The sequence below is a fragment of the Rossellomorea sp. ABR4_004 genome (assembly GCF_056159585.1).
This window is the reverse complement of sequence record NZ_JBSWVM010000001.1, coordinates 2,360,121-2,417,791: the sequence shown is the minus strand read 5'-3', so window position 1 is coordinate 2,417,791 and position 57,671 is coordinate 2,360,121. Positions and strand designations below refer to the sequence as shown.

At 43.0% G+C, this 57,671-nt stretch carries 49 protein-coding genes, 5 tRNA genes, 6 rRNA genes, 1 other RNA gene and 1 other annotated feature (2 of these 62 cut by a window edge); of the genes, 8 read left to right on the top strand and 53 right to left on the bottom strand.

Annotation, left to right across the window (positions count from 1 at the left end; all coding sequences use genetic code 11):
- From mfd to metG, 18 genes are all read right to left on the bottom strand, one after another.
- Window positions 1-3,114: the 5' portion of a transcription-repair coupling factor gene (mfd, locus tag ACXAF2_RS12205; RefSeq protein WP_475138967.1), read on the bottom strand. It extends 417 nt beyond the left edge of the window; only the first 3,114 of its 3,531 coding nucleotides appear in the window; it begins with the start codon at window positions 3,112-3,114; its stop codon lies off the left edge, out of view.
- An 81-nt stretch (window positions 3,115-3,195) separates the two neighbouring features.
- Entirely contained in the window at window positions 3,196-3,426 is a 231-nt protein-coding gene (locus ACXAF2_RS12200) for an anti-sigma-F factor Fin family protein (protein ID WP_148971311.1), read from the bottom strand.
- A 128-nt stretch (window positions 3,427-3,554) separates the two neighbouring features.
- Complete coding sequence (pth, locus tag ACXAF2_RS12195) at window positions 3,555-4,112, bottom strand: aminoacyl-tRNA hydrolase (protein WP_475138966.1); 558 nt, start codon at window positions 4,110-4,112, stop codon at window positions 3,555-3,557.
- 84 nt (window positions 4,113-4,196) lie between these two features.
- Window positions 4,197-4,850, bottom strand: coding sequence for a 50S ribosomal protein L25/general stress protein Ctc (locus tag ACXAF2_RS12190; protein ID WP_475138964.1), 654 nt, complete (start codon window positions 4,848-4,850; stop codon window positions 4,197-4,199).
- Window positions 4,851-5,610: 760 nt separating this feature from the next.
- The gene (locus ACXAF2_RS12185; RefSeq protein WP_475138962.1) at window positions 5,611-6,570 is read right to left on the bottom strand and encodes a ribose-phosphate diphosphokinase; all 960 of its coding nucleotides are present in this window, start codon (window positions 6,568-6,570) and stop codon (window positions 5,611-5,613) included.
- 13 nt (window positions 6,571-6,583) lie between these two features.
- A complete protein-coding gene (gene glmU / locus ACXAF2_RS12180; RefSeq protein ID WP_475138960.1) occupies window positions 6,584-7,957 on the bottom strand; it encodes a bifunctional UDP-N-acetylglucosamine diphosphorylase/glucosamine-1-phosphate N-acetyltransferase GlmU in 1,374 nt (457 codons plus the stop codon).
- Between the two features lie 857 nt (window positions 7,958-8,814).
- Window positions 8,815-9,108: a septation regulator SpoVG gene (spoVG, locus tag ACXAF2_RS12175; RefSeq protein WP_032085215.1), complete on the bottom strand. Its 294-nt coding sequence runs from the start codon at window positions 9,106-9,108 to the stop codon at window positions 8,815-8,817.
- A 171-nt stretch (window positions 9,109-9,279) separates the two neighbouring features.
- A complete protein-coding gene (locus tag ACXAF2_RS12170) occupies window positions 9,280-9,654 on the bottom strand; it encodes a RidA family protein (RefSeq protein WP_475138958.1) in 375 nt (124 codons plus the stop codon).
- Window positions 9,655-9,669: 15 nt separating this feature from the next.
- A complete protein-coding gene (purR, locus tag ACXAF2_RS12165) occupies window positions 9,670-10,506 on the bottom strand; it encodes a pur operon repressor (RefSeq protein WP_475138957.1) in 837 nt (278 codons plus the stop codon).
- 71 nt (window positions 10,507-10,577) lie between these two features.
- Complete coding sequence (ispE, locus tag ACXAF2_RS12160) at window positions 10,578-11,432, bottom strand: 4-(cytidine 5'-diphospho)-2-C-methyl-D-erythritol kinase (RefSeq protein WP_113971036.1); 855 nt, start codon at window positions 11,430-11,432, stop codon at window positions 10,578-10,580.
- 234 nt (window positions 11,433-11,666) lie between these two features.
- The gene (locus ACXAF2_RS12155; protein WP_148996577.1) at window positions 11,667-11,849 is read right to left on the bottom strand and encodes an alpha/beta-type small acid-soluble spore protein; all 183 of its coding nucleotides are present in this window, start codon (window positions 11,847-11,849) and stop codon (window positions 11,667-11,669) included.
- A 127-nt stretch (window positions 11,850-11,976) separates the two neighbouring features.
- Entirely contained in the window at window positions 11,977-12,246 is a 270-nt protein-coding gene (gene veg, locus ACXAF2_RS12150; protein ID WP_032085220.1) for a biofilm formation stimulator Veg, read from the bottom strand.
- Between the two features lie 556 nt (window positions 12,247-12,802).
- On the bottom strand, window positions 12,803-13,681 hold the full coding sequence (yabG, locus tag ACXAF2_RS12145; RefSeq protein WP_475138955.1) for a sporulation peptidase YabG: 879 nt from the start codon (window positions 13,679-13,681) through the stop codon (window positions 12,803-12,805).
- A 241-nt stretch (window positions 13,682-13,922) separates the two neighbouring features.
- Window positions 13,923-14,801, bottom strand: coding sequence for a 16S rRNA (adenine(1518)-N(6)/adenine(1519)-N(6))-dimethyltransferase RsmA (gene rsmA / locus ACXAF2_RS12140; RefSeq protein WP_475138953.1), 879 nt, complete (start codon window positions 14,799-14,801; stop codon window positions 13,923-13,925).
- Window positions 14,794-15,354, bottom strand: a complete 561-nt coding sequence (gene rnmV / locus ACXAF2_RS12135) for a ribonuclease M5 (protein WP_475138951.1) — start codon at window positions 15,352-15,354, stop codon at window positions 14,794-14,796. The genes rsmA and rnmV overlap by 8 nt, the downstream gene beginning before the upstream one ends.
- A gap of 119 nt (window positions 15,355-15,473) precedes the next feature.
- Entirely contained in the window at window positions 15,474-16,706 is a 1,233-nt protein-coding gene (locus ACXAF2_RS12130) for a ubiquitin-like domain-containing protein (protein ID WP_475138950.1), read from the bottom strand.
- A gap of 250 nt (window positions 16,707-16,956) precedes the next feature.
- On the bottom strand, window positions 16,957-17,724 hold the full coding sequence (locus tag ACXAF2_RS12125; protein ID WP_475138948.1) for a TatD family hydrolase: 768 nt from the start codon (window positions 17,722-17,724) through the stop codon (window positions 16,957-16,959).
- Window positions 17,725-18,050: 326 nt separating this feature from the next.
- Window positions 18,051-20,009, bottom strand: a complete 1,959-nt coding sequence (gene metG, locus ACXAF2_RS12120) for a methionine--tRNA ligase (RefSeq protein ID WP_475138947.1) — start codon at window positions 20,007-20,009, stop codon at window positions 18,051-18,053.
- A gap of 489 nt (window positions 20,010-20,498) precedes the next feature.
- On the opposite strand from metG, the gene ACXAF2_RS12115 reads away from it, so the two are divergent.
- Window positions 20,499-20,780 carry an AbrB/MazE/SpoVT family DNA-binding domain-containing protein gene (locus ACXAF2_RS12115; protein ID WP_044340639.1) on the top strand — a complete coding sequence of 94 codons (282 nt, stop codon included), beginning with the start codon at window positions 20,499-20,501 and terminating at the stop codon, window positions 20,778-20,780.
- A gap of 76 nt (window positions 20,781-20,856) precedes the next feature.
- Here ACXAF2_RS12115 and rsmI read toward each other — a convergent pair whose 3' ends face one another.
- The 15 genes from rsmI to ACXAF2_RS12040 form a co-directional block, all read right to left on the bottom strand.
- Window positions 20,857-21,729: a 16S rRNA (cytidine(1402)-2'-O)-methyltransferase gene (rsmI, locus tag ACXAF2_RS12110; protein ID WP_475138945.1), complete on the bottom strand. Its 873-nt coding sequence runs from the start codon at window positions 21,727-21,729 to the stop codon at window positions 20,857-20,859.
- A 24-nt stretch (window positions 21,730-21,753) separates the two neighbouring features.
- Entirely contained in the window at window positions 21,754-22,509 is a 756-nt protein-coding gene (locus tag ACXAF2_RS12105) for a tRNA1(Val) (adenine(37)-N6)-methyltransferase (protein ID WP_475138943.1), read from the bottom strand.
- A 144-nt stretch (window positions 22,510-22,653) separates the two neighbouring features.
- On the bottom strand, window positions 22,654-23,028 hold the full coding sequence (gene yabA / locus ACXAF2_RS12100; protein WP_475138942.1) for a DNA replication initiation control protein YabA: 375 nt from the start codon (window positions 23,026-23,028) through the stop codon (window positions 22,654-22,656).
- 14 nt (window positions 23,029-23,042) lie between these two features.
- Window positions 23,043-23,870, bottom strand: a complete 828-nt coding sequence (locus ACXAF2_RS12095; protein WP_475138940.1) for a PSP1 domain-containing protein — start codon at window positions 23,868-23,870, stop codon at window positions 23,043-23,045.
- A gap of 7 nt (window positions 23,871-23,877) precedes the next feature.
- Window positions 23,878-24,861, bottom strand: coding sequence for a DNA polymerase III subunit delta' (gene holB / locus ACXAF2_RS12090; protein ID WP_475138939.1), 984 nt, complete (start codon window positions 24,859-24,861; stop codon window positions 23,878-23,880).
- 17 nt (window positions 24,862-24,878) lie between these two features.
- A complete protein-coding gene (locus ACXAF2_RS12085) occupies window positions 24,879-25,319 on the bottom strand; it encodes a YaaR family protein (protein WP_475138938.1) in 441 nt (146 codons plus the stop codon).
- 15 nt (window positions 25,320-25,334) lie between these two features.
- Entirely contained in the window at window positions 25,335-25,664 is a 330-nt protein-coding gene (locus tag ACXAF2_RS12080; protein WP_475138936.1) for a cyclic-di-AMP receptor, read from the bottom strand.
- Window positions 25,665-25,806: 142 nt separating this feature from the next.
- The gene (tmk, locus tag ACXAF2_RS12075) at window positions 25,807-26,439 is read right to left on the bottom strand and encodes a dTMP kinase (protein WP_475138935.1); all 633 of its coding nucleotides are present in this window, start codon (window positions 26,437-26,439) and stop codon (window positions 25,807-25,809) included.
- A gap of 18 nt (window positions 26,440-26,457) precedes the next feature.
- The gene (locus ACXAF2_RS12070; protein WP_475138933.1) at window positions 26,458-27,873 is read right to left on the bottom strand and encodes an aminotransferase class I/II-fold pyridoxal phosphate-dependent enzyme; all 1,416 of its coding nucleotides are present in this window, start codon (window positions 27,871-27,873) and stop codon (window positions 26,458-26,460) included.
- 129 nt (window positions 27,874-28,002) lie between these two features.
- On the bottom strand, window positions 28,003-28,203 hold the full coding sequence (locus ACXAF2_RS12065; RefSeq protein WP_262372023.1) for a sigma factor G inhibitor Gin: 201 nt from the start codon (window positions 28,201-28,203) through the stop codon (window positions 28,003-28,005).
- 661 nt (window positions 28,204-28,864) lie between these two features.
- Window positions 28,865-28,981: ribosomal RNA gene (rrf, locus tag ACXAF2_RS12060) — 5S ribosomal RNA — on the bottom strand.
- Window positions 28,982-29,082: 101 nt separating this feature from the next.
- Window positions 29,083-32,019 (bottom strand): 23S ribosomal RNA (locus ACXAF2_RS12055).
- Window positions 32,020-32,178: 159 nt separating this feature from the next.
- Window positions 32,179-32,254: transfer RNA gene (locus ACXAF2_RS12050), tRNA-Ala, on the bottom strand.
- A gap of 14 nt (window positions 32,255-32,268) precedes the next feature.
- Window positions 32,269-32,345 (bottom strand) — tRNA-Ile (locus ACXAF2_RS12045).
- A 110-nt stretch (window positions 32,346-32,455) separates the two neighbouring features.
- Window positions 32,456-34,007: ribosomal RNA gene (locus ACXAF2_RS12040) — 16S ribosomal RNA — on the bottom strand.
- The 16S, 23S and 5S rRNA genes sit together here with 2 tRNA genes alongside, the layout of an rRNA operon.
- A 617-nt stretch (window positions 34,008-34,624) precedes the next feature.
- On the opposite strand from ACXAF2_RS12040, the gene ACXAF2_RS12035 reads away from it, so the two are divergent.
- Window positions 34,625-35,104: a PaaI family thioesterase gene (locus ACXAF2_RS12035; protein ID WP_475138932.1), complete on the top strand. Its 480-nt coding sequence runs from the start codon at window positions 34,625-34,627 to the stop codon at window positions 35,102-35,104.
- Between the two features lie 61 nt (window positions 35,105-35,165).
- Here ACXAF2_RS12035 and ACXAF2_RS12030 read toward each other — a convergent pair whose 3' ends face one another.
- The 8 genes from ACXAF2_RS12030 to tadA form a co-directional block, all read right to left on the bottom strand.
- Window positions 35,166-36,320: a glycerate kinase gene (locus ACXAF2_RS12030; protein WP_475138930.1), complete on the bottom strand. Its 1,155-nt coding sequence runs from the start codon at window positions 36,318-36,320 to the stop codon at window positions 35,166-35,168.
- Between the two features lie 104 nt (window positions 36,321-36,424).
- Window positions 36,425-36,688 carry a pro-sigmaK processing inhibitor BofA family protein gene (locus ACXAF2_RS12025; RefSeq protein ID WP_148971420.1) on the bottom strand — a complete coding sequence of 88 codons (264 nt, stop codon included), beginning with the start codon at window positions 36,686-36,688 and terminating at the stop codon, window positions 36,425-36,427.
- Window positions 36,689-36,750: 62 nt separating this feature from the next.
- Entirely contained in the window at window positions 36,751-36,969 is a 219-nt protein-coding gene (locus ACXAF2_RS12020) for a YaaL family protein (protein ID WP_044340677.1), read from the bottom strand.
- 17 nt (window positions 36,970-36,986) lie between these two features.
- Window positions 36,987-37,583 (bottom strand): recombination mediator RecR, encoded by a 597-nt coding sequence (gene recR, locus ACXAF2_RS12015; protein ID WP_044340678.1) that lies wholly within the window; start codon window positions 37,581-37,583, stop codon window positions 36,987-36,989.
- Window positions 37,584-37,594: 11 nt separating this feature from the next.
- Complete coding sequence (locus tag ACXAF2_RS12010; RefSeq protein ID WP_172655813.1) at window positions 37,595-37,918, bottom strand: YbaB/EbfC family nucleoid-associated protein; 324 nt, start codon at window positions 37,916-37,918, stop codon at window positions 37,595-37,597.
- A 29-nt stretch (window positions 37,919-37,947) separates the two neighbouring features.
- Entirely contained in the window at window positions 37,948-39,636 is a 1,689-nt protein-coding gene (gene dnaX / locus ACXAF2_RS12005; RefSeq protein WP_475138928.1) for a DNA polymerase III subunit gamma/tau, read from the bottom strand.
- Between the two features lie 162 nt (window positions 39,637-39,798).
- Window positions 39,799-40,062: signal recognition particle sRNA large type (gene ffs, locus ACXAF2_RS12000), an RNA gene on the bottom strand.
- Between the two features lie 98 nt (window positions 40,063-40,160).
- Window positions 40,161-40,655 carry a tRNA adenosine(34) deaminase TadA gene (gene tadA, locus ACXAF2_RS11995; protein ID WP_475138926.1) on the bottom strand — a complete coding sequence of 165 codons (495 nt, stop codon included), beginning with the start codon at window positions 40,653-40,655 and terminating at the stop codon, window positions 40,161-40,163.
- 83 nt (window positions 40,656-40,738) lie between these two features.
- Here tadA and ACXAF2_RS11990 point away from each other — a divergent pair, with 83 nt between their 5' ends.
- From ACXAF2_RS11990 to ACXAF2_RS11970, 5 genes are all read left to right on the top strand, one after another.
- Window positions 40,739-41,278 carry a cysteine hydrolase family protein gene (locus ACXAF2_RS11990; protein WP_475138925.1) on the top strand — a complete coding sequence of 180 codons (540 nt, stop codon included), beginning with the start codon at window positions 40,739-40,741 and terminating at the stop codon, window positions 41,276-41,278.
- Window positions 41,279-41,356: 78 nt separating this feature from the next.
- Window positions 41,357-42,643, top strand: coding sequence for a glycosyl hydrolase family 18 protein (locus tag ACXAF2_RS11985; RefSeq protein WP_475138923.1), 1,287 nt, complete (start codon window positions 41,357-41,359; stop codon window positions 42,641-42,643).
- Window positions 42,644-42,881: 238 nt separating this feature from the next.
- Window positions 42,882-43,538, top strand: coding sequence for a deoxynucleoside kinase (locus tag ACXAF2_RS11980; protein ID WP_427601444.1), 657 nt, complete (start codon window positions 42,882-42,884; stop codon window positions 43,536-43,538).
- On the top strand, window positions 43,522-44,190 hold the full coding sequence (locus ACXAF2_RS11975) for a deoxynucleoside kinase (RefSeq protein WP_113971522.1): 669 nt from the start codon (window positions 43,522-43,524) through the stop codon (window positions 44,188-44,190). Before ACXAF2_RS11980 ends, ACXAF2_RS11975 begins: the two co-directional genes overlap by 17 nt.
- Before the next feature lie 274 nt (window positions 44,191-44,464).
- On the top strand, window positions 44,465-44,827 hold the full coding sequence (locus ACXAF2_RS11970; protein WP_475138921.1) for a hydrolase: 363 nt from the start codon (window positions 44,465-44,467) through the stop codon (window positions 44,825-44,827).
- A 106-nt stretch (window positions 44,828-44,933) separates the two neighbouring features.
- Here the strand turns inward: ACXAF2_RS11970 and ACXAF2_RS11965 are convergent.
- The 6 genes from ACXAF2_RS11965 to guaB all read right to left on the bottom strand — a co-directional run bounded on the left by ACXAF2_RS11965 (window position 44,934) and on the right by guaB (window position 51,659).
- Window positions 44,934-45,026, bottom strand: a tRNA-Ser gene (locus tag ACXAF2_RS11965).
- Window positions 45,027-45,151: 125 nt separating this feature from the next.
- Window positions 45,152-46,426, bottom strand: a complete 1,275-nt coding sequence (gene serS / locus ACXAF2_RS11960; RefSeq protein ID WP_475138920.1) for a serine--tRNA ligase — start codon at window positions 46,424-46,426, stop codon at window positions 45,152-45,154.
- A 48-nt stretch (window positions 46,427-46,474) separates the two neighbouring features.
- Window positions 46,475-46,683: a binding site (T-box leader), on the bottom strand.
- A gap of 53 nt (window positions 46,684-46,736) precedes the next feature.
- Window positions 46,737-47,327 carry a pyridoxal 5'-phosphate synthase glutaminase subunit PdxT gene (gene pdxT / locus ACXAF2_RS11955; protein ID WP_427601440.1) on the bottom strand — a complete coding sequence of 197 codons (591 nt, stop codon included), beginning with the start codon at window positions 47,325-47,327 and terminating at the stop codon, window positions 46,737-46,739.
- A gap of 11 nt (window positions 47,328-47,338) precedes the next feature.
- A complete protein-coding gene (gene pdxS / locus ACXAF2_RS11950) occupies window positions 47,339-48,220 on the bottom strand; it encodes a pyridoxal 5'-phosphate synthase lyase subunit PdxS (protein ID WP_148996631.1) in 882 nt (293 codons plus the stop codon).
- A 423-nt stretch (window positions 48,221-48,643) separates the two neighbouring features.
- On the bottom strand, window positions 48,644-49,963 hold the full coding sequence (locus tag ACXAF2_RS11945) for a serine hydrolase (RefSeq protein ID WP_475139184.1): 1,320 nt from the start codon (window positions 49,961-49,963) through the stop codon (window positions 48,644-48,646).
- Between the two features lie 232 nt (window positions 49,964-50,195).
- Entirely contained in the window at window positions 50,196-51,659 is a 1,464-nt protein-coding gene (gene guaB, locus ACXAF2_RS11940; protein ID WP_475138918.1) for an IMP dehydrogenase, read from the bottom strand.
- A gap of 112 nt (window positions 51,660-51,771) precedes the next feature.
- Here guaB and ACXAF2_RS11935 point away from each other — a divergent pair, with 112 nt between their 5' ends.
- Entirely contained in the window at window positions 51,772-52,707 is a 936-nt protein-coding gene (locus tag ACXAF2_RS11935) for a YaaC family protein (protein WP_475138916.1), read from the top strand.
- Window positions 52,708-52,745: 38 nt separating this feature from the next.
- Here ACXAF2_RS11935 and ACXAF2_RS11930 read toward each other — a convergent pair whose 3' ends face one another.
- From ACXAF2_RS11930 to ACXAF2_RS11905, 6 genes are all read right to left on the bottom strand, one after another.
- Window positions 52,746-53,231 (bottom strand): glutathione peroxidase, encoded by a 486-nt coding sequence (locus ACXAF2_RS11930; RefSeq protein ID WP_475138914.1) that lies wholly within the window; start codon window positions 53,229-53,231, stop codon window positions 52,746-52,748.
- Window positions 53,232-53,913: 682 nt separating this feature from the next.
- Window positions 53,914-54,030, bottom strand: a 5S ribosomal RNA gene (gene rrf, locus ACXAF2_RS11925).
- A gap of 100 nt (window positions 54,031-54,130) precedes the next feature.
- Window positions 54,131-57,066, bottom strand: a 23S ribosomal RNA gene (locus ACXAF2_RS11920).
- 159 nt (window positions 57,067-57,225) lie between these two features.
- A tRNA-Ala gene (locus tag ACXAF2_RS11915) sits at window positions 57,226-57,301 on the bottom strand.
- A gap of 14 nt (window positions 57,302-57,315) precedes the next feature.
- A tRNA-Ile gene (locus ACXAF2_RS11910) sits at window positions 57,316-57,392 on the bottom strand.
- A gap of 110 nt (window positions 57,393-57,502) precedes the next feature.
- Window positions 57,503-57,671 (bottom strand): 16S ribosomal RNA (locus ACXAF2_RS11905); it runs 1,383 nt beyond the window's last position.

Here is a 57,671-nt window from a genome sequence, read left to right as displayed (position 1 = left end):
ATCTTTAATATAGTCATCCGGTATATAGGCATCGATTTCCATATCCACTTCAAAGCTCGACTCCGGCTGTTTCGGAAGATCCCCTTTTCGCTCTTCGATGGCTTCTTTCAGCATTTGAGAGTACAAGTCAAATCCGACAGAATCAATAAAGCCGTGCTGCTGTGCTCCCAGAAGATTTCCTGCTCCACGGATCGTCAGGTCACGCATGGCAATCTTGAATCCTGAACCGAGCTCAGTAAATTCTTTTATCGCTTGCAAACGTTTTTCGGCGACTTCCGTGAGCACCTTATCTTTACGGTAGGTGAAATAGGCATAGGCCACCCTGTTCGAACGTCCAACCCTTCCTCTTAATTGATAGAGTTGAGATAAGCCCATCCGATCGGCATCAAAGACAATCAACGTGTTCACATTCGGTATATCCACACCTGTTTCAATGATGGTCGTAGTGACCAGTACATCATACTCACCTGCAAGGAAACTTAAGATCACTGCTTCGAGCTCGTTTTCACTCATTTGCCCGTGTGCGTAGGCTATTCTCGCATCCGGCACAAGCATGGAAATTTCGTCCGCTTTTCTTTCAATATCCTCCACTCGGTTGTATAGGAAATACACCTGACCGTTCCTGGCCATTTCTCTTTCAATGGCTTCTTTGATCAAAGCTCCGTTGTACTCCATTACATATGTTTGAACCGGGAATCGATTCTCCGGTGGTGTTTCAATGACAGAAAGATCCCGTACTCCAAGCATCGACATATGGAGAGTCCTTGGAATCGGAGTAGCCGTTAAGGTCAACACATCAATATTCGTTTTTAATTGTTTAATTTTTTCTTTGTGTGTGACTCCAAATCTCTGTTCTTCATCGATGATCAATAAACCGATGTCCCTGTATTGAATGTCTTTGGAAAGAAGGCGGTGAGTGCCCACTACGATATCCACGGTTCCGTTTTTAAGACCCTTCGTCGTTTCCTGCTGCTGCTTTCGTGTTCTAAAACGACTCAATAATCCGATTTCAACGGGGAAGTCCTGAAAACGTTCCTTGATCGTCTCATAATGCTGTTGAGCAAGGATGGTGGTCGGAACGAGGATAGCGACCTGCTTTCCATCGGCAATTGCTTTGAAGGCTGCCCGAATGGCCACTTCTGTTTTTCCGTAACCTACGTCTCCACATAATAAACGGTCCATCGGCCGTTCTCTTTCCATATCCTGCTTAATTTCACTTACAGATCGCAGCTGGTCATCGGTTTCTTCGTATGGAAACACCATTTCAAACTCTCTTTGCATGTCACCATCGGGGGAAAATGCATAGCCTTTTGCCGCTTCCCTTTCAGCATAGAGCTTAATGAGATCATCTGCTATATCCTGAACAGAGGATTGAACCTTTGATTTGACCTTCTTCCATTCGCTTCCGCCCAGCTTATAAAGCTTTGGATCCTTATTCTCTGAAGCGACGTATTTTTGGACAAGTTCAATTTGATCAACGGGAACATAGAGCTTGTCATTCCCCTGATATTTCACATGGAGATAGTCTTTGTGAACACCATTGATCTCCAATGTTTCAATCCCGAGGAATTTACCGATCCCGTGATTCACATGAACCACATGGTCCCCCACCTTCAGCTCAGAATAGCTTTTGATTCTCTCAGCGTTTGAAAGCTTTTGCCTTCTGGGCTTCTTTTGGGTTTTCTTATTGAACAATTCCTCTTCTGTAATAACGGCCAGTTTCTGAAGAGGAAGTTCAAATCCGTTCGTCAGGCTGCCGTTGATCATTTGGATCGTGCCAGGCAGCAGCTTATTTCCATCTTCTACAAAGGCGATTTCAATTTTATAATCGTCCAGTACCCTTTGAAGTTTCTTGACCCGTTCTTCATCCGGTCCCAGTAAGACAACCGTATACTTCCCTTTTTTCCAGCGGTCTAATTCTGCCTTTAATACATTCATCTGCCCATGGAAATTCTGCATGGGCTTTGTAGAAACATTAAAGATATTCTGCGGGCTTGTATTTGGAATGTGACGCAGGAAAAGAGAAAAGTACACCTTTGGTAGCTTCGTGTGATTAATCAACTCGGAGAACGCATGGGATACAGGTACGTCATGGATGATCTGTCCTTCTTGCAACAGCGAGGTATACCACTCTGCTTCCTCTTTCTCAAGGGACTCACTCATTTCCTGTACACGACTGAATTCGTCAAAGAAAATGACCCCGTCTTCAGGTAAATAATCTAGCAAACTACTAGGATGATCATACGCCAGGGACAAGTACTTGAAAATTTGCTCAGGAACTTGTCCGTTCTCAAGCTGATCAACCTCATGCCCTATGTACTCAGTCATCTTTTCCTTTACAGCTGCCGCTTTCACCTTCTTTAAGCTGGCGGAAAGTCCAGCTTCAATTTCGCGGATGAGCCTTTCGATGTTCTCATAGCTTAATAAAACCTCTGTGGCAGGTCCTATTTCCATAGCGTTACGTTTATCAATCGAACGCTGGTCCTCAACTGAAAAGATGCGAATCGAATCAATTTCGGTATCAAATAATTCGATACGGACAGGATTCTGGGACGTTAATGGGAATATATCAACGATTCCCCCGCGAAGGCTGAATTCACCAGGTGTGTTAACCATTCCCGTCCGCTGATACCCCATCTGAACCAATTGATTCAATACTTCATCCAGATCAATATCTTCACCGGTTTTAAAACGGATTTGATTCATTTCCCACATGGATTTCGGAGGAAGGATCTTTCTTAATCCGGCAACAGGTACAATATATACACCCGAATGATTCTGAGAAAGCTTATTCAACACTTCGATACGTTGAGCTCTCAGTTCCGGACTCGCCACACTTAATTCCGCTGCGATTAACTCATTAGCAGAATATAAATATACTTCATCCTCGGATAAAAACTGAATGAGATCATCATAGACTTTCTGGGCTTGAAACAAATTATGCGTAACCACTATGGTGGATTTATTCGTCTGTAAATATACATCCGCTATATAAGCTGTTCGGGATGAGCCGGACAATCCTGCGACAAGCTGTTCCGATAATTGCTCCTCCACTCCAGCGATGATGGACTGAATTTCTTCACTTTGGTGAACCTGTTTTAAAATACCTTTCAAGTGTACGCTCCTCCCCTTTGGATCTTCTATATAATCACAACTGTAAACAGAAAAATGCTTTGGTTCTTCACCAAAGCGTTCTTACTGAATGATATGATCTAACTGATGATAGTCAGGATTTCTCTCCAGACTCTCCTGACAATCTTCACAGATGGTCTTCACTTGGATATCTCCGTTGTCCTGATACTGAACCATATGTAACCGTTCTTCATCTGACAGCGTATGAATCCCGAGCTGCTCTGAATGGACAGATACGTTTGAAAGTGTTCCAACATTTGTACCACAATGCCGACACTGATAATGGATCGCCATACCTTTTCCCTCCATACACATTTATACATGTAGTATGAACCTGTTAGAGGGGAGTTATTCAACTCTTCACAGGAATGATGGTGGGTCACCAAGATTTTTCAGTCCTCGAAATGTAGTATATGAATTCGTTAGTTGAATTTATTCATCACTTCTAGGAAAGGTTTATCAAACCATGTTTCACATGCTTCCACACTAGCAGAGATGACTTTATCCAATTCTCCTTGATCGTCCTTACTAAACTTTCCAAGAACGTAATCCGGGACACTCATACCGTTTACAGGGCGATCAATTCCTATTCTAAGGCGATTGAAGTTCTGAGAGCCCAAATGAGCGATGGTGGATTTTATTCCATTATGTCCACCGGCACTTCCCTTTTGCCTCAACCTTATCTTTCCTACAGGTAAATCCAAATCATCATAAATAACAAGCAAATCTTCATCTTCAATATTAAAATAATCCATTAGCGGAACAATGCTTTCCCCAGACAAATTCATATAGGTAAGCGGCTTTAATAAGACGATTTTTTCCCCTTTATAATGGTAGGTCCCATATACCCCTTTGAACTTTGACTGATTCAATGAAATCCCCAGTCGATCTGCTAAAGCATCTATAATAACAAACCCGATATTATGACGTGTCTTCTCATATTGTGATCCCGGGTTTCCTAGTCCAACGATTAATTTCATGTCTAACACCTCTTCTGACCTTATACCTCTAGAATAACGTAAAAAGCGCAACCTGCAAAAGGTTACGCCAAAAAATATTGATTTTTATTCTTCCTTAGATTCACTTTCTTCACTGGCTTCTGATTCTCTTCCTTCTTCATTCTCAGGGATACCAGCTTCCTGTTCTTCACCGCTGTCAATTTCTTCTTCCTGTCGTGGAGCAAGGATGGAGGCAATTGTACGGTCGTCCTCTTCATTAAGAGTGACACTGTATTTGTCGCGGATATCACCTACCGTTACCGTTTCTCCAACCTGAAGTTCTGCAATATCAACTTCGATTGATTCCGGTATATCTTTAGGTTTAGCTGTTACAGAAACCTCATGCAACGGCTGCTGTAGTACTCCGCCGTCCTTCACTCCTGCCGCTTCTCCCACAAGCTCAATACGAACATCCGCATCGATCTCCTGTGACATATTAACGGCAAGGAAATCTACGTGGGTAACGGCATCCTTCAAGTGATCCTGCTGATAGTCACTTAAAATGACATTTTGTTTATTGCCATCTACATTTAAGGAAATAATTCCGTTTCTTCCTACTTCACGAATCGTTTTAATAAACGTAATGGCATCTACCATAATTGGTGTATTATCTGCTTTGTAGCCGTACACGACCCCAGGGATATTCCCCTCGTGTCTCAGCTTTGTTAATGAAGAGCGTTTAAAATCTTTTCTGGTATTTGCTTTTAATTCAGTTGCCATGTCTAATCCAACACCTTCCCTAATCTTTTATGTTAGTTAAAGTTCTATATATAGTAATTACCCTATTATGATTTGAAATAAACATAGAAAAATCAATTTATGACGGGAAGGGTGCTTATGGAAGGTTGTCAGATAGCTGTTTTAGAAGAAGGCCCTTTTTATACAGATTGTTGCTTTTTAACATAAGGTCTGCTTGAGCTCTGTCAATTAGTATGTGGAGGATGGTGAGGGGAACTGCTCCGCTTTCCGCGGACGTTCGGCCGAGCCTCCTCAGCTTCGCTTCCGGGGTCTCGGCACGCCCGTACTTCCGCAGGAGTCTACGCAGTTCCCCTCACCATCTTTAAGAGATTTTTCGTGACAGAGCTTAAGGTGTGCGAGAAAAACAATGTAACTAGAAAACAGAATGCTTCTTTCTCAAAAGGAGATCTATCTTTACTCACTTGATATGAGGTTGCTTTCTAAAAGTCTTGTTTTTCTCTCATTCTAATGAGGATTTATGCTCAGAAAGTTGATTGGAGCGGAAGGATGTTCGACTCCTGCGGGAATAGCGGGAAAGTTGAGACCCCACAGGGCAAAGCCCGAGGAGGCTCAACTCACGCCCCGCGGAAAGCGAGCATCCTGTAGCGGAAATCAACTACTACATTCTTCCTTAAGATAACCACAAACTTTGCGAAAAGAGTCTAAACGAAGAATAACAGAAAAGCCTGCCCTAAATAAGGACAGGCTCTTCTTGATATGCACAAACTACATATATTAATTCTTAATCAAAAAGCGTGCTGACAGATTGTTGTTCGTAGACACGGATGATGGCTTCACTGATTAGTGGAGCAACTGACAGCGACTTCACTTTACTGATCATTTTCTCCTCGCCTAATGGAATAGAGTTCGTTACGACCAGCTCTTTAATATTTGAATTTTGGATTCGCTCAATCGCAGGTCCAGAAAGAACAGGATGCGTACAGCACGCGAATACTTCTTTCGCACCGTTTTCCACTAGCGCATTGGCTGCAAGCGTGATCGTACCGGCAGTATCAATGATATCATCGATCAAGATGGCAATTTTACCATCAATATTACCAACGATGTTCATGACCTCTGCAACGTTCGGTTTCGGACGGCGTTTATCAATGATGGCAATCGGCGCTTTCAGGCGTTCTGCAAGCTTACGTGCTCTTGTCACTCCTCCGTGGTCCGGAGATACTATGACAAGGTCTTCGTTATTGAATCCTCTTTCTTCAAAGTAATCCGCTAAGATAGGGACACCCATCAGATGATCGATCAGGATATCAAAGAAGCCTTGAATTTGAGGAGCATGCAGGTCCAGTGTAATGACGCGGGTAGCACCGGCTGTTTCCAACAGGTTTGCCACTAATTTAGCCGTGATAGGCTCACGTGCTCTCGCTTTACGGTCCTGACGGGCATAACCATAATAAGGCATAACTATGTTAATCGTTTTAGCAGAAGCACGTTTCAGCGCATCCACCATAATAAGAAGCTCCATCAGGTTTTCGTTTACAGGCTGACAAGTAGACTGAATGACGAATACATCACAACCACGGATACTTTCTTCAATGTTAATCTGAATTTCACCGTCACTAAAACGCTTAACAGAAGACTTCCCTAATTCAACTCCTACTTCATCCGCAATTTCCTTTGCAAGATGGTAGTTTGAATTAAGGGAGAAAATTTTCAATTTGGAATTAATATAAGAGTTTGGCATTGTGGACCTCCAATTATTTCTTATGATTTAGATTTTGAACGTAGTTTTCTTTATTAACCTGGCGAGCTCTTGCAATCGAAAGAGACTCTCCCGGAACATCCTCAGTAATCGTAGAACCAGCAGCAATGTATGCACCTTTTCCTACTTTAACAGGGGCGACCAGATTTGAATTACAGCCTACAAATACACCATCTTCAATCTTTGTCAGGTGCTTATTCTTCCCATCATAGTTCACCGTGATCGATCCACATCCAATGTTGACGTCACTTCCAACCTCTGCATCTCCAATGTAACTTAGGTGGGATGCTTTACTTGCTTTTCCGAACGAAGCCTTCTTAATTTCAACGAAGTTACCAATCTTCACTTCATCTTCAATGGTAGAAGCCGGACGAATGTGAGCAAATGGCCCAATATGAACATCCGAACCAATCGAGCTGTCATGAGAAACAGATTGCTTCACAACTGATCGGTCACCGATCTGACAATCCTTCACCTCAGAATTTGGTCCGATCATAGCATCTTCACCAATTGAAGTGTCGCCTTTAAGAACCGTCCCTGGAAGGATGACTGTATCTCTGCCAATCGTTACATCGGCATCAATATACGTATTGTTTGGATCCTTTATCGTTACACCATTGCGCATATGGTATTCATTGATGCGCTTTTTCATCGTGATCTCTGCTTGAGAAAGTGCGACACGGTCGTTCACACCTAATGTCTCATCAAAGTCACTTGTTTGATACGCACTTACGATTTCACCTTCAGATTGAAGAATCTCAATCACATCCGGTAAATAATACTCACCTTGTACGTTATCATTTGAAACCTTTTTCAGGGCATCGAATAACGCTTTATTATCGAAACAATATGTTCCTGTGTTGATTTCTTTCACGCTACGCTCTTCATCAGTTGCATCCTTATGTTCTACGATGCGTTCCACCAAGCCTTCCTGGTTACGGATGATGCGTCCGTATCCATCAGGAGATTCAGTGTGTCCAGTCAAGATAGTCGCTTTCGCACCCTGTCCTTCATGATGCTTCACTAACGCTTCCATCGTTTCTCCTTTAATGAGCGGTGTATCACCACATACCACTAAAGTAGTACCTTCTAAATCACCTAACACATCTTCAGACTGCATAACAGCATGAGCGGTACCTAATTGCTCAGCCTGAAGGGCAAAATCACTCTTGCCTTCTAAATGCGACTTCACAAGCTCAGCACCGTGACCGATGATTGTGACAGTCTTTTCTATATGAAGAGTTGAAATTTGGTCGACCACATGTTCCACCATCGGCTTGCCACACACAGGATGAAGAACTTTGTAAAGCTTAGACTTCATTCTCGTACCTTGCCCGGCAGCTAATATAACGGCATATCGATTTGTCATTTTTGGTCCTCCAATAACCTTTTTATCCATAACGAATATATCCTAAAAACTCTATCATTTCAAGGATTCATATAAAAGTACATATATTTGTCATTGAAAAGCGGAGGCGGCTTGATCAGGCCCGACAAGCATAAGGCGAACCTGCTGGAAAGGCGCCTTTTGCCTTTTTGGTTGATTTGACTTATGACCTCGAGGGACTAGCCGCCGGAGCTGGACATCATAGAAAAGCGGAAGGGGCTCGCCCTGGGGCGACAAGCATAAGACGAGTAACCCTAAAAGGCGCTCTTTGCCTTTTAGGGTTACTTGGCTTATGACCTCGAGCCCCAAGCCCCTGGAGCTGGACATCATAGAAAAGCGGAGGCGGCTTGATCAGAGGCGACAAGCATAAGGCGAACCTGCTGGAAAGGCGCCTTTTGCCTTTTTTGCAGGTTTGACTTATGACCTCGAGCCTCTAGCCGCCGGAGCTGGACATAGAGAAAAGCGGAAGGGGCTCGCCCTGGGGCGACAAGCATAAGACGAGTAACCCTAAAAGGCGCTCTTTGCCTTTTTGGGTTACTTGGCTTATGACCTCGAGCCCCAAGCCCCTGGAGCTGGACATCATAGAAAAGCGGAGGCGGCTTGATCAGGCCCGACAAGCATAAGAGAAATTCACACAATAGACCCTATTAGCCTTAGTCAAACATCTCTCCCAAAAATTTTCTTTTCCTTGGGATGTAAAAAAATATTAAAAATAGGTTTCATCTCTCTAAAAATAGGGGTATACAGAAAACGTAAGAACTGCCGCTTATAAATGACCGGCTCTGAAGACAAAAAAAAGAGCCCTACAAAAAAGTAGGCTCTTGATGCTATAGATTTAATTAGGAAGCCCCAGCTTCTTCTAACTCAACTTCTTCTAGCTCACCTAGACGGTGATACTCAGCTAATACGGCATCTTGGATCTTGCCGCGAGTACCCGAATTGATTGGGTGAGCAATATCACGAAATTCCCCATCTGGAGTTCGCTTGCTTGGCATCGCTACAAATAAGCCATTGTTCCCATCGATAACGCGAATGTCATGAACAACAAATTCATTATCCAGCGTAATAGATGCGATAGCTCTCATGCGACCATCGGTGTTTACTCGGCGTAATCTTACGTCTGTTACTTCCATTCTGTTCACCACCTTTTTCCCTAGATGAAATCTACTCTATGTATTCAACGAATTATTTAGATATTCCTTCTTAAATTGTAAAATTTTTTGAAAAGTTTTATTTTTTATATCCTTTCATCTATTTCATTTGAACTACACTTCCTTTTTGACACAAAAAAACACCCGTGAATATTACTTCACGAGTGCGATTACTTCGATCTCAACCAATGCATCCTTAGGTAAACGGGCTACCTCTACACAAGAACGAGCCGGCTTGTGGTTGCTAAAATATTCTCCATATACTTCATTAATTGAACCAAAGTCATTCATATCCTTAATGAATACAGTTGCTTTCACCACTGTTTCCAATGACGCTCCAGCTTCTGATAGTACGGCTTGAAGATTACGAAACACCTGATGCGTTTGTTCCGCTACATCCCCTTCCACCATAGTACCTTCTGCCGTCAGAGGTATTTGACCTGAACTGTAAAATAAATTATTTACGACAATCCCCTGAGAGTATGGACCAATTGCTGCTGGTGCTTGCTTAGTAGAAACTACACGCATATTAAATGCCTCCCCTTATGGTAGAAATGTTAAATTTGATTGAAAATAATTTCCTTCTGTCAATGAAATCTGTTTATCTTGTTCATTCACATCAGACAATTTTAACAAAGAAACATAATCATCCACTAGTCGACCATCGATACTATTGGATTCAACTAAAACACCTATTCCGGATAAAGTAGCCGAGAACTCCTCCAGCAAGTTCTTCATACCGTTGATGGTTCCTCCCGCCTTCATGAAGTCATCGACAACCAATACTTTAGACCCTTCCTTCAAACTTCTCTTTGAAAGAACCATGGATTGGATTCTCTTCGATGAGCCGGAGACATAATTAATGCTCACAGTCGAACCCTCTGTTACTCGGCTATCCCGCCTTACAATGACCACTGGAACATTTAAGTATGAGGCAATCGCATTTGCAATCGGTATTCCTTTTGTCGCTACTGTCATGATGACATCAATATCTTTCTCAGCGAAAGCAGATGCCAGTAACTTCCCGACACTTTTCATAAGCTGAGGGTTACCCAGCAGGTCAGTCATGTAAAGGTATCCACCTGGTAATAAACGATCTGAGCTTTCCAGATGAACACAAAGCTCATCTATCATTTCTTTCGCTTCCTGACTGTTTACCTTTGGAACATATTTCACTCCACCGGCTGCTCCGGGAACTGTTTGAACAGTACCCACGCCCCGTCCCTCAAATGTTTCCTTTACTATCGTCAAGTCTTCACTGATGGAAGACTTTGCAGAACCATACCGTTCAGAGAAAAATGTTAAAGGAACAAGTTGGTGGGGGCGTTCTAATAAATAATGCGTCATATCAATTAATCGTTCACTACGCTTAAACTTCACCAAAGAAACCTCCTAAATCCGAATATTATAATGTAAATATATCATTAATATACGGATTTCGGCAAGAGCTCTTAATCTCCCAGCATGCGCACAGCGAACACTTGATCACAAAAACCTCGTAAACCATTATAGATTCGATGAAGTCTTGATTCATATTGCACTAATCCATATACCGTTGGTCCACTTCCGCTCATTAGAACCGCATCGGCACCAAAACGCTCCATTTGGTCCTTGATTTGAGCCACTTCAGGGTGCATATCCAATGTGACCGATTCAAGTACATTCCCAAGATTGGAGCATATATCATGATAATTTCCATGTTCTAAAGCTGAAACCATGGCGTTTGTATTCGGATGTGTAATGTTTTTCAAATCCAAATTTTTATAAACATCAGCTGTTGAAACCCCTATTGTTGGTTTTGCTAATATGACCCAGCAATTTGGTGGGGCTGGTAGATGTTTGATCTTCTCGCCTCTTCCTGATGCTAGAGCTGTACCTCCGTAAACACAGAAAGATACGTCTGAACCAATTTCGGAACCGAGCTCTGCCAGCTCATCCATACTGAGACCTAAATCCCATAATCGATTTAACCCTTTTAAGGTTGCTGCCGCGTCACTGCTCCCTCCTGCCAATCCTGCTGCTACAGGTATCACTTTATCAATGGAGATGGCTACCCCTTTTTTGATATTCAACCTCGTCTTTAAAAGCTGCGCAGCCTGATAGGCAAGATTTCTTCCATCGTCCGGTACAAATCGATTATGCGAGAGAATCTTAATCGTATCATCAGAAAGATTCGTAAGCTCAATTCTATCTGCCAAATCAATTGTAGTCATAACCATCTCAACTTCATGGTAACCATCTGAACGTTTATGTAAAACATCAAGTGATAGGTTAATTTTTGCCGGCGCCTTCACTAATAACCTCATATCATCACCTTCTTACCAATACTCTTTGTTATATTGTATCATACACTTATTATTGAGAGTGTTAACTTCTAAACATACTCATACAAGTATGTTATTTTATCACGTAAAGTACTGATAGGAAAGATTGTCTTGTCTTTATTAAAAACAGGGACCACCTGAAAAGCACTACACTTTTAAGGCGGCCCCCTGTATATGGTACTGATAAAAGATGTAATACTGTATGCGTGAAAAGAGTTAGTGAGGACGATTTTCAGATAATTGCTGACTTGCGAGCTCAACTGCTCGCTTCACCATATTTCCTGCATCCCGTGACGTGATTCCACCCCAACCATCCTTCTGAACAACATCATAGAATCCCAATTCCTGAGCGATTTCTTCTTTTAATTGATCAGACATGATTCCTCTTCTTCTGCTCATAAGTCTACCTCCTTTAGATGTACCACACGTTTAGTATGTGTACAAAAGGACAAAACATAACAATGGAGAATCCTCTATTTATGTACTTCCTGAAAATAGGACAAATAAAAAAGCAGCAAACGATTGTCTACTGCTGGCTAAAGATGATATTTCCTGTTGCTTCATCATAAAATGTTAATTGAACTGTCTCAGTGAGAACATCTGCATAGCTGTAAGAAACTCGTTCGAACGCATTCTCTTCTTGATCCAGTTGAACCACGAATACAGAAGGATACGTTTCGGCTAGAACACCTGAACGCTCAATTGTTTTTCGACGTCCACCGTTTGCTTTAAGCATTAAACGTTTCCCAAGATTAGAATCAAGGGATCTTTTAATGTCGGCTAATGTTTTTGGCATTTCGCTTCCACCTCACTATAATCAAATATAACACATTATGTAATTTTAGTCAAATAAATTTATTATTTTAACAAGAATAAGGAACACCTGTCAATATATTTTATTCAACAAAAAGTACGTTTTTTCTACACACCTAACATTCCCCAACCATTGAGAAATTATGTAAACATTAAAAACAGAGGCGGCTTGATCAGGCCCGACAAGCATAAGACAAGTTCATCGGAAAGGCGCTCTTTGCCTTTTTGGCATGCTTGACTTATGACCTCGAGCCTCCAAGCCCCGGAGCTGGATATTAGAAAAGAGGAAGGGGCTCGCCCTGGGGCGACAAGCATAAGACGAGTAACCCGGAAAGGCGTTCTTTGCCTTTTTGGGTTACTCGGCTTATGACCTCGAGCCCCAAGCCCCTGGAGCTGGACACATAGAAAAGCGGAGGCGGCTTTACCCAGAGACGTAATAAGAAAAAACCACCTTACTAATCTATACATCTAAATGTCAAATAGACCTTACAATTCACGCAGAAAATTGTAAGGTCTATTTGATTTTTGTCGAACATTTCCTAATCTTCTTCTGTAATTTTATATGGCATCCCTGTACGAAGGACACCCTTCGTCTCGATTCCGCCAAGCCCTTTGTCCCCTGTTAACGTATTGCGGATGACGTCCCACACATTTACCGAATCCTTAAACCCCGTAAAACATATCTTAGCCACGATATACACGGGGTCCAATGCGTGTATATTGACTCTGGACGGGGAGCTGGCAAAATTGGCTCCAGCGTGGATCAATGATTCAAAGTGGGATTGACAAGCACCAGCAAAGATCACTAACTGATCCAGATGTGGAGATTTACTGCGTGCTTCACGCACAGCCTGAACAAAATATTTAGAATGTCGATAGGCGTTAATATCAGCTTTGGTTCCTTTCGCCTTGGAATAGGCATCGTGACCGGTCAAAACAATAATATTCGGTCTATATTTATCGATAAGCGCCCCAATCTGCTCAGGCATCTCTGTCTCACTACAGTGAACGCCTTTTACCGGGACACCAATTTTTTCATAAAGATCTAGACACTTTCTTAAATAGCTGGGATCTCCATCAAGATGAAGCACTTTCCCTGGAACCTGGAAATAGTTATAATCGTCTCGATAAGCATTCGTTACCTTATATTCCTGCTTATACTTCAGAAGCTCTATATCCTGACGAAATAGGTCAAGAGATTGTTCCTCCTTTGAACGAAACTCCTGCGCAATACGTTCCTGCTCTCTAGGGTCCATCTTCTTCAAATCATGAAAAGGAGCATCCGCTATTAATCGAAAATCTTCACCATACAGTACAGCCGTTTTTTGGCCATCTATCATGCGGATATCTATCACCCTGAATAAAATATCACATTGATAGGAAAGGCGGCCTACGACATCATTGATTTCGATATTCACATCAGTCACTCCCGTGGGCTAAACATTCGTTAAATCAAAAAAGGAAATAATTAAGCCGAGGAGGATCAACGTTTGTCATATCCTTCTCAATACGTTCCTTATCCTTAATTAAGGAAATATTCCCTGTGATAACCTATGCAACCCTCTACTATTCGGTGTCAATAAATGGGTGTCATTTGCTCAATACAACGGAGCAAAAAAATGGCTAAACGCGCCTTCACGTTTAGCCATCTATCAAGCTTTAATTAAAGTTCGGGTATAACGCATCACTCAACCGGCCGAATTCCTGTATCGACAGTGTCTCTCCACGGCGTGTGGGTTCAATACCTGATGCAGATAAGGCCTCAAGGATTACATCTTTCTTTTCCTTTCCTTCGGGAAGCTGACTGCTTAAATTGTTCAGGATGGTCTTTCTTCTTTGAGCAAAAGACGAGCGTGTAACGGTAAAGAAGAAATCTTCACTGATCACCTCGACAGGAGGTTTCTCACGCTTCGTTAAACGGATGACGGCTGAGTCCACATTCGGCTGCGGCATAAACACCGTTTTCGGGACAGTCATGACCATCTCGGCCTCTGTATAGTACTGTATGGCAATCGAAAGAGATCCGTACGCTTTTGTTCCTGGCTGAGCCGAAATACGATCCCCTACTTCTTTTTGAAGCATGACACAGATCCCTCTGATCGGAAGACGTTCCATCAACAGCTTAAGAATGATAGGTGTTGTGACGTAATATGGGAGATTGGCTACTACCATAATATCGTCGAACCCTTCAAACTCTTTATTGATTATGGCCTCTACATCCGCCTCTAATATATCTTCATTGATTATTTTAACGTTTTTGTATGGGGATAGTGTATCGTCCAGAATTGGAATCAGTCGCTGATCGATTTCAAATGCGACGACCTTTCCCGAGGTACGTGCAAGATGTTCAGTCAATGCACCGATTCCAGGTCCAATCTCAATGGCTGCGGTTTTCTCCGATAAACCTGCGTATTCCGTAATATTCCTGAGGATATTGGGGTCAATCAAAAAGTTTTGACCCAGGCTCTTTTTAAACGAGAAACCATACTTACCTAATATCTCTTTCGTGCGTATCGGGGTGGCAATATCTTTATGCATTTTCTTCCTCCTGAATAATTTCCATTAAAGCTTTTTTAAACTCTTCTCTTTGAATATGGAACATCCTTAATCGTTTGTGCAGCTGTTTTCCATTAGTGTATCCGATTCTAAGCTTCTCACCAAGAGCAATTCTTCGATCTTTCGCTTGGGAACTGCCAATTAAACCAGCATCAATTAAATCTTCTTTCGAAATGACTTCTTCCTGCTCAACATCCAGCACATGAGCCTCTCTTAAAGACTCTCTTATGATATCTGGCGAAGCATGCTCTACACCTATTCCTCTTCCTGACTTTGGCAGTGCATCCTTCTTATGTACAAAGGCATGCTTACAACCCGGTACCGCTTCACTCACAATCTTCCGGATACGTTCACCCGGGTAATCAGGATCGGTAAAGATGATTACGCCTCTTTTTTCCTGGGCATGTTTTATTTTTTCTATAGTAGCCGGAGACACAGCAGAACCATTCGTTTCAATCGTATCTGCATTGACAGCACGTTGAATGGCTACCGTATCATCCTTTCCTTCCACTACGATGATTTCTTTAATTTTCATAATTCCTCCAAAAGAATTGAAACTTTTCTGCTTTCATTTTCGTCTAATCATTGAAGACCTAAAGCTATTATAACGGTTTTCACCGATAAATAAAAAAAAGCAGGAGAACACCCCTGCTCTTAGTTTAATATTTTTACTTTTATTGTTTTTCTTCCCCAACGATAGGCATCTGATTTAGACGGGAAGAATACATCGATTTTGTTCCCTTTGATTGCACCACCTGTATCTGCAGCTACGGCATAGCCATAGCCCTCTACATATACCTTTGTTCCTAAAGGAATGACAGAAGGGTCCACTGCAATCACTTTAACATTCGGATTTGATTTCAGATTGATACCTGTAGCTGTATAGCCTGAGCATCCGTTACATGATGCTGTGTAAGCTGTAGAGCTCACATAAAACTCTCTTCCTCCACTTGGAGCAGCTGAGGCTGTTGCAGATGCATTAGATGATGAACTACCACGTGAAACTTGAGCCACTAAAACCTTTGTTCCGACATTAATGATTTTATCCTGGCTTTCCTTCACTACTTTTTCACTGACTAATTTTCTGGAAACCTCTTTGCCGTTTTCTTTCACAACTTCAAATTTCTTTTCAACCAAGCCATTTTTACCTTCTTGAACGACCTTCTCTTTTCCTTTTGAAAGATCGGAATCCTTCTTGGAAATAACGGTGAAATCCTTTGTCTCTTCCACTACATCGGTGACTTTTTCAACTCGAACGACATTTACGACATCATTTGCTTTAACAACTTTGTCTAAACTTGGTTCAACACGGTCTGATTTCTTTAGTGTAATTCCTTGTTGCTTTAAAAAGTCAGCGACCGTAGTCGAAGTAGACCATACCTTTTGTTCTTTTCCGCCGTTCACAAGCTTAAGTGAAAATGCGGTATCAATCTTCACGTTCATGTCCCCTGTTACTTTTTCTGATAAGCCGGGTTTGACCTTATCATGTTCTCCTACTTTAATTTCATTTTCAGAGAGTAACTCTTTTACAGTATCAGCAGTCGTCCAGACCTTTTTCGTCTGATCCCCTACTACTACTTCTACCTGTTTTGCCGGTTCCCAAACAATGTTCATGTTATTTGAGACCTTCGTATTCCCCGAAGGGTACAAATAGTCTTGTGAGCGGGTTGAAATCTCTAATTCTTTTAATATATCTTGAATTGTATTCGCATGCGTCCTAATCTCTTTTTGCTCGCCGTCTAAGGTCAATGCCACAGTGTTTTTAGATCCTTCATAAAAAAGAATTCCAAATACAGCTGCAGATGTTACCAATGTTCCGATTGTAACAATCCATTTCCTTCGACTCAAAGACTTGGAAAACAGGCTTTTCATGGTTTTAAACTTCATGAAAAACGCCTCCTTTTCTCGGAGTGATTATATAGAGTAATCCAGTGACTGTCAACCCTTACTTCTTTTAACTTAATCTAGCAAAATATTGAAACCCAGGGAACATAAAACATATTATGCATAAAAGAAGTGAAAAAGAAAAGAGAGAGTTATCGACATGATTATCCTATGAAACAAGAATCCTATGTAGAACTTTTTGTTTTTATTAACTATTTGGACAAGCTCTCTCAATTCTCGACAAAATCTGATGTCAGTTTATGTTGAATAACTTTTTTGCATTTTCGGTTGTTATGTTCTCTACTTCTTCTAATGATACTTCCTTAAGCTCCGCAATCTGTTCTGCTACCAGCTTCACGTATGCTGGTTCATTTCGCTTCCCTCTGTTCGGGTGAGGTGCTAAATAAGGACAGTCTGTTTCGATCAGAAGCTTTTCCAATGGAATTTCTTTTGCTACTTCTTTTGGCTTTTTCGCATTTTTAAAGGTCACGGGCCCCCCCAAAGAAATGTAGAAATTCATATCCACACATTCTTGAGCAATTTCAGGACTTCCGCTGAAGCAATGCATGATCCCTCCAACTTCCTCTGCTCCTTCTTCCCTGAGGATATCCACTATATCTTGTGTAGCATCACGGTTGTGTATGATTATTGGGAGTTTTACCTTTTTAGCTAAATGAATTTGTTTTCGAAACACATCTTTTTGAACATCTTTCGGTGATTTATCCCAGTGATAATCCAGTCCCATTTCACCTATGGCAACTACTTTAGGGTGGTTTGAGAGCTCTTCTATCCAAGCTAAATCTTCATCTTTCATATCAATTGCATCCACTGGGTGCCAACCGATGCTGGCATATAAAAATTCATATTGCTCAATGAGCTCCATCGCCCGGTTGATCGTTGGACGATCAAAGCCGACGACCACCATCTTTTCAACTCCAGCTTCTCTTGCTCTTGAAATTACCTCCTCCAGATCTTCGTCAAATTGTTCAGCATTCAAATGAACATGTGTATCAAATAGCATGTAAGACACTCCTTGTAATAAAGATAAGTTTAATATAAAAAAGCATGACAAGCATCACATTCTTGTAACATTCATATTACATATTATGGTTTCTGTGGATATTTTTTATTACTCCTGTTTCATTTGCAGTTATTCTTCATTCTATCTATTTTAATCACAGAACCAAAACAATCTGTTTCTTGCTCAATTACTGTTTTCTAAATATAGTAACAAGTTTAATAAACACCTAAAATGACGAAGCTCATCCTATATATTCATTATTCTAATATAATAAAGGGATGTTCCACGTGGAACATCCCTTTATCGACAAAAGCATAAAACCTTACTTATTTCACTTTTGTTCCATTTGGTAAAGACTGGTCGATGGAAGCAAGAGATAGCGTTCCATTATCTTCACCAGCAAGAATCATTCCTTGTGAAAGTTCTCCACGCAGTTTTACCGGCTTCAAGTTTGTCACACAGATCACTTTTTTCCCAACCAGTTCGTCCGGCTGATAGAATTTAGCAATTCCTGACACAACTTGTCGTTTTTCGAAGCCAAGATCCAATTGCAGCTTTAGAAGTTTATCCGCTTTTTTAACCGGCTCAGCTGCTATGACCTCCGCTACACGAAGCTCAACTTTCATGAAATCATCAATTCCGATTTCTTCTGATTCTTCTTTAGCGGGCGCTTTCTTTTCTTCTACAGCAGGAGCAGAGCCTTGCATTTTCTCTTTGATGAAGTTTACCTCTTCCTGAAGTTCAAGTCGTGGGAAAATCGGTTCTCCTTTTTTCACCACTTCCGTTCCTGCCGGAATAGCTCCGAAACTCTCCAAGCTTTCCCATGTGTGCATTTTTTCATCATGAAGGTTCAATTGTTCAAATATTTTCTTAGGAGTTCTTGTTAAGAACGGTTGTAAAAGAACAGCGACTCTTCGTAATGATTCAGCTAAATGACTCATCACACTGCCTAGCTCTTCTTTTTTGCTTTCGTCTTTAGCAAGGGCCCAAGGCTGAGTTTCATCAATATATTTATTCGTGCGGCTGATTAACTGCCATAGACTGGACAAGGCTACAGAAAACTCCATATTTTCCATTGCTTCTTCATATTTATTCACTGTTTCTTTGTTCATATCCAGGAGGGCTTGATCGAATTCTCCGTTGGAATCAACATAGGTTGGAATGACTCCGTCAAAATACTTATTGATCATGGCCACTGTACGATTTAACAGGTTTCCTAGGTCATTCGCTAAGTCGAAGTTGATTCGTTCAACAAATCCTTCCGGAGTAAACACTCCATCAGAACCGAATGGCACCTCTCTTAATAAATAGTAACGAAGAGAATCAAGGCCGTAACGATCAATAAGGGTAACAGGATCGACTACATTCCCTTTTGATTTTGACATCTTTCCGTCTTTCATCAGAAGCCATCCATGAGCGAAAACCTTCTTAGGAAGCGGAAGATCTAAAGCCATTAACATGATCGGCCAATAAATCGTATGGAATCGGACGATTTCCTTCCCGACCAGGTGAACATCCGCTGGCCAGTACTTTAAGTAATTTGTATCTTTCTCACTGCCATACCCCAGAGCTGTAATATAGTTGGAAAGGGCATCGATCCATACGTAAATGACATGCTTGGGGTCTCCGGGTACTTTCACTCCCCAGTCGAAGGTGGTTCTTGAAACAGCCAAGTCTTCTAAACCAGGCTTGATGAAGTTATTCACCATCTCATTCTTTCTGGACTCAGGCTGAATGAATTCAGGGTTTTCTTCATAGTAAGCAAGGAGGCGGTCAGCGTATTTGCTCATTTTAAAGAAATACGATTCTTCCTTCACTTTTTCAACGGGTCTGCCGCAATCAGGACAGTTTCCGTTTTCTAATTGACGCTCAGTAAAGAAGGATTCACATGGAGTACAATACCAACCTTCATACTGGTCCAAGTAAATATCACCTTGTTCGACAAGCTGATGGAAGATCTTTTCCACGATATCCTTATGTCGCTTCTCTGTCGTCCGGATAAAGTCATCATATGAAATATCCAGTTTCCCCCATAAATCTTTAATTCCACTAACAATTCCGTCTACATATGCTTGAGGAGTAATTCCTTCTTCCTGGGCTTTACGTTGAATTTTCTGTCCATGCTCGTCCGTTCCTGTAAGGTACATGACATCGAATCCACGCATTCTCTTATAACGGGCCATTGCATCACCAGCAACCGTGGTGTAAGCATGTCCAATATGTAAATTTCCACTTGGATAATAAATCGGTGTTGTAATATAGAAGGTGTTCAACTTTTCTTCCACTTTCCGTTCCTCCTCTTTTTTTATCTACCCCCATAAAGCCATAGGGGCTTTCCGTATGGTTTATAGTGGCATAAATGTTACGTACATCCATTACCTGCGCCTTACCTATCATCTTAACCTCTTATCTCATCAAAATATACCTAAAATAAAGGGTTTCTGCAACTAAACAATGTTAAATCTTAAAATTGTCGAAACAGGTGAAGATTTCTGTCTGATTTTGTCGAATCAATGCATTTTATAAAGATAATTCGACATTACTTTCACTTATTACTTTCATTACAATAATATTTAATTGGTAATACATTTTTTTACAATAAAGCGTAAAGCTTATTAAAACAACACTTTTTCATCCATTTTTTCTTAAAAATTTACAGATATAATTATTGACGATATTCCTAATCGTTGGTATGATAGAAACAACAAAAGAAATTTGTCGAATATTGACGAACTAGAGAGATATAAATATATTTATTTGGAGGAGATTTTCAAATGAAGTCTACAGGTATTGTAAGAAAAGTTGATGAATTAGGTCGTGTCGTTATCCCAATCGAATTACGTCGTACATTAGGTATCGCTGAGAAAGATGCTTTAGAAATCTATGTAGATGACGAAAGAATCATCTTGAAGAAATATAAGCCAAGCATGACTTGCCAAATCACTGGAGAAGTTTCTGATGATAACATCAAGCTTGCTAACGGTAAATTGGTTCTTAGCCGTGAAGGTGCAGATCAATTACTAAAAGAAATCCAGGATTCACTACAAACAAAATAATTTGTTGTTAACATATCAAAGGCCTGAGTGACTAGACTCAGGCCTTTTTTTATTTATTTTGCATCTCGGCATTATCCTATTCAACATGATAAGCTTGATAAACTTCCCGTTTTGGAAGGGAGCGTTCTTTTGAAACATGTTTGATGGCTTCTTTGGAGGTCATGTTTTTTTCGTTCATATAATACTGCACGTGGTCCAGAAGCGAGTAGTTGCTCCACCAGGCATCTTCCTCTTCTTTTTCCAGCGGACCCGCTCCTTCAATTAATAGGCAGAATTCGCCTCGTACTTCCCCATCGTTTGCCCATTCCATTACTTCTTCCAGGGATCCACGGATGAATTCCTCGAACTTCTTCGTGAGCTCACGACAAACAACAATTTGCCTATTTCCCAGAGCTCCATATAGCTCTTTTAGTGTTTCTTTTAGTCTGTGTGGTGATTCATAAAGGATGAATGTATCTTCCAGCGTTTTAAGAGTATCCAGTTCCGCTCTTTTGTCTTTCTTCCCTCTATGTAAAAACCCATAGAAATAAAATGGCTGGGGTGCCAAACCTGAAGCGATCAAAGCCGTAAGAGCAGCGTTCGCCCCCGGCAATGGAATGACAGCAATATCGTGTTCGATTGCATCTTTCACCAGTTCGTAACCTGGATCCGAAATGGATGGCATTCCTGCATCACTTACAAGAGCAACGAGCTCGCCTCTTTCCATACGTTCAATCAGCTTCTGTCCGCTCGTTTCTTTATTGTGCTCATGATAACTGATGATAGGCGTATCAATTTCAAAGTAATTACATAATTTTTTTGTGTTTCTTGTATCTTCGGCAGCAATCACTGCCGCTTCCTTCATCATGCGAATGGCACGAAACGTCATATCCTCTAAATTCCCGATCGGTGTAGGGACAAGATACAAGCTTCCTTTTTCACGATCTTGAAAGCTTTTTTGTTGATTCATTGATTAGCTCACCTTCTCATTTCCTTAGTCCTTATCTTCATTCTTTCCAAACAGCATATTATATACTTCCTGTGAATATTTGTTCTGTTCATCATACACATAAAGGGGAGGAAGTATTTTTAGGTCCGGTTTCCCATCTTTTATTCCTTCTATTAAGATGGTGTTCGCTTCTTTTCCTGGCTTCGGATATACAAAGCGCAATCGTTTCGGTTCGAGACGATGCTTCCTCATTAACGATAGAATGTCCATCAATCTACCTGGACGATGGACGAAGGAGGCCTTTCCTCCTTGCTTCAGGAGATAGCTTGAAGCTTTGATGGTATCCTCAAGGGAACAAAGGATTTCATGACGGGCGATCGCATAGTGTTCGTTTACGTTTCTTTTATCACCTGGTGGAGTATTAAAGTATGGAGGATTACATGTTACGACATCATAATGTGAATGATGCAGGAGCTGATCGATCTCCTTCACATCCCCCAGCTTCATGGATATTTGATTTTGACGGCCATTATACTGAACACTTCTCTGTGCCATATCAAATAATCTTTCTTGAATCTCCACCCCCGTAATATCAACGTTGGTTCTCGCACTTAGTAATAAGGGAATGATGCCGTTACCCGAACATAGATCAACCACTTTCCCTTTGTGAATCGGTAAATAGCTGAAATGAGCCAATAGGACAGCATCTGTTGAAAAGGAGAAAACAGATGGACTTTGAATGATCCTCATATTTTCAGCCAATAAATAATCTAAACGTTCATCTTCTTTTAACTCGACCATAGGTTTCCTCCACTTTTCCTTCTATTATATATGGTTTCGATATTAATCACTAAAAAGGACCAATCCCATTATATATGGATCAGCCCTTTTTAATCTGTATTCTATTCTATAGAGTGTAGGAAAACAGGGATGTTTATTCTTTCCTTATTTCTTGTTTAAGAAAGAGAGGCAGAATAAACAATCTTCATCCTTCCGTGGACTTCCAAAATGTATATTACAAATATGAAATCCTTCCTGGTATAATCGAGCAAGGTTGTCATACCCTTCTCCTATATCCAGTGTTTTATCTTCTAAGTCTGACTCACTCGTTGTACCCGCATCGCTGTTTGTTTGTACCTTTTTTGGTGAGTTCCCTGTTTGTTCCAGTCTGCGGCGCAAATGCTCATTTTCAAGCTTTAGAGAATTATTCTCTTCTAACATTTCAGCTAGACATTGTTTGAGCTCACCTAATTGATGATATAAATGACCAATTTGTTGTTCCATGTTACTGACTGAATCAAAGAACTCTTTTTTATCCACGACACTACACCCCGTTACTCTGTGGCTTGGAATGATACGGCACCCACGTTCATGATTTCATCTAATGTAAATTCCAGAACCCGCTCTTCTTCTTTAATTTCCACTTGAAGAATACGTTCCAGAATATTAAGACCTACCACTTTACCTTTTCCATGAGGTGTCTTAATCACTTCTCCAATATCAGGTAATTCCGCTTTCGCTGTTTCATACTCGTCGTTCTCGTATTTCAGACAGCACATTAAACGTCCGCATAAACCTGAAATTTTTGTTGGATTAAGGGAAAGATTTTGATCCTTCGCCATCTTGATGGATACCGGCTCAAAATCACCTAAAAAGGTAGAACAACATAGCATGCGGCCACAAGGACCAATACCCCCCAGCATTTTTGCTTCGTCTCGAACGCCAATCTGACGAAGTTCTATGCGCGTACGGAAAATGGAAGCTAGATCTTTTACTAGCTCTCGGAAATCAACTCGTCCATCAGCCGTAAAATAGAATATGACTTTATTACGATCAAATGTATACTCTACATCTACCAGTTTCATATCTAATTGATGCTGATTAATTTTATCACAACATACATTGTAGGCTTCCGTCGCAGATGATTTGTTCTCATCTACGATTAAACGATCCTTTTGATCAGCGATACGAATCACTTTTTTCAATGGAAGCACTACATCATTTTCTCCGACTTGCTTTCTCTCTACGACTACTTTTCCAAATTCGACTCCGCGAACGGTTTCAACGATTACATAAGAATCTTTCTGAATATCCAATTCACCCGGATCGAAATAATAGATTTTACCCGCTTTTTTAAAGCGTACACCTACAACATCGTACAAAGGACCATCACCCCTGCAGTTTTAGCATAAGCTGTTCTACTAGCAGCTGCGAATTCATATTGGCGTTTAACTTGCGTTTTGCTTCAAGTATCGCCGTCATATTAGTAGAAAGACGATTGGTAGATACTTGAAGTGCGTTTGATTTCCAGTTTTCCTTTTGGTCCGGGTACACGAGCTGTTCTTCTTTTCCTAACTGGATATGAAGTAAGTCTTTATATATTAGAAGTAAAAGATCTAATGCTCGATCGACTTGATCTTTTTCTTTGAAGTGCTGTACAAAATCCTCTTGTATTTTGACCATTGCTTGGAAGGGACTTTTCTGGAGGACTTCATATAATTTTAACACTATTATTCTTGCTTGTGCAAACCACTCATTTTGACATATTTCTACAGCTTCCTCATAATGGTTCGTCAAATTGGCTGCCAGTGTTGCAAAATGAGGTGGTATCCCCTCTTCCAATAACTGTTTGATCAGCTGTTCTTTCGGTAACGGCTTGAACGAAATCGTTTGGCACCGTGAAAGAATAGTAGGCAATATGCGATGAATATTTTCTGTGATCAGAATCGCTGTTGTATCAGCTAGCGGCTCTTCAAGAAACTTAAGCAGGCTATTAGCCGCATTCGCTGTCATCTTATCTCCGTGAACAATAATGTAAATCTTCTTCTTGGATTCTACGCCTGTTTTCGAAAATTCTTCTTGCAAACTTTTAATCTGATCCTTCTTAATCGAAAGCCCGTCCGGCTCCACCAGATGCAGGTCCGGATGATTTCCATGATTGATCCTTTTGCAGTTGGAGCAGCTTTCACAAGCCTTCCCATCTGCACGGTTCACACATAGCAATGCTTTTGCAAACAGGATGCTCATTTCTTTTTTTCGTGTCCCTTTTTCACCCTCGAATAAATAAGCATGAGCGACACGATCCTTCACAATACTATTCTGAAGCATCTGAAGGACGACTGGCTGAAATGGTTGTATCTCTTCAAACAACATGTCTTAACATCACTCTCTTACATATAAAGATTAATAAGCAATCCCTTTATTTCACCGATTTTCCCTAATATATCAATGGACTTCCTTTCTTTATCCATTACATCTTCCGTCAATTCAATAAGCTGTTGGTCGATGGTCTCCACTATATTGAGCTTTCTGCCTTCACCATACTGATTCCACGTATGGGATTGCTTCAAATCCATCCCGAAATCTACGGCCTCACGCACAAATTTTTTGACTAATGTTTTATATTTTGCAAGATCTTTAAATGATCTTGATTTGGCTAAACGACTGCCGGCATCTTCTATTGTGACGAGCAGTTTACTGAGCTGTTCCATCTGCATTTTCTGATCGTGCTTATGAACAAGCTGCCCGAATTTAACTTGACCTGTTCCCTTAGATTTCTGGTCTTTCGTTACTTTATCTAAGGAAACCCGATGGTCCTGGTTAATTTTCATACGTTAAACCTCACTTTAAAACTGATGGAATTGCTCTACAGGAAGAACGAATACGGTCGCCCCACCAACGGCTACTTCAACAGGGTAAGGCACATATGAATCTGCATTCCCACCCATGGGAGAAACAGGAGCCACCATCTGATCCCGTGACTGACAGTTTTCTTTAATAACCTGTAACGCTTTATCGACACGAATATCTTCTGTACCAATAATGAACGTGGTATTCCCGGACTTTAAAAAACCGCCTGTACTGGCTAATTTTGTCGAACCAAAATTATGTTCCATCAGGGCATTAGACAAACGATTGCTATCTTTATCCTGTACAACTGCCATAATTACCTTCATTAATCAATTCCTCCGTTTTAAAGCCATTTACTTCCTTCTATTATATCATTGAACAGGATCTACATACATGTTTCATATAAAAAAGACACGGACTTCTTAGCACCAATTTTTGCTTAGAAGTCCGCCTTTTTTTTAACAATACTTACTTATTTAAGTAATCGGTCACGATACCATATGCATCACCAAATACAGCTTCTTTGCTCTGGCTGGCATCGATGACTTGAATACGATCAGGATATTGTTTCATTAACTTTTGATACCCTTCCCTGACGCTCGTATGGAAATCAACCGATTCCAGATCTAACCGGTTCACTTCTCTTCCATCATGTTTCGCAATTCTTTTTAACCCTTCCTCTGGATCGATATCAAAATATAATGTTAGATCCGGCATGTTATCCTCAATTGCGAATTGATTGATATTCATGACTTCTTCCATACCGATTCCACGGGCATTCCCCTGATATGCAAGGGAACTGTCAATAAAACGATCACAGATCACTATCTTTCCTTCTTCAAGGGCGGGAATCACTTTCTCAACCAAATGCTGTCGTCGCGCGGCAGCATATAAAAGGGCTTCCGTCCGTTTATCCATTTCCGTGTTCCCTGTATGTAGAATGACTTCTCTAATCTGTTCCGCGATGGAAATACCTCCAGGCTCCCTCGTCTGAATGACATCGTGACCGTCCTGTAATAATTGGTTGAAAATTTCCGTTAATATCGTTGATTTGCCGGCTCCCTCAGGACCTTCAACTGTAATAAACAATCCTTTTGACATGTCTTTCCCTCCGCTTGCTTATCGGTATACAAACACACGATTTTCATCTAATCGGTGATGACCTTGAATGTTTGCCTTATTCTTTACATACTCTGTTAAACGTTCAATAGCGTGAGAGGTAATTCGTTCTCCTGGTATCAACAGAGGAATTCCCGGAGGATAAGGTGTGACCATTCCCGCTGAAATTTCTCCTTCTGCTTCGTCAATGGCAATGAGTGCTTCCGCTTTCTCTTCCATCTCCTCAAAGCTTAATGCCAATGTAGTAAACAACTCTTGGCTATTTGAACGATTTGTTTCATGATTCTTTCTCTTTTCCATTATCGGTTCATTCCCTAAAGCCTTACATATTCGCCCGATCGCCTCATTATAAGGAAAAGAACGATCTTTCTTCAGTAACGGAAGGATCAGTAATACATAATCGGGATCAGCAAGCTCCGGGTAAATTCCCTCTGACTCCAATAATTGTTGAAGAGCATACCCTGACCTTCCCTCCATTCGAATGACAAGCTTTAGTGGATCATCCGTCCGCTTTACAATGAGCTGAGGATGAACCCCCTCCAATGCTTGTACAAACTTATTGATCCCTTTCAGGCTTTGATCCTTATCTTCTTGTGTAAAAGTCCCGGTGTAGGATCTGGCATAATCAAGGGATGCCATAATTGGATACGACGGGCTACTTGATTGTAGCATAGTTAAATACTCTTTCACCTTACGCTCACTCACTCTGTCGCTTGTGATGTGTAAATACGACCCCATCGTCATGGCCGGGAGCATCTTATGAGCTGAATGCACGACAATATCCGCCCCACATTCAATTGCAGACTGAGGAAAAGGACTCCCCAGTGTCAAATGAGCACCATGTGCCTCATCGACGATACACGTTACATCATGTTTATGTAATTCCTCGACTATTTTATCGATATTGTAAGTAAACCCATAATAAGTCGGATAAGTCAGCACACACGCCTTCACACAGGGATATACCTTCAATGCTTCCTTCATAGCATCCAGACGCATACCAAGGGGCATCCCCTCGTCGTTCCACTCTGTTTCTATTAATATAGGCACAGCCTTAGCAAGCTTGATTCCATTCAATACAGACTTATGACAATTCCTTTGGACGAAAATGGGATCTCCCGGTGAGCATGAAGCAAGAATGGCAGCAAGATTCCCAACTGTACTTCCGTTCACTAAAAAGTGACTCTTCAACGTCCCATATACTTCCGACAGCAAGTCCTCCGCTTCACGAATGGCCTCATGTGGATCATGTAAATCATCCAATCCGCTTAACTCTGTAACATCGGATTGATAAGATGGTTGCTCGTCCATCAATAAACCATTTTTATGACCCGGCACATGAAAAGAGATAGGCTTGGCAGAACGATACTTCTCTATCGCCTCAATAAGAGGGGTTCTCCTCTGATTTCGTATCATACTTAAAATCTCCTCGAAAAAAATATCCACTCATATCGTATCACAACCACCCTGTTCGATGCCCCAAGGAACAAGGAAAACTTTTTACCTATTAATATAAAAAAAATCATAACCAATTATACTTCCTGGTTATGAATAGATTTGAGGAGTATTCACTTTTTTTAATCGTTGAACGAATGTTTTATACAAAGGATCATTTGTTTCTGTCTGAACCATTTCTTTCTCACATTCTGTGCAGATAAACGATGTGTATAGATGGATTCCAACCTTCTTATCAACGTGACAAACGATACACTCTTCTAAAGCCGCTTTACGCTCCGGATTTAACATAGGGCTCTCCACCTCCATACAACCTATTCTGCCTCAAAACCACCAATTGTATACATTATTTCAAACTTTTAAACTGACAGAATAATCAATTGTAATTTATCTTATGTTACAATCGCCCCGTCTGTGTATGTCTCTATAAAAAAGATTGTGGAAAAAAGTTATTGGGTGAGATTCAGGTGGGGAGTCGGGCTAAGGTCATTTTAAAGGAAAAGTAGATATTGGTGGAGATGGATTTTGGGATGTGGAAAGTTAATCCTTATATGTGGTTGGATAGTGGGGTTGGTATGTGCGGAAAGAAAGCTATGAAGCTTGAAAAATCGTATAAAATAGGTTGTTTTTTGCGAAAATGTGATCTAACTTGGACGTTTGCCTTTTTTAATCGAGGCTAGGTACCGTTTGTGTAGGTATTAATAGTCTTGATATGTAATTATTGCGTCGTTATGTTATTTTATGCGTCTTTTTAGACCTTTATTGCGTCGTTTTCAACCTTTATTGCGTCACTTTTTTATTTAATGCGTATTTTTCCATATTATAACACCAAAACTCTGCTTCATCTAAGGTTAACTGGATAGAGATAGGAGCCTGGATTCACCGTTCAACACCGTTTCTGATGAAAACACAAAAAAGAGCAGCCCCTAAGAGCTACTCTTTCTTCACATTTGCCTGGCGACGTCCTACTCTCACAGGGGGAGATCCCCCAACTACCATCGGCGCTGAAGAGCTTAACTTCCGTGTTCGGCATGGGAACGGGTGTGACCTCTTCGCCATTGTCACCAGACAATATTCAATTGAAGGGTTGTTCCTTCAAAACTAGATAAAGAATTGATGTCAAGAAAGCCGAATATCGACCAATTGTTGTTCATTTTAAAATGACTCTTTGTGGTTAAGTCCTCGATCGATTAGTATCAGTCAACTCCACATGTCGCCATGCTTCCATCTCTGACCTATCTACCTAGTCATCTTCTAGGGATCTTACTCACATACGTGATGGGAAATCTCATCTCGAGGGGGGCTTCATGCTTAGATGCTTTCAGCACTTATCCCTTCCGCACATAGCTACCCAGCGATGCCTTTGGCAAGACAACTGGTACACCAGCGGTGCGTCCATCCCGGTCCTCTCGTACTAAGGACAGCTCCTCTCAAATTTCCTGCGCCCACGACGGATAGGGACCGAACTGTCTCACGACGTTCTGAACCCAGCTCGCGTACCGCTTTAATGGGCGAACAGCCCAACCCTTGGGACCGACTACAGCCCCAGGATGCGATGAGCCGACATCGAGGTGCCAAACCTCCCCGTCGATGTGGACTCTTGGGGGAGATAAGCCTGTTATCCCCGGGGTAGCTTTTATCCGTTGAGCGATGGCCCTTCCATGCGGAACCACCGGATCACTAAGCCCGACTTTCGTCCCTGCTCGACTTGTAGGTCTCGCAGTCAAGCTCCCTTGTGCCTTTACACTCTGCGAATGATTTCCAACCATTCTGAGGGAACCTTTGGGCGCCTCCGTTACTCTTTAGGAGGCGACCGCCCCAGTCAAACTGCCCACCTGACACTGTCTCCCACCCCGATAAGGGGCGCGGGTTAGAATTTCAATACAGCCAGGGTAGTATCCCACCGATGCCTCCACCGAAGCTGGCGCTCCGGCTTCCAAGGCTCCTACCTATCCTGTACAAGCTGTACCAAAATTCAATATCAGGCTACAGTAAAGCTCCACGGGGTCTTTCCGTCCTGTCGCGGGTAACCTGCATCTTCACAGGTACTATAATTTCACCGAGTCTCTCGTTGAGACAGTGCCCAGATCGTTACGCCTTTCGTGCGGGTCGGAACTTACCCGACAAGGAATTTCGCTACCTTAGGACCGTTATAGTTACGGCCGCCGTTTACTGGGGCTTCGATTCGCACCTTCGCTTGCGCTAAGCACTCCTCTTAACCTTCCAGCACCGGGCAGGCGTCAGCCCCTATACTTCGCCTTACGGCTTCGCAGAGACCTGTGTTTTTGCTAAACAGTCGCCTGGGCCTATTCACTGCGGCTCTCTCGGGCTTGCACCCTACCAGAGCACCCCTTCTCCCGAAGTTACGGGGTCATTTTGCCGAGTTCCTTAACGAGAGTTCTCTCGCTCACCTTAGGATTCTCTCCTCGCCTACCTGTGTCGGTTTGCGGTACGGGCACCTTTTTCCTCGCTAGAGGCTTTTCTTGGCAGTGTGGAATCAGGAACTTCGCTACTATAATTCGCTCGCTATCACAGCTCAGCCTTATGCGATGATGGGATTTGCCTCATCATCAGCCTAACTGCTTAGACGCACATATCCAGCAGTGCGCTTACCCTATCCTCCTGCGTCCCCCCATTGCTCAAACGGAAAAGAGGTGGTACAGGAATATCAACCTGTTGTCCATCGTCTACGCCTATCGGCCTCGACTTAGGTCCCGACTAACCCTGAGCGGACGAGCCTTCCTCAGGAAACCTTAGGCATTCGGTGGATGGGATTCTCACCCATCTTTCGCTACTCATACCGGCATTCTCACTTCTAAGCACTCCACCAGTCCTTACGGTCTAGCTTCGCAGTCCTTAGAACGCTCTCCTACCACTGACACCTAGAGGTGTCAATCCACAGCTTCGGTGATACGTTTAGCCCCGGTACATTTTCGGCGCAGAGTCACTCGACCAGTGAGCTATTACGCACTCTTTAAATGGTGGCTGCTTCTAAGCCAACATCCTGGTTGTCTAAGCAACTCCACATCCTTTTCCACTTAACGTATACTTTGGGACCTTAGCTGGTGGTCTGGGCTGTTTCCCTTTCGACTACGGATCTTATCACTCGCAGTCTGACTCCCATGGATAAGTCTTTGGCATTCGGAGTTTGTCTGAATTCGGTAACCCGATGAGGGCCCCTAGTCCAAACAGTGCTCTACCTCCAAGACTCTTACACATGAGGCTAGCCCTAAAGCTATTTCGGAGAGAACCAGCTATCTCCAAGTTCGATTGGAATTTCTCCGCTACCCACACCTCATCCCCGCACTTTTCAACGTGCGTGGGTTCGGACCTCCATTCAGTGTTACCTGAACTTCATCCTGGACATGGGTAGATCACCTGGTTTCGGGTCTACGACCACATACTCAATTCGCCCTATTCAGACTCGCTTTCGCTGCGGCTCCGTCTCATCGACTTAACCTTGCATGGGATCGTAACTCGCCGGTTCATTCTACAAAAGGCACGCCATCACCCGTTAACGGGCTCTGACTACTTGTAGGCACACGGTTTCAGGTTCTATTTCACTCCCCTTCCGGGGTGCTTTTCACCTTTCCCTCACGGTACTGGTTCACTATCGGTCACTAGGGAGTATTTAGCCTTGGGAGATGGTCCTCCCAGCTTCCGACGGGATTTCACGTGTCCCGCCGTACTCAGGATCCACTCAAGAGGGAATGAAGTTTCAACTACAGGGTTGTTACCTTCTTTGACGAGCCTTTCCAGACTTCTTCGTCTACTTCATTCCTTTGTAACTCCGTATAGAGTGTCCTACAACCCCAAGAGGCAAGCCTCTTGGTTTGGGCTACATCCCGTTTCGCTCGCCGCTACTCAGGGAATCGCAATTGCTTTCTCTTCCTCCAGGTACTTAGATGTTTCAGTTCCCTGGGTCTGCCTTCCATACTCTATGTATTCAAGTAAGGATATTGTTCCATTACGAACAATGGGTTCCCCCATTCGGAAATCTCTGGATCAAAGCTCACTTACAGCTCCCCAAAGCATATCGGTGTTAGTCCCGTCCTTCGTCGGCTCCTAGTGCCAAGGCATCCACCGTGCGCCCTTCATAACTTAACCGAATTGGTTGTTACATCAGGTTTAAAACCTAAAATGGCGATACTCGGTAATTTCTTGACTATCAATTTATCTTTATCTAGTTTTCAAAGAACAATCATGTGTCTCGTAAGAGACAATATGGAGGGTTATTTTACTCCGCTGACGCTTCGTAAAAAACCTTGGTGGAGCCTAGCGGGATCGAACCGCTGACCTCCTGCGTGCAAAGCAGGCGCTCTCCCAGCTGAGCTAAGGCCCCTTGTATCGAGAATATGGTGGGCCTAAGTGGACTCGAACCACCGACCTCACGCTTATCAGGCGTGCGCTCTAACCAGCTGAGCTATAGGCCCATATTCCATAAAAATGAATGATAAGCAATGCTTACCATTGTTTGTGATGATTAAACCATCAAAACTGAACAAAACTTCGACTTGTCAAACGTTTAGTAAATCTTCCTTAGAAAGGAGGTGATCCAGCCGCACCTTCCGATACGGCTACCTTGTTACGACTTCACCCCAATCATCTGTCCCACCTTAGGCGGCTGGCTCCAAAAGGTTACCTCACCGACTTCGGGTGTTACAAACTCTCGTGGTGTGACGGGCGGTGTGTACAAGGCCCGGGAACGTATTCACCGCGGCATGCTGATCCGCGATTACTAGCGATTCCAGCTTCATGTAGGCGAGTTGCAGCCTACAATCCGAACTGAGAACGGTTTTATGGGATTGGCTAAACCTCGCGGTCTTGCTGCCCTTTGTACCGTCCATTGTAGCACGTGTGTAGCCCAGGTCATAAGGGGCATGATGATTTGACGTCATCCCCACCTTCCTCCGGTTTGTCACCGGCAGTCATCTTAGAGTGCCCAACTGAATGCTGGCAACTAAGATCAAGGGTTGCGCTCGTTGCGGGACTTAACCCAACATCTCACGACACGAGCTGACGACAACCATGCACCACCTGTCACTCTGTCCCCCGAAGGGGAAAGCCCTATCTCTAGGGTTGTCAGAGGATGTCAAGACCTGGTAAGGTTCTTCGCGTTGCTTCGAATTAAACCACATGCTCCACCGCTTGTGCGGGCCCCCGTCAATTCCTTTGAGTTTCAGTCTTGCGACCGTACTCCCCAGGCGGAGTGCTTAATGCGTTAGCTGCAGCACTAAGGGGCGGAAACCCCCTAACACTTAGCACTCATCGTTTACGGCGTGGACTACCAGGGTATCTAATCCTGTTTGCTCCCCACGCTTTCGCGCCTCAGTGTCAGTTACAGACCAGAAAGTCGCCTTCGCCACTGGTGTTCCTCCAAATATCTACGCATTTCACCGCTACACTTGGAATTCCACTTTCCTCTTCTGCACTCAAGTCCCCCAGTTTCCAATGACCCTCCACGGTTGAGCCGTGGGCTTTCACATCAGACTTAAGGAACCACCTGCGCGCGCTTTACGCCCAATAATTCCGGACAACGCTTGCCACCTACGTATTACCGCGGCTGCTGGCACGTAGTTAGCCGTGGCTTTCTGGTTAGGTACCGTCAAGGTACCGCCCTATTCGAACGGTACTTGTTCTTCCCTAACAACAGAGTTTTACGATCCGAAAACCTTCATCACTCACGCGGCGTTGCTCCGTCAGACTTTCGTCCATTGCGGAAGATTCCCTACTGCTGCCTCCCGTAGGAGTCTGGGCCGTGTCTCAGTCCCAGTGTGGCCGATCACCCTCTCAGGTCGGCTACGCATCGTCGCCTTGGTGAGCCGTTACCTCACCAACTAGCTAATGCGCCGCGGGTCCATCTGTAAGTGATAGCTAAAAGCCACCTTTCAACATTTCCTCATGCGAGGAAATGAGTTATCCGGTATTAGCCCCGGTTTCCCGGAGTTATCCCAGTCTTACAGGCAGGTTACCCACGTGTTACTCACCCGTCCGCCGCTGACTGATGGGAGCAAGCTCCCATCAATCCGCTCGACTTGCATGTATTAGGCACGCCGCCAGCGTTCGTCCTGAGCCAGGATCAAACTCTCCGATAAAAGTTTGAATAGCTCTTTAAAAATAAATCTAGAATTAACGTTGACGTATTGTCTTGTTTTGTTCAGTTTTCAAGGTTCAATATAACGTTGGGCTCTCATGAGCACCTCTTAAATATAACATTTTTCGTCATATAACGTCAAGCTTTATTTGAAATTTGTTTTTCGCGTCGTTTTGGCGACAAGGAATATAATAGCATCTTCTACTATAAAGAGTCAATAGTATTTTAAACCTTTTACAATTTTATTTCAGAAGAATGGATTTTCTGTTTCTTCCATTCTTCTGAATTGTGATCTGACGCACTAGTAATAGAAAGAAACAGTACCTTTCCAGGAATGGGGACACTCATCTTCTAAATGATCCAATATGTAGTGGAAAATGTGGTGAGGAACTCATTACGTTTTTTATTGGCCATTTGTTCACGTTTATAATCTATGAGGTCAATTCCGTAGTACTCTATTAAACCACGAGATCTCAGAGGGAGGAGAAGGGATATCCACATTATACTAACCACTACTGGTTATTTTGTAAAATCCATTACATAAACCAATAAAGGAATTTCAGAACGTTAATAGAAAACTAATAGAGAAAGAGTTTGGGATGAAGGGAGAATGTAAAAATGAATGAAGTCACTCGTGCCATTCAAGATGATTATCCAGATGAGTTTGCGTGGTGTTATGGCTGCGGCCGGCTCAATAAGGAAGGTCATCATTTTCGTACTGGATTTGAAGATGGTCATACGATTACAATGTATACACCTAAACCGGAACACACTGCCTTGCCAGGCTTCGTCTATGGAGGTTTGATTGCTTCCTTAATCGATTGCCACGGCACTGGTTCAGCCGCGATTGCTCTTCATCGAAAAAACGGTGAAGTGATTGGTGGTGGTCAAGAGCCTCCACGTTTCGTCACTGCTTCATTACATGTTGACTTTATCAAACCCACACCTCACCACGTTCCGTTAAAAGCGGTGGGCACCGTTCATGAAGTTCATCCTAAGAAATTCAGAGTGGAAACAGAAGTGTTTGCAGAAGGAAAGCTGTGTGCACGGGGTGAAGTAATAGCGGTAGTGATGGCAAAAACGTTTTTAAGTGAATAGTGGAAGACCAGCAAGTGCCCTTCCTTAATCCTGAACGGAAGGGCACTACAAAAATACAAGATTAAACTGGTTTGTTTCCCGCCTCGCTAAATAACTCATAGGTTCTCATCAACCTTGAAGCCGCTTCTTCCAACAATGCACTTCCGTTGGTCATGGCCTCCGTTAATGTCATAGGTCCATTGACAATTGGAAGAATTAGTTGAATACCTTCAGAATGGAGAAGTTCCAAGTCACCTTCAATTTTTCCTGCAAACACCGCTACTGGAATCCCATATTGTCCAGCTGTTCTCCCGATGCCTACAGGTACTTTTCCATAAAGGGATTGAACATCAACCTTCCCTTCTCCAGTCAAAACGAGTGCCGCGTCTTTCAAGTGATCCTCCAGGCAGCTCTCTTTTGCGATTATACTAAAACCACTCTCGAATACTGGTTGAAAAAAAGAAAGAAGGGAAAAGCCCAGCCCGCCGGCAGCTCCACTTCCTTGTTCAAGGCTGCAATCCAGTCCCGTATGTTCAACCACCTTTTCAGCAAAATGCTCCATTCCTCGTTCAAAGGCCGCAAGTGTTTCAACTTTGACACCTTTTTGAGGCCCAAATATGGTCACAGCCCCTACATTCCCCAAAAGAGGGTTCGTTACGTCTGAAGCGACTATCCACTTAACTCGCTTAAGCCTTTGATCAAACTGAGTATCATCGATGGATTGGATTTCTCCAAGCATGTTCCCTCCCGCTTCAAGCACATCACCCTGTTTATTGAAGAAACGGATGCCTAACGCCTGAAGGAACCCTGTCCCTCCATCAACGGTTGCACTACCTCCCAACCCAAGGATGATGTTCTCTGCTCCGAGGTCTAAAGCGGATCTTACTAGCTCCCCGGTCCCGAAAGTAGAAGCTACTCCCGGGTCCAACTCACTTTCTTTTAACAAAGTCAACCCGGAAGCAGCTGCTGTTTCAATAACGGCTGTCTTTGTTTCCGGTACCCAGCCAAAAGTTGCTGAAATTTCACGGCCCAGGGGATCGCTCACTTGAGCCGATCTTGTTTCCCCATTCATGATACTCATCATGGCATCGACCGTGCCTTCACCACCATCAGCCATTGGAATGATGACTGTTTCATATGAAGGATTAATCTGATGTATCCCTCTCCGTATTGCTTCAGCCGCTGTGATACTTGTCATGGATCCTTTAAAGGAATCGGGTGCAATGACGATTTTCATTGTTCTTCCCCCTTTTCTCTTTCTATGTAAAAAAGCAGCCAAGATTCAAGTAAGAAAATATCCCACCTGATGCTTCGACTGCCTCTCTTTTTGCTATAGTATGGTTATAGGATCCACAACTGGATGACGGTCAATCCCACCACACCTGGAATACCTAATATTCCAGAAATTGATGACGTTGCCAGATTAATAGGAACGTGGATTCCGTACTGACTGCCAAAGGCGTTCAGGAAAAATAAAAAGAGTGCTCCGATCATGACCTTCATGGCAACTTGTCCCACAAACCGAAGTGGCTTGATGGGTGTGCCGGTTGCCAATAGGAGTACAATCAGTCCGCTGATCACTGCAATGACGATAACTGGGCTCATACCCTTCTCTCCTCTCAACATAGAACATAAATAGTCTCTTATTGAAAGGATATGAGGGTTGTCTACCTTTTTATGACGATCTTTCTATGTTTTGCTTCTCTAAAGAGAAAAAAATATTTAGCTTCTGCTATTTTCGAGTGACAGTGGATGTTCAGATTATAATCCACACTCATCTCATCGATGGAACGTTGCTGATTCCAATGATCCTTGGTTTCGTCTAAAACGTGAAGTAAGGATTGGTCATACTCTTTTTTCAGCTTTCCTTTTTTCCGGAAAAACATAGGTATCCTCTCCTTCGTTAAACGTCTCTTCTTCCCTCAAGGGCTTTCGATAACGTTACTTCATCTGCATACTCAAGATCTCCACCTACAGGTAGCCCATGAGCAATTCTTGTGATTCGGATACCTGATGGTTTGACTAGCCGTGAGATGTACATCGCTGTCGCTTCCCCTTCTATGTTCGGGTTGGTCGCGAGGATGACTTCCTGGACCTCGTCACCGTGCAGACGCTTTATCAGATCCGGAACATTGATGTCCTCGGGTCCGATCCCGTCCATTGGAGAGATGGCACCGTGGAGCACATGGTATTGTCCGTTATATTCTTTCATCTTCTCCATGGCAATGACATCTTTGGGGTCTTGAACTACACAGATGATGCTGCGGTCACGTCTTTGATCCTCACAAATATAGCATGGATCCTGATCTGTAATATGGCCGCAAACAGAACAGTAACTTAGATTACGTTTTGCATTGACCAATGCTTTCGCAAAATCCAATACAGTATCTTCTTTCATGCTAAGAACAAAAAAAGCCAGTCGGGCCGCAGTTTTCGGCCCTATTCCCGGCAGTTTCATAAAGCTGTCGATCAGCTTCGATATAGGCTCAGGATAATGCATCGTATTGCCTCCTAGAACATTCCCGGTAGGTTCATTCCTTTAGTGAATTGACCCATAGTTGAGTTCGTTAATTCGTCTGCTTTCTTCAGTGCATCGTTTGTCGCTGCTAGGACTAAATCTTGTAGCATTTCTACATCATCCGGATCAACAGCTTCTTCGTTGATCTTTACATCAATCACTTGTTTGTGACCGGAAACGATAACAGTCACCATTCCGCCGCCAGCTGTTCCTTCGATTTGCTTTTCCCCTAATTCTTCTTGAGCTTCCGCCATTTTCTTTTGCATCTTTTGCATTTGCTTCATCATATTTTGCATATTACCATTTCCACGCATCATATTATTACCTCCAGTTAATTTTTTCTAGATTAATCGTTTAATTCTATTAAATCCATACCGACAAGCTTTTCAGCTTCCTTCAAGAGTGAGTCTCCATCTTGATCCTCGCCTGATGCTTCTCCATCTTCTGTTTTCGAGTTTCTGATAAAGTCTTCTCTTATGGACATCCACTGATCTTCAGGAATTCCAATCGCTGCATAGCTATTTCCTGTAAGCTCTTCCAGTATGGAAGCAATCGCTGAAGTGAAAGCTTGATTCTCCATTGCCATCTGACAATGGATATCGTATTTAAATTTTAACACAAATGAGCCGTTTGTAGCTGCTACAGGTTCAGCATCATTTAACAATGCTGATTGTGAACGCATTTGACGCTGGTTCAATGTTTCGACCATATCTCCCCAGCGGCTCTTGATCAGATTAAGATCTTCTTTCGTCGCCGTCCGGAGTACTTCCTGGATTTTTCCGGTAGGAGCCCTGAAACCTTTCTTGGCCCTGATCGGTTTTTTCGCCGGTTGTGAAGCCGGCTCTGCTTGAACCTTGACTCCATTCGCCTTCAGCTGTTCGATCTCTTTTTCAAGAAATTTGATCTTTTTCATCATCTCGCTCACTTCCGGAGAAGAAGCAGATGCAGGTGCTTCCATTTGACAAAGCTTCACAATGGAAACCTCCAGGTAGATCCGGGCATGATTCGTGAACTTCATTTCCTGACCCGCCTGATTCAAGACATCGATATATTGGTAAATCTGCTGAGGCTGAGTTTGACCGGCCAGTTCTTTAAAATCATCGTCAAGCATGACGCGTTCCAGTGATTCTTCAAGATTCGGAGCCGTCTGGTATAATAGCATATCCCTGAAATAAAGAATAAAGTCCTCAGCGAACCTCGCCGGGTCCTTCCCTTGGAATAGCAATTCTTCCAGGGCACCCAATCCACTTGTGACATCTCTTTCCAAAATCGCTTTCGCCAATGTATTTAAATATCCTTGAGAAACAGCACCTGTTACAGTCAAAGCATCGTCTACGGTTACCCGGTCCTGGCTAAAGGAGATGGCCTGATCAAGAAGGCTAAGGGCATCACGCATTCCGCCTTCAGCAGCCCGTGCAATAATCGTAAGGGCATTTTCGTCAAAGTTCACACCTGATTCCGTGGCAATATGACTCATCCTTCCCACAATATCCCTGGCTGTGATCCGTTTGAAGTCAAAGCGCTGACAGCGTGAGATGATCGTAAGGGGAATCTTGTGAGGCTCTGTAGTCGCAAGGATAAAGATCACGTGTTTAGGTGGTTCCTCTAACGTTTTCAGTAACGCATTAAAGGCTCCGATAGACAGCATATGAACTTCATCTATGATGTAGACTTTGTACTCGACTACGTTTGGAGAATATTTGACTTTATCCCGGATGTCCCGGATCTCTTCCACTCCGTTATTGGAAGCAGCATCGATTTCAATGACATCGGGAATCGAACCATCAGTAATCCCTTTGCATGCATCACACTCATTACACGGTTCCGCTATCGGAGACCTCTCACAGTTAACCGCTTTCGCCAAGATCTTCGCTGCACTCGTTTTCCCTGTTCCCCTTGGCCCCGAGAATAAATAAGCATGTGAAATCTTCTGATGAAGGAGGGCATTTTGCAACGTTTTCGTTACATGCTGCTGTCCAACTACATCAATAAATGACTGAGGACGCCACACACGATATAAAGCTTGATATGCCAAAATACTCCCCCCTCTTGTTTATGTACTATAGTGTCTATTATAACGTAATCTAAATCCCTTTTACAAAGAAAACCGGAGATCAATTTAGGTTAATCCTCTAACCTTTATATAAACAAAAAACTCACCCAATGAAGGATGAGTTGTTGTATATAAATTAAACTGCCGTGCACCTTTCGTCGACAAGCATCCATAGGCGTTACTCAAGCAGTTAGCTCGGCCCAGGCAACCCTGCGGCACATGGGAGCTTCCACTTAATGCTGCTTCCTTCCGGACCTGACATGGTTCATGGATTCCCATTGCGCAGGACCCAGGCGTCAACACCACTTACTTGAGGCAGCCCTACAGAGTGCCAGCCTCGGAAAGGAATTCGGTCTCGCTAGAGCGGATTGCGAGTACAGGGCACCGCTACCTCCCCACCTAGCACGGCAAAATTGATACCATATTTAGTTGCGTCATAAGTGCGACGCAAGATTAAGTATACTAGGATTTACGGTAAAAAGCAACGATGGAATACTGTAAGTTATTTACAGACCGGAAGTCCTGTTCTTTTTCTCAAACTTCTTCCGCTCTCGCAAGTCTTTAAAAAAACGGGAAAGGATTCCACCACACTCTTTTGAAAGTACTCCAGGCACTACTTCACATTGGTGATTAAATCGATCATCTTCCAGTAGATTCATTAACGTTCCCGCACAACCCGCTTTAGGATCTATTGCTCCATATATAACTTTGTCTATTCTTGAAAGGATGATCGCTCCACTGCACATCGGACACGGTTCAAGGGTGACATAAAGCTCCGTCCCCTCAAGCCGCCATGTGCCAAGCCTCTCACATGCCTCTTGGATGGCCAGTGTCTCGGCATGGGTGATGGCATTTTGACTCGTTTCTCTCAGATTATGAGCACGTGCGATGATTTCATCCCCCATTACAATGACCGCTCCTATCGGAACTTCCTGTATCGCTGCCGCCTTTTCTGCTTCCTTTAATGCTTCCATCATAAATCGTTCTTCTCTTATACCCATTATATACTCCTGTAAATTTATTTCTCTTTTCTTTATAAAATATCCCCATTCACTCCAAACTATAAGAGAAAGGGGCATTCCATATGATACCTAACGAAACAGCTCTTCTTATTATCGACATTATGAATCCGTTCGACTTTGAGCATGGGAATATATTGGCTCGCCATACCCGCAAAATTGTTGAACCTATAAACACATTACGTCACTATTGTACCAAACATCAGCATCCTGTCATTTATATTAACGACCATTATGAGTTATGGAAAGCAGATTACAAAGAGATTTACCAGAAATGTCATAATGATGTGAGTGATCGTATCATGACTCCGCTCCAGCCGACGGATAAAGATTTTTTTCTTATTAAACCAAAGCATTCCGCTTTTTACGGCACCGCGTTAAATACGCTTTTACACCATTTATCTGTAAAAAACCTTATCATCACGGGTATCGCCGGGAACATCTGTGTACTTTTTACAGCAAACGATGCCTACATGAGAGAGTTTAACCTTATTGTGCCCAATAACGCCATTGCATCTGTCAGTGATGAAGACAATCACTATGCGTTGACGATGATGAAAAATGTATTAAAAGCAAAGATAAATTCCACCGATGAGATAGTATAATATTTGTTCTGGAAAACATATCGCGGCCTTCCATTTCATAAGTTGATTATAATGAATGAAATATAGGAGGGTCTGTGTATGCAAATTCATGTTGTCCAACCGAACCAATCGTTATTTGGTATCGCACAAGCGTATGGATCAACAGTTAAGGATATAGTAGATGCCAATGAACTGCCTAACCCTGATAACCTCGTGGTCGGCCAATCACTGGTCATCCCTATTATAGGAAGCTTTTATTTTGTTCAACCTGGAGACAGCCTTTGGGCGATTAGTCAGAAAACTGGAGTCCCTTATCAGGAATTGGCAAGAGTGAATGGAATATCTCCCAATCAGCCTTTACAGGTGGGGTTTCGTTTATACGTTCCTCAGAAGCCCAAAGGCAATGCGGAGTTTAACGCATATGTAGAGCCCTACGGAAAAGAAGTCTCCCAAAACCTTGAAGATAGCGCCAAGGAAGCAGCACCATATCTTACGTATCTTGCTCCCTTCAGTTTTCAAGCGAAACGTGATGGCACCCTTCAAGAACCACCTCTCGGAAATCTGATTCAAACAGGGAAAGACAATAATAATGTCATGATGATGGCCATCACCAACCAAGAAGAAGGAACATTCAGCGATGAATTGGGACGTATCCTGCTGACCGACCAGGCGATCCAGGATAAGTTCCTCAATAATGTTGTCCAAACAGCCAAAAAATACGGGTTCAGAGACATTCACTTCGACTTTGAATATTTACGTCCACAAGATAAAGAAGCCTACAACCAATTTTTACGAAAAGCAAAACAGCGTTTTAATCAAGAAGGGTGGCTTCTTTCAACCGCCCTGGCTCCCAAGACAAGTGCCGACCAAAAAGGGAAATGGTATGAAGCCCATGATTATAAGGCTCACGGTGAAATTGTCGACTTTGTCGTAATCATGACCTATGAGTGGGGATATAGTGGAGGTCCCGCCATGGCCGTTTCCCCTATCGGACCTGTCCGTGAAGTGCTTGAATACGCCATTTCAGAAATGCCTCCATCCAAGATTCTCATGGGGCAAAATTTATATGGGTATGACTGGACCCTCCCATTTGTCCAAGGGAGTACGGCAAAAGCCATCAGTCCTCAACAGGCAATCAAGATAGCCTCGGATAACAACGTACCGATTCAGTATGATCAAAAAGCACAAGCCCCTTTCTTTAAATACCGTGACGGGAGTACAGGTAAGGATCATGAAGTATGGTTCGAAGACGCACGGAGCATCCAGGCAAAATTCGACCTCATGAAAGAGCTGAAACTAAGAGGGATGAGCTACTGGAAACTGGGTCTTCCCTTCCCACAAAATTGGCTGTTACTTTCTGACAATTTCAATGTTGTAAAAAGATAATAAATAGAAGCTGATGGATAGGTAAATCTATAAACACCTTATCCATCAGCTTTTTATTTGTGTTTCCATAAAGAATTGAACGGTGACAGTCGATATAGTGAACGTAGCGTATTTTCCGAACCCGGGAAATAACCTGAACAAACCATCCATATATTGTGTTACAATAATTCCTGTCGTAATTTTTCATTTTAACATTTTTATAAGAGAAAAGATTGCCGTAATATGAGGAGGACAATTAATGGGGCGCATTCCTTTCATTACCGTTGAAGGCCCGATTGGAATAGGAAAAACCTCTCTGGCAAAAGCGATTTCAGAGCATTTCCATTTTCACTTACTGAAAGAAATCGTAGATGAAAACCCGTTCTTAGACAAATTTTATGATGACATTGAAGAGTGGAGCTTTCAAACAGAGATGTTTTTCTTATGCAATCGTTATAAACAGCTAGAGGATATTGAAAAACACTACCTATCTCAAAACAAATCTGTTGTAGCAGATTATCATATTCTTAAAAACATCATCTTTGCTAAACGTACTCTAAAGGATGAACAACAGTTCAAAAAGTATCTTAATATCTATGACATTCTAACGTCGGACATGCCAAGGCCAAATGTCGTGATTTATTTGAACGCAAGCCTCGATACGCTATTAAAGCGCATTGAAAAAAGAGGAAGAGACTTCGAAAAGAAAATCAGCCCTCTTTATCTTAAGCAGCTATCACTGGACTATGAAGAATATATGAATACATTTGAAAAGACTCACCCTGACATTCCTGTTCTTCGCTACAATGGCGACCACGTAGACTTCGTTCAAAATAAAGAGGACCTGAAACACATTCTTACACAGTTAGAGACTACACTAAAAAAAGGAGTTCACTATCATGAATCTTCGCACTAAATACGGGATCCCGAACAATGCCGTGATCACCATTGCCGGAACAGTCGGTGTCGGGAAATCCACTATGACAAACGGCTTGGCGGGCGCTCTCGGCTTTCGGACGTCATTTGAAAAAGTTGACACCAATCCGTATCTCGATAAATTTTATCAGGACTTTAAGAGCTGGAGCTTCCATCTTCAAGTATACTTCTTGGCGGAACGCTTCAAAGAACAAAAGAAAATCTTTGAATACGGCGGCGGCTTCATTCAAGATCGTTCCATCTATGAAGATACAGGCATCTTCGCCCGCATGCATTATGAAAAAGGGAATATGAGCGAGATCGATTATGAAACGTATACAAGTCTTTTCGATGCCATGGTCATGACACCATACTTCCCTCACCCTGATCTTCTGATTTACCTTGAAGGATCCATTGATAATGTCGTTGATCGCATCCGTGAGCGCGGCCGCCCAATGGAACAACAGACACCTGTTGCCTACTGGGAAGAAATGCACGAGCGTTATGAAAACTGGATCAACTCCTTTAACGCTTGTCCCGTACTGAGACTCGACATCAGCGAATATGACCTGGTGAACGATCAAAACTCAATCGAACCAATCGTCGAACGAATCGGTTATTTCATTGAACAGACGAGAATGTTGAAGAGCTAAAAATTAAAAAGACTACTCTGGCCCATGCGGCAAGGGTAGTCTTTTTTATATATAAAACTTTGTTGTTTTTTAATAAGAAAGTGCTGGTTGATTTCCGCTCCAGGTGCTCGCTTTCCGCGTGGCGCGGTTCCCCTCACCATCCAGCACACACTAATTAACAGAGCGCGGGCAGACGATATGTTAATAAACAACAATCTGAAGACCATCCACCCGTTTAGTTCCATTAGGAAAGAGGTATATGTAGTAACAAACAATCGATTAAGGAGATGAAGGAATGATGGAATCGAAACAAACGTATTTTGTGGATATCAGCAGTGGGGACATCTTGCAGGACCCGAATCAAAATGCCAGTCCAAGCTTTCGCATATTTGCTACCCCAACAGAAGTAAACGAACTGAAAATGCTGTTCAATGATAACTATGAGGATGACATGTCGACTATGAGACGGGCTCAGGTTCCGTTCCGCCAATATCACAATTCACCGGAAGACAGCCAATATGATCAATCCATGAGGGATATCTATTCGAAGATTTATTTACTCGGAGATGAAGAAGCACGACTTCATATCACTAAGATAGGCGTACTGGAACATACATCGGACGACCATTTAAGAGAAGACATTAAAAACCTTAAGTAAATCGGACTAAGTCGATCGGCATATCCATAAAATAAAAAAATTCGTTACATAAAATGTAACGAATTCTATCTCCAATGTTTATGCGCTATGGTTATAAAAAAATCAATGGAGGAGGAAGGGGGATTCGAACCCCCGCGGGCTGTTACACCCCTGTCGGTTTTCAAGACCGATCCCTTCAGCCGGACTTGGGTATTCCTCCGTATCGACAAGAATTATAATAACATGGTGTGCAAATGGAGTCAAGTATATTTCTTAAAAAAATGAAAAGGTGCCACACGCTGAATTCGTGAGGCACCTTTTCATTGTCTTCCAGCTGGGCTGGTATTATTTAATGACTTCCGCTCCACCCATATACGGACGAAGAGCTTCCGGAACAATGACAGATCCATCTTCTTGCTGGTAGTTTTCCAAGATGGCGGCAACCGTACGTCCGATTGCTAAACCAGATCCATTCAGCGTATGCACATGTTCAGGTTTTCCTTTAGCTTCCCTTCTGAAACGAATGTTCGCACGTCTTGCTTGGAAGCCTTCAAAGTTACTGCAAGAAGAAATCTCACGGTACGTTCCGTAACTTGGAATCCAGACTTCAATGTCATATTTCTTGGCAGCCGTGAAGCCTAAATCCGCAGTGCACATAGATAATACACGGTATGGTAAGCCCAATAACTGAAGGACTTTCTCAGCATGTCCAGTCAGCTTCTCAAGCTCATCATAAGAATCTTCAGGTTTCACAAAGCGAACAAGCTCTACTTTGTTAAATTGATGCTGACGGATCAGACCACGTGTATCACGGCCTGCAGATCCAGCTTCAGAACGGAAGTTAGCACTGTACGCCACATAGCTTACGGGTAATTCTTCACCATTCATGATCTCATCACGGTGATAGTTCGTTACAGGCACTTCTGCAGTAGGAACCAGGAAATAATCCTCGCTCTCGATTCTGAACGCATCTTCTTCAAACTTAGGAAGTTGACCTGTTCCTGTCATACTCGCTCTATTCACCAGGAATGGAGGGATCATTTCTGTATACCCATGCTCATCCATGTGAAGATCCATCATGAAGTTAATCAACGCTCTTTCAAGTCTTGCTCCTAACCCTTTATAGAAAACAAAACGGCTTCCAGTCACTTTGCCGGCACGTTCGAAATCCAGGATCCCAAGGCCTGTTGCAATGTCCCAGTGAGGCTGTGCCTCGAAATCAAACTCACGTATCTCTCCCCATTTGCGGGCCTCTACATTATCATCTTCCGTTTCACCAACAGGTACCGTTTCATGTGGAATATTAGGAATGGAAAGCAGCATACGCTCTAACTCCTCTTCAATTCCTCGTAACTCATCATCCAGTTTTTTTACCATGGCCCCAACTTCACGCATTTCAACGATCAGGTCCTGAGCATCCTTTTTCTCTTTCTTCAGTTCTGCAATTTGCTGGGATACGTCATTACGCTTGCTCTTTAATTCTTCACTTTCTACAAGCAGCTCTCTTCTTCTCTTATCAAGCTCTTCGAATTTGCCGAAATCCTCCAGATTCTCACCACGGTGCTGCAGACGTGCCTTCACATCTTCCAGATTATTACGTAAGTACTTAATGTCTAACATGAGATTCTCTCCTTTTTTATAAAAAAATAAAAAACCCCCATCCCTGGTAAAAGGGACGGAGGTTTCCGCGTTGCCACCCTAATTGAAGACGCTAAGCATCTTCCTCTTAAGAGATGGTAACGGAATCACCGAAAATACCTACTTCATTCAGTACTTCACTCAAGGATGGATTCATAAAGCTCTTGCGTCGATTCTCACCGGCCATCGACTCTCTTAAGCAAGCCTTCTTTACTACTATTTCCTGTCAACGATTTTGTTTTTTATTGGTTATTTCATAATCTACTACAATGTTTTCCATTTTGCAATAGAATTATGCGATTGTTTTTTCCATGCTTTCTTTCACCATCTCAACGAAGAAAGAAGTCAAACGGTGATCATCCGTTAACTCAGGATGGAAAGAGCAACCGAGGAATTGTCCGTGGCGTGCAAGAACAATCCGTTCATTATGCTTCGCAAGGATTTCAACATCTTCTCCAGCTTCCACGATATGCGGAGCACGGATGAAGACGGCATTGAATCCTTCTCCAATGTGAGCAATCGAAAGATCCGCTTCAAAACTTTCTTTCTGACGCCCAAAGGAATTACGTTCCACTGTTACGTCCATCACACCAAGATGAGGTTCGTCGTAGCCGACAATGTGCTTCGCTAAAAGAATCAATCCTGCACATGTTCCAAAGATCGGCTTCCCTGCTGCCGCAAATTGTCTTAACGGCTCCATAAAGCCATAGCGATCAATCAGCCTTCTCATGGTGGTACTTTCCCCACCAGGCATGATCAGGCCATGAATCTCTTCCAGCTGCTCCACACGCTTAATGACGACGGCCTTGGCACCAGAAGCTTCGATTGAACGAACATGCTCCCTGACGGCACCTTGAAGTCCTAATACACCGATGTTCAACATAGAATCACACCTTACCATCCACGATCTTGCATACGGTTTTCAGGTAAAATAGAAGAAATTTCTACTCCCTTCATTGCTACACCAAGCTCTTTAGATAGCTCTGCGATCAACTTGTAATCTTGATAGTGAGTTGTCGCTTCTACGATCGCTTTTGCAAATTTCTCAGGGTTCTCTGATTTGAAGATACCAGAACCTACGAATACTCCGTCAGCCCCCAATTCCATCATAAGAGCCGCATCAGCTGGTGTTGCAATTCCGCCTGCAGCAAAGTTTACAACAGGTAAACGTCCGTTTTCTTTAATTTCTAACAATAATTCATATGGAGCTCCCAGAAGTTTAGCTTCTGTCATGATTTCATCTTCGTTCATGCTTACAAGCTTGCGAACCTGGGCATTCACTTTACGCATATGACGAACCGCTTCAACGATGTTACCAGTTCCCGGCTCACCTTTTGTACGTAACATGGACGCGCCTTCACCAATACGGCGGGCAGCTTCACCTAAATCACGGCAACCACATACGAATGGTACAGTGAAATCTCTTTTATTTAAATGGTACTCTTCATCAGCAGGCGTTAATACTTCACTCTCATCAAGATAATCAACACCCATTGATTCAAGGACTCTTGCCTCTACAATATGACCGATACGCGCTTTTGCCATTACAGGAATCGACACAGCCCCCATAACTTCTTCAATAATACGGGGATCTGCCATTCTTGCTACCCCACCTGCAGCACGGATGTCTGCTGGAACTCGTTCTAAAGCCATTACCGCCACTGCACCCGCAGCTTCAGCAACTTTTGCCTGCTCTGCATTGACAACGTCCATGATAACGCCGCCTTTTTGCATTTCAGCCATACCTCTTTTAACACGATCTGTACCAGTATTCATATCTATATCCCCCTTATATTTATCCCATGCCTGTCCCATATCCACCCAAAAAAGGAAGAAAACGTGACTAAAACAATCGGAATGATTATGTAACCCTACTGCTAAATAAACAATAAAAACAAGCTTATGTCAAGACGAAAAGCGGAAGGGCTTTGCCCAGAGGCGACAAGCATAAGACGAAAATGCCGGAAAGGCGTTCTTTGCCTTTTTGGCATGTTTGGCTTATGACCTCGAGCCTCTAAGCCCTGGAGCTGGACACCTCGAAAAGCGGAAGCGGCTTGGTTAGAGGCGACAAGCATTTCATGGAAATTTCTGAGACGCTCTAGTAAGATCCCTCTTTATCACCCTGACTATAAAAAAACACCAAGACTTGTCCTAACATTAAAGTCTTGGTGCTGATTTAATCATTTACCTAAGGGCTTATTAGAACCAGCCTTTAACCGTTGATGTAACTGAGTTCCAGATGTCCCCGAAGAAACCTCCTACAGCTCTCATAGAAAGGACAAACCAGTTTGCTTTTTCAACACCATCCACAGCTACAACAGATGCTTTTGAGGCATTTGTCCCTTTGTCTGTAAGATAACCTAAATCTTTCTTATCCTTAGATTCCAACGTGACGTACCCAACTTTTTCTCCTTTTTTAACAGGTGCTGTCAGTTCACTGTCATCGTTCAGTTTTTTCTTATCTAACACAAATTTCGGTTTGTATTGATCTTCTTCACCGTTCTTAATCACCATGCTTAGTGCCGAATCGGTTTTGATTTGAACTTCTTTTTCCTTACCTTTTTCAACTGGAAGTGTCTTTTGACCTTTCACTTGATAGTCAGCAGGGAGTACTTCCTCTATTGAATAATTATTGAAAGCATAATCCATCATTTTTCTTGTTTCACTAAAGCGGGCATCGTAGGAGTTTTCACCAGCTGGTACATCAACATCCATTACCACGGTAATGAATCTCATTCCATCTCTTTCTGCTGTACCGGTGAAGTTAGCTCCTGCAAAATCTGTGGTACCGGTTTTCAAACCGTCCATTCCTTCGTACTCACGGATCAATCCCGGTAACATCCAGTTCCAGTTATCCATTTGAGTTGCATCTTCTGTTCCTTCTGCAAATACCTTTTTCGCAATACTGGAAGTCTCGAGTACTTCAGGATAATCATGAAGCAAACGGTACGCCAATGTGGCAACGTCCTTTGCAGACATGACATTTTCTTCTTCTGGACCCCCAACAACACTATCTACATATGGTTGCAGATCCCGATTATTTAAACCTGTAGAATTAACGAATTTATATTTTTCCAAGCCAAGTTCTTTAGCTTTTGCATTCATCATTTTGACGAAATTTGCTTCTGAACCGGCAATCGTTTCTGATATGGCTATTGTCGCTGCATTAGCAGAATAAATCGCCATTGCTTCATACAATTCTTTGATCGTGTAGGTACCTTCTTCTCGAAGGTCAACATTACTCAGTTCACCGTTATGAGACATTTGAGAAAGATTAGTAGGTACCGTATACTTCTGGTCCCATTTCACCTTTCCTTCTGCCACAGCCTCCAATAACAGGTACTCTGTCATCATTTTCGTCATACTTGCAATGCCCTGAGCATTTTCTGAGTTCTTTTCATAAAGAATTTTACCCGTGCTTGCTTCTACTAAAATCGCAGCTTTTGCGTTAACGTCCAAGTCTCCCTGAGCATTGGCAGGTCTCCCTACAATACCCATTGCCATCATAAAAACCATCATACAAACAAAAGATTTTTGAATCCAACTTCTTTTCACTGTTAGCCCTCCAAGATTTTATGTACACCTTCGTTATTTTATCATAGTTCGAAAGGTAAGAATAGACAGAGAATATGACTAGTTTTGGCATGGGTCAAGGGACTTGCGACCTCTGATAAAAGGCGGTAAATATCACTCTAATCTAAATAAAAAAATACTGACCAGTAGTAACTGATCAGCATTTGGAATTATTTTCTTATAATGAATAGTTTGGTGCTTCTTTCGTGATTTGCACATCATGAGGATGACTTTCACGAAGTCCGGCACCCGTCATTTTAATGAACTGCGCCTGCTCTCTCAACTCGAATAGATCCTTCGTTCCGCAATATCCCATGCCTGAACGTAAGCCTCCGATTAACTGATACAGTGTATCAGCTAAAGGTCCTTTGTAAGGAATGCGTCCTTCGATTCCTTCTGGAACAAACTTTTTATTTTCTTCCTGGAAATAGCGGTCCTTCGATCCTTTTTCCATGGAGCTGACTGATCCCATACCTCTATACACTTTGAAACGACGGCCCTGGAAGATTTCCGTTTCGCCTGGGCTTTCAGATGTACCTGCAAGTAAGCTTCCTAACATAACGGCATGTCCACCTGCTGCTAATGCTTTTACGATATCACCTGAATACTTGATGCCGCCATCAGCAATGATGCTCTTTCCATGCTTTCTTGCTTCTGTCGCACAATCATATACAGCGGTAATTTGTGGAACGCCGACACCTGCAACAACACGAGTCGTACAGATTGAACCAGGTCCAATCCCCACTTTGACTACATCGGCACCAGCTTCAATCAATTCTCTTGTCGCATCTGCCGTTGCCACATTTCCTGCTACGATATTTAACGTTGGATAAGCATTGCGGATTTCACGAACAATAGAAAGGACTCCTGCTGAATGGCCGTGAGCTGTATCAATTACAATCACATCCACATGTGATTTCACTAAATGTTCAACACGAGTCATCGTATCTTTCGAGATACCGACAGCTGCTCCCACCAATAAGCGACCCTGTTCGTCTTTGGCAGAGTTAGGGAACTCAATGACTTTTTCGATATCTTTAATCGTAATAAGTCCTTTAAGCGTTCCTTCTTGATCAATCAGAGGAAGCTTCTCAATTTTGTACTGCTGAAGAATTTTTTCCGCTTCTTCTAGGGTAGTGCCAACAGGAGCTGTCACGAGGTTTTCCTTCGTCATGACATCCGAGATCTGAATGGAGTAATCCTGGATGAAACGAAGGTCACGATTCGTTAAAATCCCTACCAGTTTTTGCTCTTGTTCGTTGTTCACAATCGGAACACCGGAAATTCTATATTTGCCCATCAAGTGTTCCGCAGAAAAAACTTGATGATCCGGAGTTAAAAAGAATGGGTCAGAGATAACTCCACTTTCGGAACGTTTTACCTTATCAACTTGCTCAGCCTGCTGTTCAATACTCATATTCTTGTGGATGATACCTAATCCACCTTGGCGAGCCATTGCTATCGCCATTTCAGCTTCTGTTACAGTATCCATTCCTGCACTGATCACAGGAACATTCAATTTAATTGAATCTGTTAATTCAACAGAGATATTTACATCCTTTGGTAATACCTCTGATTTGGCTGGTAATAATAGTACATCATCAAACGTTAAACCTTCTTTAGCAAATTTAGAATCCCACATGTTTTCGGCCTCCCTAGTCCCAAAATATTATTAGTAGGTTATCAATTGGTTAAAATACTGTCAAGAAGAATAGGATTAATTTAATTTTTCAGAATAATTAGAAGGTGATCATTTGAACGAAATACATCAACAACGGGACTTCATCCACTATTTTCAGTCTGCAGAATACTCCCAGAAGTTTCTAAAAAAATGCTATGAAAAATTGGGAACTTCTCAGGCCGAAATGAAAAGCTATGATAACTGTTATCCATTCATGTACTACTTGGAGCAAGGAGAACTTTATTACAGACAAGCCATGCAATCTCCTATATCACTCAAGCCTATTTTGCTTTTCTATGGATTTATCCACTTTATCAAAGCCATTGTGTTAACGGAGGACCCCTTATATCCAGAAACAACCACGGTCCTGGCCCATGGGATTACCTCCAGGAAAAGAAAAAAGCAGCAGTACCGCTTTTTACAAGATGAAGTTAAGGTACAGAAAAATGGCCTGTTTTCACACTTCTCCAACCTCGTGTTTCACGTGAAACATATCGTGGGGGAAAAATTCAAGATGGAAGATTTACTCATACAAATACCTGAGCTTGAAGATGCATTTCAAATTTTACTCAAAAAGAAAACCATGTTCTGGTTTAACCATCAACATGAGCTGATGATTGATGAGTCATTACTATCCCATTTTCATATGTCACAAAGTTTGTTCAAACAATATCTGAATGAAAAGGTAACAGAGAATTTCACTTGGATTTCAGACATTACGCTACAATCACGACATGCCCGGGAGCAACTTCCCATTAGATGGCACTTGGACAAAAACCGATTAGCCCTGCCCGGCATTCGGAATGAAGCCACCACAATACCTGAAGTACTCATCCATTATGCTATATTATATAACCTGAGCATGATTGCCCGATACGAAACAGAATGGTGGGTGGAACTGTTAAAAAACCGAACCAATGAGGACTATCCCATCATCCATACGTTCATCAATGTCACAACTGAGAAAGCACCGTATCTTTTACTAAAATTACTTCAGGATAAAATGTAGGGGACGAGGAAGGATAACGGACTCCCTCTCCTCTATCCCTATTCTGCTTGTAGTAACGCCTTAATATCGTCCTCAATTTTACGGGGATTTGTTTGTGGAGAATAACGATCAAACACCTCTCCATTTTTCCCAACTAAAAATTTCGTGAAGTTCCACTTAATGTTCGAAAGAAGGACACCCTTTTTCTCTTTCGTTAAAAACGTGAAGAGAGGATGAGCTTCCTTTCCCTTCACATCTACTTTCGCAAACATCGGAAAAGATACCCCGTAGTTCACCTGACAAAACTCCATGATTTCATCCTGATCATCAAATTCCTGGTTCATGAACTGATCACATGGAAATCCAAGGACAACAAGTCCTTCATCCTTATACTCTTCATACAGGCCCTGCAGCTCCTCAAATTGAGGTGTAAAGCCGCACTTACTGGCTGTGTTCACGATAAGCATCACTTTCCCCTGGTACTCTTCTAGAGACGTTACAGATCCATTCGCTTTTTTTACGGTGAAATCATAAATTGTCGTCATGTTCATCTCTCCTTGTATATACTCTTATATAAATAATACTTTAGAGAGTTGGTGGATAGCAATTTTGAGCGTGTGATGGTGGCGGTATGTGGTTGGTTGAGATGCAATGGGTTGGTGAGTTGTTTGTTGGTGGTTGTCAGGTTGTAGGACGTCGGATATCATAAAGGATTATAAATTTGAATAGTTGATAGAAAATAGGATTTAGATACAAATAACTAAGGATGATTTGGAGTAACATTGCATTTGCTGGCCACCAGGAAAGATTTCGAGGATATCGTGTTCCTCAAAATGAAGATTTGTATGTATTAAGTACTAATAAATGTTCCTATCTATCTCAAAAATTTTCTTTGTGTTAACGAAAGCTATTTTAGGGAGGTAGATATCAATATTTTCATAGAAATAGAGGCCGTTAAGCTTGAAGCTGTATGCTAATTGCGTCGATTTTGACTGTTATTGCGTCGTTATTTTATTTTATGCGTCTTTTTAGACCTTTATTGCGTCGTTTTCAACCTTTATTGCGTCACTTTTTTATTTAATGCGTATTTTTCCATATTATAACACCAAAACTCTGCTTCATCTAAGGTTAACTGGATAGAGATAGGAGCCTGGATTCACCGTCCAACACCGTTTCTGATGAAAGCACAAAAAAAGCAGCCCCTAAGAGCTACTCTTTTTTACATTTGCCTGGCGACGTCCTACTCTCACAGGGGGAGATCCCCCAACTACCATCGGCGCTGAAGAGCTTAACTTCCGTGTTCGGCATGGGAACGGGTGTGACCTCTTCGCCATTGTCACCAGACAATATTCAATTGAAGGGTTGTTCCTTCAAAACTAGATAAAGAATTGATGTCAAGAAAGCCGAATACCGACCAATGTTGTTCATTTAAAAATGACTCTTTGTGGTTAAGTCCTCGATCGATTAGTATCAGTCAACTCCACATGTCGCCATGCTTCCATCTCTGACCTATCTACCTAGTCATCTTCTAGGGATCTTACTCACATACGTGATGGGAAATCTCATCTCGAGGGGGGCTTCATGCTTAGATGCTTTCAGCACTTATCCCTTCCGCACATAGCTACCCAGCGATGCCTTTGGCAAGACAACTGGTACACCAGCGGTGCGTCCATCCCGGTCCTCTCGTACTAAGGACAGCTCCTCTCAAATTTCCTGCGCCCACGACGGATAGGGACCGAACTGTCTCACGACGTTCTGAACCCAGCTCGCGTACCGCTTTAATGGGCGAACAGCCCAACCCTTGGGACCGACTACAGCCCCAGGATGCGATGAGCCGACATCGAGGTGCCAAACCTCCCCGTCGATGTGGACTCTTGGGGGAGATAAGCCTGTTATCCCCGGGGTAGCTTTTATCCGTTGAGCGATGGCCCTTCCATGCGGAACCACCGGATCACTAAGCCCGACTTTCGTCCCTGCTCGACTTGTAGGTCTCGCAGTCAAGCTCCCTTGTGCCTTTACACTCTGCGAATGATTTCCAACCATTCTGAGGGAACCTTTGGGCGCCTCCGTTACTCTTTAGGAGGCGACCGCCCCAGTCAAACTGCCCACCTGACACTGTCTCCCACCCCGATAAGGGGCGCGGGTTAGAATTTCAATACAGCCAGGGTAGTATCCCACCGATGCCTCCACCGAAGCTGGCGCTCCGGCTTCCAAGGCTCCTACCTATCCTGTACAAGCTGTACCAAAATTCAATATCAGGCTACAGTAAAGCTCCACGGGGTCTTTCCGTCCTGTCGCGGGTAACCTGCATCTTCACAGGTACTATAATTTCACCGAGTCTCTCGTTGAGACAGTGCCCAGATCGTTACGCCTTTCGTGCGGGTCGGAACTTACCCGACAAGGAATTTCGCTACCTTAGGACCGTTATAGTTACGGCCGCCGTTTACTGGGGCTTCGATTCGCACCTTCGCTTGCGCTAAGCACTCCTCTTAACCTTCCAGCACCGGGCAGGCGTCAGCCCCTATACTTCGCCTTACGGCTTCGCAGAGACCTGTGTTTTTGCTAAACAGTCGCCTGGGCCTATTCACTGCGGCTCTCTCGGGCTTGCACCCTACCAGAGCACCCCTTCTCCCGAAGTTACGGGGTCATTTTGCCGAGTTCCTTAACGAGAGTTCTCTCGCTCACCTTAGGATTCTCTCCTCGCCTACCTGTGTCGGTTTGCGGTACGGGCACCTTTTTCCTCGCTAGAGGCTTTTCTTGGCAGTGTGGAATCAGGAACTTCGCTACTATAATTCGCTCGCTATCACAGCTCAGCCTTCACGATGATGGGATTTGCCTCATCATCAGCCTAACTGCTTAGACGCACATATCCAGCAGTGCGCTTACCCTATCCTCCTGCGTCCCCCCATTGCTCAAACGGAAAAGAGGTGGTACAGGAATATCAACCTGTTGTCCATCGTCTACGCCTATCGGCCTCGACTTAGGTCCCGACTAACCCTGAGCGGACGAGCCTTCCTCAGGAAACCTTAGGCATTCGGTGGATGGGATTCTCACCCATCTTTCGCTACTCATACCGGCATTCTCACTTCTAAGCACTCCACCAGTCCTTACGGTCTAGCTTCGCAGTCCTTAGAACGCTCTCCTACCACTGACACCTAGAGGTGTCAATCCACAGCTTCGGTGATACGTTTAGCCCCGGTACATTTTCGGCGCAGAGTCACTCGACCAGTGAGCTATTACGCACTCTTTAAATGGTGGCTGCTTCTAAGCCAACATCCTGGTTGTCTAAGCAACTCCACATCCTTTTCCACTTAACGTATACTTTGGGACCTTAGCTGGTGGTCTGGGCTGTTTCCCTTTCGACTACGGATCTTATCACTCGCAGTCTGACTCCCATGGATAAGTCTTTGGCATTCGGAGTTTGTCTGAATTCGGTAACCCGATGAGGGCCCCTAGTCCAAACAGTGCTCTACCTCCAAGACTCTTACACATGAGGCTAGCCCTAAAGCTATTTCGGAGAGAACCAGCTATCTCCAAGTTCGATTGGAATTTCTCCGCTACCCACACCTCATCCCCGCACTTTTCAACGTGCGTGGGTTCGGACCTCCATTCAGTGTTACCTGAACTTCATCCTGGACATGGGTAGATCACCTGGTTTCGGGTCTACGACCACATACTCAATTCGCCCTATTCAGACTCGCTTTCGCTGCGGCTCCGTCTCATCGACTTAACCTTGCATGGGATCGTAACTCGCCGGTTCATTCTACAAAAGGCACGCCATCACCCGTTAACGGGCTCTGACTACTTGTAGGCACACGGTTTCAGGTTCTATTTCACTCCCCTTCCGGGGTGCTTTTCACCTTTCCCTCACGGTACTGGTTCACTATCGGTCACTAGGGAGTATTTAGCCTTGGGAGATGGTCCTCCCAGCTTCCGACGGGATTTCACGTGTCCCGCCGTACTCAGGATCCACTCAAGAGGGAATGAAGTTTCAACTACAGGGTTGTTACCTTCTTTGACGAGCCTTTCCAGACTTCTTCGTCTACTTCATTCCTTTGTAACTCCGTATAGAGTGTCCTACAACCCCAAGAGGCAAGCCTCTTGGTTTGGGCTACATCCCGTTTCGCTCGCCGCTACTCAGGGAATCGCAATTGCTTTCTCTTCCTCCAGGTACTTAGATGTTTCAGTTCCCTGGGTCTGCCTTCCATACTCTATGTATTCAAGTAAGGATATTGTTCCATTACGAACAATGGGTTCCCCCATTCGGAAATCTCTGGATCAAAGCTCACTTACAGCTCCCCAAAGCATATCGGTGTTAGTCCCGTCCTTCGTCGGCTCCTAGTGCCAAGGCATCCACCGTGCGCCCTTCATAACTTAACCGAATTGGTTGTTACATCAGGTTTAAAACCTAAAATGGCGATACTCGGTAATTTCTTGACTATCAATTTATCTTTATCTAGTTTTCAAAGAACAATCATGTGTCTCGTAAGAGACAATATGGAGGGTTATTTTACTCCGCTGACGCTTCGTAAAAAACCTTGGTGGAGCCTAGCGGGATCGAACCGCTGACCTCCTGCGTGCAAAGCAGGCGCTCTCCCAGCTGAGCTAAGGCCCCTTGTATCGAGAATATGGTGGGCCTAAGTGGACTCGAACCACCGACCTCACGCTTATCAGGCGTGCGCTCTAACCAGCTGAGCTATAGGCCCATATTCCATAAAAATGAATGATAAGCAATGCTTACCATTGTTTGTGATGATTAAACCATCAAAACTGAACAAAACTTCGACTTGTCAAACGTTTAGTAAATCTTCCTTAGAAAGGAGGTGATCCAGCCGCACCTTCCGATACGGCTACCTTGTTACGACTTCACCCCAATCATCTGTCCCACCTTAGGCGGCTGGCTCCAAAAGGTTACCTCACCGACTTCGGGTGTTACAAACTCTCGTGGTGTGACGGGCGGTGTGTACAAGGCCCGGGAACGTATT

Coding starts and splice junctions, on each gene's coding strand:
- ACXAF2_RS12200 (WP_148971311.1), bottom strand. CDS start 3,426: ATGGCGATCCATTATCAGTGTCGGCATTGTGGTACAAATGTTGGAACA.
- pth (WP_475138966.1), bottom strand. CDS start 4,112: ATGAAATTAATCGTTGGACTAGGAAACCCGGGATCACAATATGAGAAG.
- ACXAF2_RS12190 (WP_475138964.1), bottom strand. CDS start 4,850: ATGGCAACTGAATTAAAAGCAAATACCAGAAAAGATTTTAAACGCTCT.
- ACXAF2_RS12185 (WP_475138962.1), bottom strand. CDS start 6,570: ATGCCAAACTCTTATATTAATTCCAAATTGAAAATTTTCTCCCTTAAT.
- glmU (WP_475138960.1), bottom strand. CDS start 7,957: ATGACAAATCGATATGCCGTTATATTAGCTGCCGGGCAAGGTACGAGA.
- spoVG (WP_032085215.1), bottom strand. CDS start 9,108: ATGGAAGTAACAGACGTAAGATTACGCCGAGTAAACACCGATGGTCGC.
- ACXAF2_RS12170 (WP_475138958.1), bottom strand. CDS start 9,654: ATGCGTGTAGTTTCTACTAAGCAAGCACCAGCAGCAATTGGTCCATAC.
- ispE (WP_113971036.1), bottom strand. CDS start 11,432: ATGAGGTTATTAGTGAAGGCGCCGGCAAAAATTAACCTATCACTTGAT.
- ACXAF2_RS12155 (WP_148996577.1), bottom strand. CDS start 11,849: ATGAGCAGAAGAAGAGGAATCATGTCTGATCAATTAAAAGAAGAAATC.
- veg (WP_032085220.1), bottom strand. CDS start 12,246: ATGCCAAAAACATTAGCCGACATTAAAAGATCCCTTGATTCTAATCTT.
- rsmA (WP_475138953.1), bottom strand. CDS start 14,801: ATGCATAAAGATATTGCCACCCCGATACGCACGAAAGAGATATTAGGT.
- rnmV (WP_475138951.1), bottom strand. CDS start 15,354: ATGAAAATTAAAGAAATCATCGTAGTGGAAGGAAAGGATGATACGGTA.
- ACXAF2_RS12130 (WP_475138950.1), bottom strand. CDS start 16,706: ATGAAGTTTAAAACCATGAAAAGCCTGTTTTCCAAGTCTTTGAGTCGA.
- ACXAF2_RS12125 (WP_475138948.1), bottom strand. CDS start 17,724: ATGCTATTTGATACACATGTTCATTTGAATGCTGAACAATTTGACGAA.
- ACXAF2_RS12115 (WP_044340639.1), top strand. CDS start 20,499: ATGAAGTCTACAGGTATTGTAAGAAAAGTTGATGAATTAGGTCGTGTC.
- rsmI (WP_475138945.1), bottom strand. CDS start 21,729: ATGAATCAACAAAAAAGCTTTCAAGATCGTGAAAAAGGAAGCTTGTAT.
- ACXAF2_RS12105 (WP_475138943.1), bottom strand. CDS start 22,509: ATGGTCGAGTTAAAAGAAGATGAACGTTTAGATTATTTATTGGCTGAA.
- holB (WP_475138939.1), bottom strand. CDS start 24,861: ATGTTGTTTGAAGAGATACAACCATTTCAGCCAGTCGTCCTTCAGATG.
- ACXAF2_RS12085 (WP_475138938.1), bottom strand. CDS start 25,319: ATGAAAATTAACCAGGACCATCGGGTTTCCTTAGATAAAGTAACGAAA.
- ACXAF2_RS12080 (WP_475138936.1), bottom strand. CDS start 25,664: ATGAAGGTAATTATGGCAGTTGTACAGGATAAAGATAGCAATCGTTTG.
- tmk (WP_475138935.1), bottom strand. CDS start 26,439: ATGTCAAAAGGATTGTTTATTACAGTTGAAGGTCCTGAGGGAGCCGGC.
- ACXAF2_RS12070 (WP_475138933.1), bottom strand. CDS start 27,873: ATGATACGAAATCAGAGGAGAACCCCTCTTATTGAGGCGATAGAGAAG.
- ACXAF2_RS12065 (WP_262372023.1), bottom strand. CDS start 28,203: ATGTTAAATCCGGAGCGTAAAGCGGCTTTAGAAGAGTGTATCGTTTGT.
- ACXAF2_RS12035 (WP_475138932.1), top strand. CDS start 34,625: ATGAATGAAGTCACTCGTGCCATTCAAGATGATTATCCAGATGAGTTT.
- ACXAF2_RS12030 (WP_475138930.1), bottom strand. CDS start 36,320: ATGAAAATCGTCATTGCACCCGATTCCTTTAAAGGATCCATGACAAGT.
- ACXAF2_RS12025 (WP_148971420.1), bottom strand. CDS start 36,688: ATGAGCCCAGTTATCGTCATTGCAGTGATCAGCGGACTGATTGTACTC.
- ACXAF2_RS12020 (WP_044340677.1), bottom strand. CDS start 36,969: ATGTTTTTCCGGAAAAAAGGAAAGCTGAAAAAAGAGTATGACCAATCC.
- recR (WP_044340678.1), bottom strand. CDS start 37,583: ATGCATTATCCTGAGCCTATATCGAAGCTGATCGACAGCTTTATGAAA.
- ACXAF2_RS12010 (WP_172655813.1), bottom strand. CDS start 37,918: ATGATGCGTGGAAATGGTAATATGCAAAATATGATGAAGCAAATGCAA.
- tadA (WP_475138926.1), bottom strand. CDS start 40,655: ATGGGTATAAGAGAAGAACGATTTATGATGGAAGCATTAAAGGAAGCA.
- ACXAF2_RS11990 (WP_475138925.1), top strand. CDS start 40,739: ATGATACCTAACGAAACAGCTCTTCTTATTATCGACATTATGAATCCG.
- ACXAF2_RS11985 (WP_475138923.1), top strand. CDS start 41,357: ATGCAAATTCATGTTGTCCAACCGAACCAATCGTTATTTGGTATCGCA.
- ACXAF2_RS11980 (WP_427601444.1), top strand. CDS start 42,882: ATGGGGCGCATTCCTTTCATTACCGTTGAAGGCCCGATTGGAATAGGA.
- ACXAF2_RS11975 (WP_113971522.1), top strand. CDS start 43,522: ATGAATCTTCGCACTAAATACGGGATCCCGAACAATGCCGTGATCACC.
- ACXAF2_RS11970 (WP_475138921.1), top strand. CDS start 44,465: ATGATGGAATCGAAACAAACGTATTTTGTGGATATCAGCAGTGGGGAC.
- serS (WP_475138920.1), bottom strand. CDS start 46,426: ATGTTAGACATTAAGTACTTACGTAATAATCTGGAAGATGTGAAGGCA.
- pdxT (WP_427601440.1), bottom strand. CDS start 47,327: ATGTTGAACATCGGTGTATTAGGACTTCAAGGTGCCGTCAGGGAGCAT.
- pdxS (WP_148996631.1), bottom strand. CDS start 48,220: ATGAATACTGGTACAGATCGTGTTAAAAGAGGTATGGCTGAAATGCAA.
- ACXAF2_RS11945 (WP_475139184.1), bottom strand. CDS start 49,963: ATGATGGTTTTTATGATGGCAATGGGTATTGTAGGGAGACCTGCCAAT.
- guaB (WP_475138918.1), bottom strand. CDS start 51,659: ATGTGGGATTCTAAATTTGCTAAAGAAGGTTTAACGTTTGATGATGTA.
- ACXAF2_RS11930 (WP_475138914.1), bottom strand. CDS start 53,231: ATGACGACAATTTATGATTTCACCGTAAAAAAAGCGAATGGATCTGTA.